This window comes from Agrobacterium bohemicum (assembly GCF_001562555.1).
Lineage (GTDB): Bacteria > Pseudomonadota > Alphaproteobacteria > Rhizobiales > Rhizobiaceae > Agrobacterium > Agrobacterium bohemicum.
Genome location: NZ_KQ961034.1, coordinates 1 through 57,012 on the forward strand (window position 1 = coordinate 1; position 57,012 = coordinate 57,012).

The 57,012-nt window shown below is 57.6% G+C and carries 55 protein-coding genes (1 of these 55 only partly in view); 22 read left to right on the top strand and 33 right to left on the bottom strand.

Features of this window, described 5'->3' with window-relative positions; genetic code table 11:
- Positions 1-238: 238 nt before the first annotated feature.
- Positions 239-1,141, bottom strand: a complete 903-nt coding sequence (locus tag ATO67_RS23150) for a hypothetical protein (RefSeq protein ID WP_158667369.1) — start codon at positions 1,139-1,141, stop codon at positions 239-241.
- 343 nt (positions 1,142-1,484) lie between these two features.
- Here ATO67_RS23150 and ATO67_RS17945 point away from each other — a divergent pair, with 343 nt between their 5' ends.
- Entirely contained in the window at positions 1,485-1,910 is a 426-nt protein-coding gene (locus tag ATO67_RS17945; protein WP_067652796.1) for a winged helix-turn-helix transcriptional regulator, read from the top strand.
- Positions 1,911-2,044: 134 nt separating this feature from the next.
- Here the strand turns inward: ATO67_RS17945 and ATO67_RS17950 are convergent, their stop codons facing one another.
- A complete protein-coding gene (locus ATO67_RS17950) occupies positions 2,045-2,989 on the bottom strand; it encodes an aromatic alcohol reductase (RefSeq protein WP_067652798.1) in 945 nt (314 codons plus the stop codon).
- Positions 2,990-3,287: 298 nt separating this feature from the next.
- Positions 3,288-4,727, bottom strand: coding sequence for an IS1182 family transposase (locus tag ATO67_RS17955; protein ID WP_067652475.1), 1,440 nt, complete (start codon positions 4,725-4,727; stop codon positions 3,288-3,290).
- A 639-nt stretch (positions 4,728-5,366) separates the two neighbouring features.
- Between ATO67_RS17955 and ATO67_RS17960 the strand changes: the two genes are divergently transcribed.
- From ATO67_RS17960 to ATO67_RS17970, 3 genes are read left to right on the top strand one after another with little or no spacing between them, the layout of a single operon-like run.
- Positions 5,367-6,131, top strand: coding sequence for an ImuA family protein (locus ATO67_RS17960; RefSeq protein ID WP_067652477.1), 765 nt, complete (start codon positions 5,367-5,369; stop codon positions 6,129-6,131).
- Positions 6,046-7,563: a Y-family DNA polymerase gene (locus tag ATO67_RS17965; protein ID WP_082760322.1), complete on the top strand. Its 1,518-nt coding sequence runs from the start codon at positions 6,046-6,048 to the stop codon at positions 7,561-7,563. Before ATO67_RS17960 ends, ATO67_RS17965 begins: the two co-directional genes overlap by 86 nt.
- Entirely contained in the window at positions 7,563-10,823 is a 3,261-nt protein-coding gene (locus ATO67_RS17970; RefSeq protein ID WP_067652481.1) for an error-prone DNA polymerase, read from the top strand. Before ATO67_RS17965 ends, ATO67_RS17970 begins: the two co-directional genes overlap by 1 nt.
- 108 nt (positions 10,824-10,931) lie before the next feature.
- Here ATO67_RS17970 and wrbA read toward each other — a convergent pair whose 3' ends face one another.
- On the bottom strand, positions 10,932-11,528 hold the full coding sequence (gene wrbA, locus ATO67_RS17975) for an NAD(P)H:quinone oxidoreductase type IV (protein WP_067652483.1): 597 nt from the start codon (positions 11,526-11,528) through the stop codon (positions 10,932-10,934).
- A 310-nt stretch (positions 11,529-11,838) separates the two neighbouring features.
- On the opposite strand from wrbA, the gene ATO67_RS17980 reads away from it, so the two are divergent.
- Positions 11,839-12,483, top strand: a complete 645-nt coding sequence (locus tag ATO67_RS17980; RefSeq protein ID WP_067652486.1) for an SOS response-associated peptidase — start codon at positions 11,839-11,841, stop codon at positions 12,481-12,483.
- A gap of 58 nt (positions 12,484-12,541) precedes the next feature.
- Positions 12,542-13,006, top strand: coding sequence for a response regulator (locus ATO67_RS17985; RefSeq protein ID WP_245304023.1), 465 nt, complete (start codon positions 12,542-12,544; stop codon positions 13,004-13,006).
- 36 nt (positions 13,007-13,042) lie between these two features.
- Here the strand turns inward: ATO67_RS17985 and ATO67_RS17990 are convergent, their stop codons facing one another.
- Positions 13,043-13,546 (bottom strand): PAS domain-containing protein, encoded by a 504-nt coding sequence (locus ATO67_RS17990; protein ID WP_067652488.1) that lies wholly within the window; start codon positions 13,544-13,546, stop codon positions 13,043-13,045.
- Between the two features lie 257 nt (positions 13,547-13,803).
- Between ATO67_RS17990 and ATO67_RS17995 the strand changes: the two genes are divergently transcribed.
- The 3 genes from ATO67_RS17995 (at position 13,804) to ATO67_RS18005 (ending at position 16,583) form a co-directional block, all read left to right on the top strand.
- A complete protein-coding gene (locus ATO67_RS17995) occupies positions 13,804-14,013 on the top strand; it encodes a cold-shock protein (protein WP_067652490.1) in 210 nt (69 codons plus the stop codon).
- Positions 14,014-14,128: 115 nt separating this feature from the next.
- Positions 14,129-14,347, top strand: coding sequence for a hypothetical protein (locus ATO67_RS18000; protein WP_067652492.1), 219 nt, complete (start codon positions 14,129-14,131; stop codon positions 14,345-14,347).
- A gap of 304 nt (positions 14,348-14,651) precedes the next feature.
- Positions 14,652-16,583, top strand: a complete 1,932-nt coding sequence (locus tag ATO67_RS18005; protein ID WP_245304024.1) for a hybrid sensor histidine kinase/response regulator — start codon at positions 14,652-14,654, stop codon at positions 16,581-16,583.
- Between the two features lie 679 nt (positions 16,584-17,262).
- On the opposite strand, the gene ATO67_RS18015 is transcribed toward ATO67_RS18005, so the two are convergent.
- Positions 17,263-17,766 (bottom strand): PAS domain-containing protein, encoded by a 504-nt coding sequence (locus ATO67_RS18015; RefSeq protein WP_067652496.1) that lies wholly within the window; start codon positions 17,764-17,766, stop codon positions 17,263-17,265.
- A gap of 540 nt (positions 17,767-18,306) precedes the next feature.
- Between ATO67_RS18015 and ATO67_RS23155 the strand changes: the two genes are divergently transcribed.
- The gene (locus tag ATO67_RS23155; protein ID WP_157940890.1) at positions 18,307-18,468 is read left to right on the top strand and encodes a hypothetical protein; all 162 of its coding nucleotides are present in this window, start codon (positions 18,307-18,309) and stop codon (positions 18,466-18,468) included.
- Between the two features lie 17 nt (positions 18,469-18,485).
- Here ATO67_RS23155 and ATO67_RS18025 read toward each other — a convergent pair whose 3' ends face one another.
- The 15 genes from ATO67_RS18025 to ATO67_RS18095 form a co-directional block, all read right to left on the bottom strand.
- On the bottom strand, positions 18,486-19,253 hold the full coding sequence (locus ATO67_RS18025) for a DUF2092 domain-containing protein (protein WP_245304025.1): 768 nt from the start codon (positions 19,251-19,253) through the stop codon (positions 18,486-18,488).
- A gap of 108 nt (positions 19,254-19,361) precedes the next feature.
- The gene (locus tag ATO67_RS18030) at positions 19,362-21,272 is read right to left on the bottom strand and encodes a mechanosensitive ion channel family protein (RefSeq protein WP_067652500.1); all 1,911 of its coding nucleotides are present in this window, start codon (positions 21,270-21,272) and stop codon (positions 19,362-19,364) included.
- A 16-nt stretch (positions 21,273-21,288) separates the two neighbouring features.
- Complete coding sequence (locus ATO67_RS18035; protein ID WP_067652502.1) at positions 21,289-22,305, bottom strand: HAD family hydrolase; 1,017 nt, start codon at positions 22,303-22,305, stop codon at positions 21,289-21,291.
- Positions 22,302-23,279: a formylglycine-generating enzyme family protein gene (locus tag ATO67_RS18040; protein ID WP_067652503.1), complete on the bottom strand. Its 978-nt coding sequence runs from the start codon at positions 23,277-23,279 to the stop codon at positions 22,302-22,304. Before ATO67_RS18040 ends, ATO67_RS18035 begins: the two co-directional genes overlap by 4 nt.
- A gap of 64 nt (positions 23,280-23,343) precedes the next feature.
- The gene (locus ATO67_RS18045) at positions 23,344-24,663 is read right to left on the bottom strand and encodes a BatD family protein (RefSeq protein WP_067652504.1); all 1,320 of its coding nucleotides are present in this window, start codon (positions 24,661-24,663) and stop codon (positions 23,344-23,346) included.
- A complete protein-coding gene (locus ATO67_RS18050; RefSeq protein WP_067652506.1) occupies positions 24,660-26,213 on the bottom strand; it encodes a VWA domain-containing protein in 1,554 nt (517 codons plus the stop codon). Before ATO67_RS18050 ends, ATO67_RS18045 begins: the two co-directional genes overlap by 4 nt.
- Positions 26,210-27,199, bottom strand: coding sequence for a vWA domain-containing protein (locus tag ATO67_RS18055; protein ID WP_067652508.1), 990 nt, complete (start codon positions 27,197-27,199; stop codon positions 26,210-26,212). Before ATO67_RS18055 ends, ATO67_RS18050 begins: the two co-directional genes overlap by 4 nt.
- Positions 27,186-27,701, bottom strand: a complete 516-nt coding sequence (locus ATO67_RS18060) for a DUF4381 domain-containing protein (RefSeq protein WP_067652509.1) — start codon at positions 27,699-27,701, stop codon at positions 27,186-27,188. The genes ATO67_RS18055 and ATO67_RS18060 overlap by 14 nt, the downstream gene beginning before the upstream one ends.
- Before the next feature lies 1 nt (position 27,702).
- Positions 27,703-28,638 carry a DUF58 domain-containing protein gene (locus ATO67_RS18065; protein WP_067652511.1) on the bottom strand — a complete coding sequence of 312 codons (936 nt, stop codon included), beginning with the start codon at positions 28,636-28,638 and terminating at the stop codon, positions 27,703-27,705.
- Positions 28,635-29,612, bottom strand: coding sequence for an AAA family ATPase (locus tag ATO67_RS18070; RefSeq protein WP_067652804.1), 978 nt, complete (start codon positions 29,610-29,612; stop codon positions 28,635-28,637). The genes ATO67_RS18065 and ATO67_RS18070 overlap by 4 nt, the downstream gene beginning before the upstream one ends.
- Positions 29,613-29,671: 59 nt before the next feature.
- On the bottom strand, positions 29,672-31,318 hold the full coding sequence (locus ATO67_RS18075; RefSeq protein ID WP_067652513.1) for an arylsulfatase: 1,647 nt from the start codon (positions 31,316-31,318) through the stop codon (positions 29,672-29,674).
- A 145-nt stretch (positions 31,319-31,463) separates the two neighbouring features.
- Entirely contained in the window at positions 31,464-32,693 is a 1,230-nt protein-coding gene (locus ATO67_RS18080) for an alpha/beta hydrolase (RefSeq protein WP_067652515.1), read from the bottom strand.
- A gap of 9 nt (positions 32,694-32,702) precedes the next feature.
- Positions 32,703-33,647, bottom strand: coding sequence for a SphA family protein (locus ATO67_RS18085; RefSeq protein WP_425352235.1), 945 nt, complete (start codon positions 33,645-33,647; stop codon positions 32,703-32,705).
- A gap of 144 nt (positions 33,648-33,791) precedes the next feature.
- Positions 33,792-35,513, bottom strand: a complete 1,722-nt coding sequence (locus ATO67_RS18090; RefSeq protein ID WP_067652517.1) for a tetratricopeptide repeat protein — start codon at positions 35,511-35,513, stop codon at positions 33,792-33,794.
- A 98-nt stretch (positions 35,514-35,611) separates the two neighbouring features.
- Positions 35,612-35,911 carry a hypothetical protein gene (locus ATO67_RS18095; RefSeq protein WP_067652519.1) on the bottom strand — a complete coding sequence of 100 codons (300 nt, stop codon included), beginning with the start codon at positions 35,909-35,911 and terminating at the stop codon, positions 35,612-35,614.
- A 177-nt stretch (positions 35,912-36,088) separates the two neighbouring features.
- On the opposite strand from ATO67_RS18095, the gene ATO67_RS18100 reads away from it, so the two are divergent.
- The 3 genes from ATO67_RS18100 (at position 36,089) to ATO67_RS18110 (ending at position 39,801) form a co-directional block, all read left to right on the top strand.
- A complete protein-coding gene (locus tag ATO67_RS18100) occupies positions 36,089-36,883 on the top strand; it encodes a hypothetical protein (RefSeq protein WP_067652521.1) in 795 nt (264 codons plus the stop codon).
- A 23-nt stretch (positions 36,884-36,906) separates the two neighbouring features.
- On the top strand, positions 36,907-38,307 hold the full coding sequence (locus ATO67_RS18105) for a DUF1254 domain-containing protein (RefSeq protein WP_067652523.1): 1,401 nt from the start codon (positions 36,907-36,909) through the stop codon (positions 38,305-38,307).
- A gap of 72 nt (positions 38,308-38,379) precedes the next feature.
- Complete coding sequence (locus ATO67_RS18110; RefSeq protein WP_067652525.1) at positions 38,380-39,801, top strand: DUF1254 domain-containing protein; 1,422 nt, start codon at positions 38,380-38,382, stop codon at positions 39,799-39,801.
- Between the two features lie 341 nt (positions 39,802-40,142).
- Here the strand turns inward: ATO67_RS18110 and ATO67_RS18115 are convergent, their stop codons facing one another.
- Positions 40,143-40,523, bottom strand: a complete 381-nt coding sequence (locus ATO67_RS18115; protein ID WP_067652527.1) for a hypothetical protein — start codon at positions 40,521-40,523, stop codon at positions 40,143-40,145.
- Between the two features lie 82 nt (positions 40,524-40,605).
- On the bottom strand, positions 40,606-41,259 hold the full coding sequence (locus ATO67_RS18120) for a hypothetical protein (RefSeq protein WP_067652529.1): 654 nt from the start codon (positions 41,257-41,259) through the stop codon (positions 40,606-40,608).
- A gap of 560 nt (positions 41,260-41,819) precedes the next feature.
- Between ATO67_RS18120 and ATO67_RS18125 the strand changes: the two genes are divergently transcribed.
- From ATO67_RS18125 to ATO67_RS18145, 6 genes are all read left to right on the top strand, one after another.
- Positions 41,820-42,002 (top strand): hypothetical protein, encoded by a 183-nt coding sequence (locus tag ATO67_RS18125; RefSeq protein WP_158667370.1) that lies wholly within the window; start codon positions 41,820-41,822, stop codon positions 42,000-42,002.
- Positions 42,003-42,087: 85 nt separating this feature from the next.
- Positions 42,088-42,678 carry a hypothetical protein gene (locus tag ATO67_RS18130; protein ID WP_245304026.1) on the top strand — a complete coding sequence of 197 codons (591 nt, stop codon included), beginning with the start codon at positions 42,088-42,090 and terminating at the stop codon, positions 42,676-42,678.
- Positions 42,679-42,726: 48 nt separating this feature from the next.
- Positions 42,727-43,221 (top strand): hypothetical protein, encoded by a 495-nt coding sequence (locus tag ATO67_RS23535; protein WP_245304027.1) that lies wholly within the window; start codon positions 42,727-42,729, stop codon positions 43,219-43,221.
- A complete protein-coding gene (locus ATO67_RS18135; RefSeq protein WP_245304028.1) occupies positions 43,164-44,960 on the top strand; it encodes a transposase in 1,797 nt (598 codons plus the stop codon). Before ATO67_RS23535 ends, ATO67_RS18135 begins: the two co-directional genes overlap by 58 nt.
- A gap of 2 nt (positions 44,961-44,962) precedes the next feature.
- Positions 44,963-45,949, top strand: coding sequence for a TniB family NTP-binding protein (locus tag ATO67_RS18140; RefSeq protein WP_067652535.1), 987 nt, complete (start codon positions 44,963-44,965; stop codon positions 45,947-45,949).
- Positions 45,949-47,760, top strand: coding sequence for a TniQ family protein (locus ATO67_RS18145; RefSeq protein ID WP_067652539.1), 1,812 nt, complete (start codon positions 45,949-45,951; stop codon positions 47,758-47,760). The genes ATO67_RS18140 and ATO67_RS18145 overlap by 1 nt, the downstream gene beginning before the upstream one ends.
- 219 nt (positions 47,761-47,979) lie before the next feature.
- Here ATO67_RS18145 and ATO67_RS18150 read toward each other — a convergent pair whose 3' ends face one another.
- Positions 47,980-48,249, bottom strand: coding sequence for a DUF982 domain-containing protein (locus ATO67_RS18150; RefSeq protein WP_067652541.1), 270 nt, complete (start codon positions 48,247-48,249; stop codon positions 47,980-47,982).
- Positions 48,250-48,438: 189 nt separating this feature from the next.
- Between ATO67_RS18150 and ATO67_RS18155 the strand changes: the two genes are divergently transcribed.
- Positions 48,439-48,687 (top strand): BON domain-containing protein, encoded by a 249-nt coding sequence (locus ATO67_RS18155; RefSeq protein WP_067652545.1) that lies wholly within the window; start codon positions 48,439-48,441, stop codon positions 48,685-48,687.
- A gap of 41 nt (positions 48,688-48,728) precedes the next feature.
- On the opposite strand, the gene ATO67_RS18160 is transcribed toward ATO67_RS18155, so the two are convergent.
- Together ATO67_RS18160 and ATO67_RS18165 are read right to left on the bottom strand one after the other, a co-directional pair.
- Entirely contained in the window at positions 48,729-49,217 is a 489-nt protein-coding gene (locus ATO67_RS18160; protein WP_067652547.1) for a DUF192 domain-containing protein, read from the bottom strand.
- On the bottom strand, positions 49,217-49,795 hold the full coding sequence (locus ATO67_RS18165) for a cold-shock protein (RefSeq protein ID WP_067652549.1): 579 nt from the start codon (positions 49,793-49,795) through the stop codon (positions 49,217-49,219). The genes ATO67_RS18160 and ATO67_RS18165 overlap by 1 nt, the downstream gene beginning before the upstream one ends.
- 187 nt (positions 49,796-49,982) lie before the next feature.
- Between ATO67_RS18165 and gloA the strand changes: the two genes are divergently transcribed.
- Positions 49,983-50,423 (top strand): lactoylglutathione lyase, encoded by a 441-nt coding sequence (gloA, locus tag ATO67_RS18170; protein ID WP_067652552.1) that lies wholly within the window; start codon positions 49,983-49,985, stop codon positions 50,421-50,423.
- A gap of 151 nt (positions 50,424-50,574) precedes the next feature.
- A complete protein-coding gene (locus tag ATO67_RS18175) occupies positions 50,575-51,789 on the top strand; it encodes a YcbK family protein (protein ID WP_067652554.1) in 1,215 nt (404 codons plus the stop codon).
- A gap of 99 nt (positions 51,790-51,888) precedes the next feature.
- On the opposite strand, the gene ATO67_RS22525 is transcribed toward ATO67_RS18175, so the two are convergent.
- The 7 genes from ATO67_RS22525 to drt3b form a co-directional block, all read right to left on the bottom strand.
- Entirely contained in the window at positions 51,889-52,119 is a 231-nt protein-coding gene (locus ATO67_RS22525) for a hypothetical protein (RefSeq protein ID WP_082760326.1), read from the bottom strand.
- 418 nt (positions 52,120-52,537) lie between these two features.
- The gene (locus ATO67_RS18180; protein ID WP_067652558.1) at positions 52,538-53,053 is read right to left on the bottom strand and encodes a GNAT family N-acetyltransferase; all 516 of its coding nucleotides are present in this window, start codon (positions 53,051-53,053) and stop codon (positions 52,538-52,540) included.
- Positions 53,025-53,780, bottom strand: a complete 756-nt coding sequence (locus tag ATO67_RS18185; RefSeq protein WP_158667371.1) for a hypothetical protein — start codon at positions 53,778-53,780, stop codon at positions 53,025-53,027. Before ATO67_RS18185 ends, ATO67_RS18180 begins: the two co-directional genes overlap by 29 nt.
- A 4-nt stretch (positions 53,781-53,784) precedes the next feature.
- Complete coding sequence (locus tag ATO67_RS18190) at positions 53,785-54,093, bottom strand: type II toxin-antitoxin system RelE/ParE family toxin (RefSeq protein WP_067652562.1); 309 nt, start codon at positions 54,091-54,093, stop codon at positions 53,785-53,787.
- Positions 54,094-54,372: a ribbon-helix-helix domain-containing protein gene (locus tag ATO67_RS18195; protein WP_067652565.1), complete on the bottom strand. Its 279-nt coding sequence runs from the start codon at positions 54,370-54,372 to the stop codon at positions 54,094-54,096.
- A 200-nt stretch (positions 54,373-54,572) separates the two neighbouring features.
- Positions 54,573-54,905, bottom strand: a complete 333-nt coding sequence (locus tag ATO67_RS18200) for a DUF3768 domain-containing protein (protein ID WP_067652567.1) — start codon at positions 54,903-54,905, stop codon at positions 54,573-54,575.
- Positions 54,906-55,368: 463 nt separating this feature from the next.
- Positions 55,369-57,012 carry the 3' portion of an antiviral reverse transcriptase Drt3b gene (gene drt3b / locus ATO67_RS18205; RefSeq protein ID WP_067652569.1) on the bottom strand. It continues 429 nt past the right edge of the window, so the window shows 1,644 of its 2,073 coding nt (coding positions 430-2,073); its start codon lies beyond the right edge, outside the window; it ends in the stop codon at positions 55,369-55,371.

A 57,012-nucleotide genomic window follows, 5' to 3' on the forward strand; every position in this document is an offset into this window, starting at 1 on the left:
ACTACGCCATGCTGGACGAACCAGCCATGGCCGCATAACTTAAACGAAATGGCCTCCGGCAAACCCGGCGCGGTTCACTCGGCAACTTTGCGCCACACCGGACATTCCTCGAAGGGTCTCTGGTCGCCTCACAATCCCAACGGTGGCGGTACAAGAGGCAGTCGATTTTGCGACAGCCGTCACGCGCATTCGAAGATATCGCACACCTATTTCTAGACAGTAGTACGCCAGCGGCGGCTCAAACGACAGCAGCTTGGACGATCACACGATCCTTCTGGCGTTCCGTCACCAACAAGCGCAGGGCGCGTTGCGTTCGCAACGGTTCCGTGTTCTCGATAGTGCGGGCCAACATCAAATCTTCTCGGTTAGCCCACGCCCACAGACATATTAGCCGCTTGTCGGTGGCGATCCGCTGAAGAGCGTCCAAAGCGAGGCGATCTAAGGCTCGAATTCCCTCGTGCAGCAATGGTTCGTCGGTGGTATCGTCCAGAACATAGTAGTCACCCTCGTCGACGAGATGCCCATGGGTCGTGAGTCCGACCAGAACGCCCCGCGCTCGGGTTGAATTCGCTCGTCCGAGCCAAGCAAACAGCTCGAAGGGGTTGATCCTGAGCATTAGGAGCGCTTTGACGATGCGTACGGACACAAGGTTATCCATGTCTGTGTTCGACTTGCGCATTACACGCTCGAATGGCACGGGATCGCCGCCGTTGAACCAATTCATCGCGACGCTGCAGAACAAGGCGCGCAGAGCATCCTGCTCTTCTCGCGGCCAGCGCCAGAGCCCAAGTCGCATAGCGCCTTCCATTGGAAAGTAGTCATCGTCAAAGTTCAGGAATGTTAGTTCCAGCCCACGGGGCAGCCAATGCAGGAATGTGTCGCGGCCGCCGGAGCAGTTAGGATGCTCGAAGTAGATTTGCCCGAAGCTTTCGAGGGTGGCGCGACGCGGATCGCCCGCACTTCGTGTTCGTGCCTCGTCATCTACCGCGAAGCACTGGCGGCACCAATCCCATCGCGGACGATAGCCGGAGAAAGCCGCGTGGAGCTGAGAGAGACAGCTATCGACATCGGGAGGATTGAGGTCGAAGCGATACAGGGTTTGCTCGGCCTGATGGTCTGATTGGCGACGAGTTTTCTTCAACGAGAGGCTCCCTAAGGCAAAACGGTTTAAGCCATGAAGCGATGAAACATAGATTTGTCCTCTGGCAGCCCGCATTGTCCATATTCTGCAGATGATTGCTCAAAAGCGAGGTGATCGCAAGCGGCGCCGTCGCAGGCGAGCTGAACGCTTCCCACCATGTCCACTCTGGGCCAAGTGCTGTCTTCGCAGCTTTGCGCCAACAGCGGACGTCTTCAGCCATCGGTGACACCAACAACGCTGTCATTCTGTCAAATTCTATGAACCTTTCAAAACGCAGGAGAGGCAGGTGGAATGTCTTCTGAAGACTGGTATGACGAGGGCTGGGAGACCGGAGGCAAGAGTAATGACCAGAGAAGAGATGCTTACCTATTCTCAAGCGGTGTGCGATGGCCTTCGTGAGGACGAAGACGGTGTGCGCCGGGAGGTTCTTACACACGCGGGAAGCCGATGGTCGCTCGGCGTCATACATACCCTCGGTGTCTATGGCAGGCTTCGGCACGCAGATATCGGAAAACGAATGCACGGCGTCACGCAGCGAATGCTCACCCGAACGCTCCGCCAACTTGAAAGAGATGGTCTCGTCACTCGCCACGATCTCGTTGAGATGCCGCCTCGGGTTGAATACGAACTAACAGAACTAGGGATGGGTCTTCTCATCCGAATGGTTCCGCTGTGGACATGGGTCGTGGAGAATTCCGGCGAGTTTCTCAAGGCACGAGAGGATTACGATTCCTGCCCGCCAGAAAAACCTTCCTGGCAGACATTTTGACGAACAAGCGTTGCGTCGAAATGGAGGAAAGCACGCCCGCATTCTAGCGTATGCGGATCGCAGCGTGACTTGGGGGCATTCTCGGACCACGCTCCCAAGTCACTGTTTCCTGTCCATGATGGCTGCGGGCGATCTCACTTGCCGCAAAGATTCGTCTCGATCCAATCGGACACAGCCGTCACTTTGACGCCTTGGCTTACGTTGAACGTGTTAGCTTTGTCCCACGCCATGCCGCGCCCAATACCAAAGGCTGCTCGGTACTTCCGCATCATGTTCTGGGGGTCGTTTGCTAATTCCTCCATCAGAACCGGGACAGTCCATTCGGACCGGCTGAAGGGGCGGTTCAAACCTACTTCCAGTTTGTCTGCGAGTTCACCGTAGGTGATAGTATCCCCGGCAAGGAAGACGATCTCGTTGCTAATGGTCGGCTCGTAGAAGACGATTTCAGCGGTGAGAGCACCAATGTCGTCGGGTGTGGTCAGCGTGACAGCAGTGTCGTAGCTGCCGAGGGCGTTGACTGTGTGCGTCTGCAGATCAACGACGCCGAAATCCGGTTCGAAGAGATAGCTCATGAACATGCCGGTGGAGATGATGACCCACTCAGTCTTGCTCTGGGAGCGAAGGAGTTCCCGGACATCAAGCTGAGCGTCGAAAATGTCCTGCGGGCCGCCGCGTCCGATCGCTTCGAAATCGACGCCGAATTGCCAAGGGAAATAGCGTGGAATCCCGGATTGCAACGCCGCCTTGGCAAGCTTCATCGGTGTATTAATCCCAGCCGCATAGCCAGCGCAGCCGATGACGGTGTCGTACCTCGAGAAAAGAGACGCCAGTTCGTCGATTGAGCTCTTCACCAAATCACCTTCGACGATCTCGATACCAAGGTCTCCGATTTCAGCGATGTCGCGCTGCTTCGCCGGCACATCAGATACAACGGCACTTGCGCGCAGAAAAACGCTGATCTTCGCGCCCTCGACGTCCTTGGCGCGAAGAGCCAGGTTGCGCAGAACGGGCATGCCGAGTTCCCCGGCCCCCAGGACAAGAATGTTCCGAGACTTCACGGTGGAGGCTGTTGTGTTCATCGATTTGAATCCTTCAAAATCCTGTGTTGCCGCTATTTGGCAAGTCAGGCCAACGAAGAAAAGAAGGTACACGGATGATACTGCAGCGAATCAGAAGAACGGCAATGCCATAATCGGCTGTCCGCTTTGGGCCGAGGCTGTGTGAAAACACCAGCGCAACCCATGGGATTTCCTAATCGAGCTTGGTCTGGTGGAATTGGCTGGATTTTGTGTTTGTTGGGTGCTGTAAGGCGTCGGAGACAGGCCTGAAGGTTGGTGTGGCGGTTTTTGCGGCCCAAAATGGCGTTCAGTTGCCGCCTCAAGCGGCCATGGCTGTAATGAGCGCTCCTGCACCAATCATATTGATCATACGTTTGATGTTATAGGCCAATACGTGTAGCGCCATCTCCGTTCGGACGTTGTTCAGCCTGCGCATCTGGAAATGGGTTGATCCCATCCATGCTTTAATGGTTCCGAACGGATGCTCGACCGTGCATCGTCGGGCGCGCATGAGGTTCGGGTTCTTTTCCATCCGGGAATACATAGCGTCGATCAGATGCTCGTGTTCCCAGCGCGTGATCCGCCGTTCCTTGCCTGTTGTGCATTGTGCCTTGAGAGGGCATGACGGACAATCGGTGCGCCAGTAACGCCGAAGCATCAGACCCTTTTCCTCCGTTGTATACCTGTATGCCAAGGCCTTTCCGGCAGGGCAAACATATGTATCGGCGCTACCGTCGTAGACGAAGTCAGCCTTTACGAACATGCCTTTTTTGCGGTTGTTCGACGTCTCTGGCCTCGGCACTGTTGCAGTGATCCCGGCCTCATGGCAGCTAAGCAGTTCTGCTCCATTGAAGTAACCACGGTCGGCGATGGCATCGAGCTCATCGAGCTTCAATGTTTCCATTGCCGCTTTGGCCATGGGCCCCAGTTGCGATCTATCATTGCCGATATTAGTGACCTCGTGCGTGACGATGAGATGCGTCTCTACATCGACTGCCGTCTGCACGTTGTAGCCCACCACACCCGTGCCTTTGCCATGTGTCGCCATGGATCGAGCGTCTGGATCGGTCAGCGAAATCTGGCCGTCTGGTACATCCTTCAGCGTTTCTGCTATTCCTTCCAACCGACGGACTTCCTGTTGAACACGAGCGAGCTTCTCCTTCAGCCGTGTGACCTTGCGCAGCGTCGCCTCGGATTGCTCTAGCGTGTCGGCCCTTCCCATCTCCTCTAAATATCGCGAAGCGCTTGCTTCTAGGTGGCTGATCCGTAGTTCGATTTTGCCGGAAGTGAAATTGCGATCCCTATTGTTAACGGCTTTGAACTTGCTGCCATCAATCGCAACATTGCCACCACTCAACACACCGATCTGACGGCATAGTTCAACAAACCTGGCGCAGGCCTTACGGATTGGCGGACCATTGTCTCTGCGGAAATCGGCTATGGTTTTGTGATCCGGAACCAATCGCCCGGTCAGCCACATGGCCTCAACATTGCGCCCGGCTTCACGTTCAAGCCGTCGGCTTGAGGGGATGCGGTTCAGGTAGCCGTAGATGAAAAGCTTCAGCAACATCGAAGGGTGGTAACAGGGCCGTCCGGTTTGCGCAGGTGACATCCGGCAGAAACCCGCGCCGACCAGGTCCATGGCATCGACGAATGCATCGATCACTCGAACGGGGTGATCTTCGTCGATCCAATCCTCAAGGCGATCTGGAAAAAGCGTAGCCTGATCACGACTGATGCCTTCGATATAGCCTGACATTGCCACCTCCGATCGACGAAAATGATTCTACCTCAAAACCGGGTTTTTACACAGCCTCGGCCAACAGCAGACTTCATCCGCGTCTTTGCGCTCATTAACTTCATGGCATCAGAATCATCAATCTGGCTTTGAATGGGACCGCTGGCTATGGCGATCCGATGTCGCCTGTGACCTGTCAATCAATCGTTAGTCCGTGAGGTTTGGGGCGATATAAACCGAGCTCCGCAGTTGTCCACCCCGCCGACGCACATCCGATCGCAGGCACCCACGACAACGCGGCGCACGCGAGATACTGGTGCCGATGCCTTGAACCGCCGAACCGTCTTCTCTCGGTCTAGTTCGGTGTAAACCCCGCAGGCCCTGCATTCGACGGCGATGATCGGCCCCTTGATCGATCGTAATGTTGGTTCCTGATCCATGCTTCCCTTGGTTGTCTGAAAAAAGTCCAATCGGACCGGTCACTTAGCAACGCCTGTTAGAGTCCTGATTCATCTCGGTTTTCTCGTGATGACAAATGCACGTCATCTAAAATACCCGATTCTACCGACTTGACTCTGTCTATTGAACGGAACAGAAAGAGAACGTCAATCATTTTTGGGAATGAATTCCTGCCAAACTCGAGCCGAAGGAGGTCCGTGAATGAGAACGTATGCCCGGTCTCCAGGTCTCATCGACGACCTGCGCGAACAGATCGCCAAGCTCGAAGGCGGGTCCGCGAAAAAGGCGGAATGCCTACCGTTCGGAGTTCCCGAGATCGACGGCAAGCTTCCCGGCGGGGGACTGGCTTTCGGCGCGCTCCACGAGTTCGCTGGCGGCGGTGCGGGAACGGTGGACGGCGCGGCTGCCGCGCTGATGGTGGCCGGGATCGCCGCGAGGACAAAGGGGAAAATCCTCTGGTGCCTGAGCAGGCCCGACCTGTTCGCCCCGTCTATATCGCAGGCGGGCCTTCATCCCGACCGCGTCATCTACGTCGAGGCGGACAAGGAAGAGGATGTCCTGGCCTCCTTCGAAGAGGGTTTGAGCTTCGGCGGCCTCGGGGCGGTCGTGGGTGAAATCGTCCGGTTGCCGATGACCGCTTCGAGACGGCTTCAATTGGCCGCCGAGAAGTCGGGAACCATGGGTCTCGCTCTCAGACGGTGGAGACGGCAGACCGAAGCCAACGACTACGGCCAGCCGACCGCATCGGTGACGAGGTGGCGGATAAGCCAGTTGCCTTCGGAAGGCATCCCGGTTGCGGGCGTTGGGAGGCCGAGATGGCTGGCGGAGTTGATGAGATCGCGTGCGGGCGAGTGTGCAGAGTTTTGCGTTGGAGCATGTGATGGCAAGGGTCGTCTCTCTATATTTCCCCCGATGGCCTACGGATCGGATACGGAGGGCAGGGGCCGACGGCACACCGCCTCCTGACAAGCCGATGGTGGTGATATCCCGGTCAGGGTCCAGGCGGACCGTCTGCGCAGCCGATGATGCCGCGCGAAAGCTCGGTCTGCGCATCGGCATGCCCGCGAGCAAGGCCCAGGCGCTGGTCGCCGATCTCGCCATGTACGATGCAGACCCGGTCGGCGATCTGGCCGCGCTCGACAAGATGGCGCTCTGGATGCTCCGGCAATACAGCCCGGTCGTCGCCGTGGACGGCACGGACGGCATCGTCATCGACACGGAGGGTGCCGATCATCTTCAGGGTGGCGAAGAACTCATGGTGTCGGGGATGGTCAATCGCCTCCGTGGTGTCGGCGTGGTGACGCGAGCGGCCGTGGCGGACACGTGGGGCGCGGCGCACGCGATCGCCAGATGCACCTCAGCCGAATGGACGGTCGTTCCCGTGTCCGAGACGACGAAGGCCGTCCTGGGCCTTCCTATCGTCTGTTTGCGACTCGCACCCGAAACGGTGAACAGCCTGCGGGTTCTCGGGATCGAGACCGTCGGCCAATTGTCGGCCATGCCACGAGCGCCGTTGACCCTGCGCTTCGGCCCGGAGGTCGGGAGGCGGCTGGACCAATTGTTTGGTCGTGCGGCCGAGCCGATAGAACCCATACGGTCCCCCGAGATCGTGGAAGTACACCGCCCGTTCGCCGAGCCGATCGGGGCCGCTGAGACGATAGCGAAATACGTCGGCCGCCTTGTCGGGCAGCTTTGCTCCGAGCTGGAGACCCGCGGCCTCGGTGTCCGCCGTTGCGACCTGATCGTCCACCGCGTCGACAATACGATACAGGCGATCAGAGCTGGCCTCGCGAAACCCGTCCGTGACGACAAGAGACTGACGCGTCTGCTGACCGACAGGATCGAGAAGATCGATCCGGGCTTCGGTATCGAGAAGCTGTCGCTCGTCGCGACATGGGCGGAGCCTCTGGTCGAAAGGCAGCAGTCGTCGTCCCTGATCGAGGAGACGGTCGTCGACGTGACACCGCTGGTCGATATCCTCGGAAACCGCGGACACCGCATCTACAGGATGACCCCGGTCGCCGGCGATGTCCCCGAACGGAGCTTCCAGCGTATCGGTCCCATGTCGGAAGAGAAGGGCGTCGATTGGCCGTCGAACTGGCCGCGACCAAGCAGGCTCCTCGCGCGTCCCGAAGAGATCGAGGTCCTGGCGGTCCTCCCGGATAGCCCTCCAAGAACGATGACATGGCGTGGTAAGCGTCGTCGGATCGTGCGTGGTGACGGACCGGAGCGCGTCTTCGGGGAATGGTGGTTGCGGGATGCCGAGTTCCACGCCGTCCGGGATTACTACGTCGTCGAGGACGACAGCGGCGAGCGCTTCTGGGTCTACCGCGCAGGCGACGGCGTGGACACGACGACCGGGTCGCATCGCTGGTTCATACACGGGATATTCGGTTGATGAGATACATCGAACTCCAGACAACGACGCACTTCTCGTTTCTGCGCGGAGCGTCCAGCGCCGACGAGCTTTTCGCCGCCGCGGCGGAACTCGGTATCGAAGCGCTCGGTATCGTGGACAGGAATTCACTGTCGGGGATCGTGCGGGCATGGGAGGCATCGAAAGCGACGGGCGTGCGCCTGATCGTCGGATGCCGCCTGGATTTAACCGACGGCATGGCGATCCTGGTTTATCCGACAGACAGGGCTGCTTACGCCCGTCTTTGCCGTCTCCTGTCGCTGGGCAAGTCCCGTGGCGGCAAGGCGAAGTGTATTCTGGATTTCAGCGATGTCAGCCTTTACGCGGAGGGCATGATCGGCATCCTGATCCCAGACGAAGCCGACGAGACGTGTGCAATCCAGCTTCGCAGGATGTCGGAGCTTTTCGGAGCCCGGGCCTATGTCAGCCTGTGCCTCAGACGACGCCCGAACGACAAGCTCCGCATCTATAACCTCTCGAACATGGCCGTCAGACACCGCGTCCGCACGGTCGTCACGAATGACGCGCTTTTCCACGAGCCGGGCCGTCGGCAGCTACAGGACATCGTCACCTGCATCCGCCATAACAAAACGATCGACGACATCGGGTTCAACCGTGAACGCCACGCGGATCGTTATCTCAAGCACGCCAGGGAAATGCACCGACTGTTCGATGCTTATCCGGAGGCGCTCGCCCGCACGGTCGAAATCGCGAAGCGCTGCACGTTCTCCCTCAGCGAACTCGAGTACCAGTATCCGTCAGAGGCTATCATTCCCGGTCTGGGGGTTCAGGCCACCCTGGAGAAGTTTACCTGGGAGGGAGCGGCGGATCGTTATCCCGAGGGCGTGCCGGAAACCGTTGTGAAAACAATCCGGCACGAGCTCCAGCTCATCGAGACGATGAAGTACGCCCCGTATTTCCTGACCGTCTTCAATATCGTGCGTTTCGCGCGGTCCAAAGGCATCTTGTGCCAAGGCCGCGGTTCAGCGGCAAACTCCGCCGTCTGCTACGTCCTCGGGGTCACGAGCATTGACCCAGAGACCAACGACCTCCTGTTCGAACGGTTTGTTAGCCAGGAACGTGCCGAGCCGCCGGACATCGACGTCGATTTCGAGCACGAGCGGCGGGAAGAGGTCATCCAGTGGATTTACGACACCTACGGCCGCACCAAGGCTGCCCTGTGTTCGGCGGTCACGCGCTACCGCGCCAAGGGCGCACTCCGTGACGTAGGCAAGGCTCTGGGGTTGCCCGAGGACATGATCCGTCAGCTGTCGTCAGGGGTCTGGGGCTGGAGCAAGGAGGGGGTCTCCGAGAAGGAGGTCAAGGACAACAACCTGAACCTGAGTGATCGAAGACTCCGACTGGCGCTCGAACTCGCGCAGCAGCTCATGGGCGCGCCTCGACATCTGAGCCAGCACCCCGGTGGTTTCGTCCTGACGAACGACCGCCTGGACGAGCTGGTGCCGATCGAGCCGTCCGCCATGGACAATCGCCAGATCATCGAATGGGACAAAGACGACGTCGAAGCACTCAAGATGATGAAGGTCGACATTCTCGCGCTCGGCATGCTGACCTGCATGTCGAAGGCGTTTGCGCTCATTAGGGAACACAAGAACGACGTGATCGATCTCGCGAATATCAAGCAGGAAGACAATGCGACCTACGCGATGATCCGGAAAGCCGACACGCTCGGGACGTTCCAGGTCGAGTCCCGTGCACAGATGGCGATGTTGCCGAGACTCAAGCCGCGCACGTTTTACGACCTCGTCATCCAGGTCGCGATCGTGCGCCCGGGGCCGATCCAGGGAGACATGGTCCATCCGTATCTGCGTCGCCGCGAGGGCAGGGAGGCCGTCGATTACCCGACCCCGGAGCTGGAGGCGGTCCTCGGCAAAACCCTTGGCGTTCCGCTTTTCCAGGAAAGCGCGATGAGGGTGGCTATGGTCTGCGCGGGGTTTACTGCGGGCGAGGCCGACCAGCTCAGAAAGTCCATGGCGACCTTCAAGTTCACTGGCGGGGTCTCCCGGTTTAAGACCAAGCTCGTCGACGGAATGGTCCGCAACGGCTACACGCCCGAGTTCGCGGAAAAGACGTTTTCACAGTTGGAAGGGTTCGGTTCCTATGGCTTTCCCGAAAGCCATGCCGCGTCGTTCGCGCTCATCTCCTATGCCTCCTGCTATCTCAAATGCCATTTCCCCGACGTGTTCTGTGCCGCCCTTTTGAACTCTCAACCGATGGGTTTCTACGCACCCGCCCAGATCGTCGCGGATGCCCGCGCGCACGGTGTCGAAATCCGGCCTGTCTGTGTGAATGCCAGCCGATGGGACTGCACGATTGAGGCCATTCCCGGTACCGAGCGCCATGCGGTTCGACTTGGGATGCGGATGGTGAAGGGGCTGGCCATGCGCGATGCTGCCCGCATTGTCGTCGCTCGGGCGGACCAACCGTTCATCTCCGCCGACGATGTCTGGCGGCGGTCGGGAGTGCCGACGGAAGCCCTGCTACAGCTTGCCGAGGCGGATGCCTTCAGGCCGTCGCTGAAGCTTGAGCGACGGGATGCGCTCTGGGCGCTCAAGGCACTGCGCAACGACCCGCTGCCACTGTTTGCGGCGGCCGCCGAGCGTGAAGCCGAGACGGTCCCGGAAATGGTCGAACCGGAGGTTTCACTTGTCCCAATGGTCGAAGGCCGACAGGTGGTCGAGGATTACGGACACACGGGTCTGACGCTACGGGATCACCCGATGAGCTTCCTGCGAGAAGACCTGAGGCGGAAGAACATCGTCACCTGCGCGGAGGCGACGAGCCAGCACGACAGCAAGTGGCTCTGGACCGCGGGCATCGTGCTGGTACGCCAGAAGCCGGGCAGCGCGAAGGGGGTGATGTTCGCGACGATCGAGGACGAGACTGGAGTTGTGAACGTCGTGATCTGGCCGAGCCTGTTCGAACGCCAGCGGCGGGTCGTCCTGTCGGCTTCGATGTTGGGGGTGAACGGGAAGATTCAGCGGGAAGGCGATGTCGTCCATCTGGTCGCTCAACGTCTGTTTGACTTCTCCCGCGACCTCAGCAGCCTCGGTGAACGCGACACGGCGTTCCCGTTGCAACACGGGCGCGGCGACGAGTTTTCGAGGGGCGGCGGTCCTGATCCCAGAGGCAACCAGAAGCCTGCCGTTCCAGCGAGGGACATCTTCATACCGGACCTCCATATCGATACGTTGAAGGTGAAGGCGCGGAATTTCCTGTGAGCAAGGTCGGGACGGCTTCTAGATGGCGCTGAGAAGATAGCCAAGGTTTCGCCATGGCTATCCCCGTTCGTTTTCAGTCGGGCGGATTTTGTTGCCGCCCTATCGAGTTCAGGAAAGCTTCGCTGCGATTTTCGCGACGTGAGCGCCCTGGAATTTGGCAGCGTCTAGTTCGACCTGCGACGGCATGCGAGAACCGTCGCCGTCCGTAATCGTGGACGCTCCATATGGCGAGCCGCCCTTAACTTCCTCGACGCCCATTTGCCCCTGGAATGCGTAGGGAAGTCCCACGACCACCATGCCGTGGTGTAGGAGTGTTGGAATGAAGCCGAGGATAGTGGATTCCTGCCCGCCGTGCTGTGTGGCCGACGACGTAAACACCGATCCGACTTTGCCGACCAGCTTCCCCTGCGCCCACAGGCCACCTGTCTGGTCCCAGAAGTTGCGCATCTGGGAGGCAACGGTTCCAAAACGAGTCCCGCAACCGATTATGATTGCGTCGTACTCAGTCAGCTCATCGGCAGTAGCGATCGGGGCTTGCTGATCGAGCTTGAAGTGCGAAGACTTCGCGACGTCTTCAGGTACGAGTTCAGGAACCCGTTTAACGACAGCCTCGGAGCCTGCGGAACGCACACCCTCGGCGACGGCGTTTGCCATCGTTTCGATGTGACCATACGCGGAATAGTAGAGAACTAGGACCTTGGACATTTGATTTCCCTTCAAAAAGAATGGCTGTGCACTAATATGGATACAGATGTTTGTGGCTACTTCTAGCCACCTCAACGGAGACACATCGTTCAATTTACAAGCGCGCGAGGACGGTTTCTCTACAGGCGGCGGTCTCGCCCCCTAAGACAACCTGAAGAATTCGGCCCCAGCGAGAAACATGTCCATACCGCACCTGCACATCGACATGCTGAAGCTGAAGGCGCGGAACTTCCAGTGATGGAGAGCCTTAAGCTTCACGTTGCCGAGATGACATGCTTATGTAGCCCACGCTTAAATTCGGGAGATCACGATGTGCAACTTGTATACTGTCCGCACGTCAGCTGGCGAGGTTGCCGCCCATTTCCGCGCACCGAACACTTTGCAAACCAACGCGCCTGAGGATGTCTATCCTGGGACACCTGGGATGGTGGTGACGGGAAAAGATGGCCTGAGAGAGCTTCGCTCGATGACATGGGGATTTCCCTTGCGTCTTAAAACGATGAAGCCGGATGCAAAACCGAGGCCCGTGAACAATGTAGCGGACATGACAAAAGGGATGTGGATCGGCCTTGCCCGAAAGCCCGAATGGCGGTGCCTGATCCCCGTTACGCATTTCGCGGAGGCCGAAGGCGAAAAGGGCCGGATGACACGGACATGGTTTTCGCATCGGGACGACCCGATATTCGCGTGGGCAGGCATATGGCGCGTGAGTGACGAGTGGGGTCCCGTTTACAGCGGCGTGATGACCGACGCGAACGCTGCGATCCAGCCCGTCCATCATCGGATGCCAGTACTGCTTCAGAGCGACGAATATGAGCAGTGGCTCCACGGAAGCTTTGATGAAGCGCTTGCGATCCAGAAACGGACGTTTCCGCCTGAGCTGATCGTGGTGAACCGTACCGACGAACTGTGGGCGAGGAAAAAGGCGAGTTCGGAGAGTCCGACGCTTCTGTAGGCAGTATGTTCTGGGAGCTGGGAAACCTTCGGAAAAGTGATTTCATACAGGATTAGGGTTGTCATCCTCAGGCATATCAGGAACAAACCGCCGTCCCGTTGCTTTAGGGTTCATCGAAACCGCAGAATTCGAACAGCTCGTTAAACCCATCGCCCTTGTCGTAGATGACGAGCCGCTCATTCTGCTTGACACGGCGGATATGATTTCGGACGAGGGATACTCAGTAGTGGAAGCGTCCACGGCCGATCAGGCGTTTGCGTTCCTCGACAGACATTCATCGCTCCAGCTTCTTTTCACCGACGTTCAGATGCCCGGCGACCTGGACGGCTTCGGTCTGGCGCGCATTGTCGCGGAGCGCTGGCCGCACATCCGCGTCGTGATCGCGTCCGGGGCGATCGTTCCCGGTCCGGGCGACCTTTCGGGCAACGCGAAGTTCATAGGCAAACCGTTTACGGCAGAACTCGTCCATAAAACACTGTTAGAGCATGGTTTTAGCAAACAAGACCCTGATGCCTCCATTTAGCACATAGGCGGAAGCTTTAGAATTCCACTCTCTGGGTCACGTCTTTACGACAGTTTGGAGCGCAGATTTCAGGTAACGCTCCGTAAGTGCATTACCACTCTGCCGGGCGAGCGCGATGGCCGCGGAAATATGGCCTTCGATCCCTGCCTCTGTCTCGTGGATTTCCATGTCTTCGGTAGGAATCACAATCCCGGAGTACGTGACTGGCAAACCGTTTTCATCGCGCGAACAGGAACCGATGCTGACGAGGGACTTGTACTGTCCGCTAGGGCAACGAATACGATAAGACGTAACGGCGGGCGGTCCGCCCAGCAAGACACTATGGATGCGCTCGGCCAGGCGCGCGCGATCATCTTCGACGATCAGAGAAAGAATGAATTCCACCGCGACCCCTTGGACGAGGTCATCGTCACCTATCTCGTAAAACTCCCCGAACGTCTCGTCGGCGGTAATTATATTCTCAGGGATCGACCACGAGTAAAACGCCACTTTTCGCATCAAGCGGTTTAACAGCTTCGTTTCTTTAACATCTGTCTGCATACGGCCCCACGTCCCGGCACGTTTCCTTCACCCTGACAAAAGCTAGAATCTGCAAATCCGAAAAACAAGACACAAAGCTAAAAGTTGACGCCTTTATTCGTTTCCTCTAATGATTGCCTATCGATCTTTTGCTTGTTGAACTTCGGTTACCGCGCTTCCCCTGCGTCTCGACGAACTTTTCTTTCAAACTATCGTTATGCTTCTCGCGAGGCCTTCAGGCCTTGCGCACTGACAACGACGTATTGAAAGGGTTCATCATGGCCACAGGCACAGTAAAATGGTTTAACGCCACCAAGGGCTTCGGCTTCATCCAGCCTGACAACGGCGGCGAAGACGCCTTCGTCCATATCTCGGCGGTCGAACGCGCAGGAATGCGCGAAATCGTCGAAGGACAGAAGCTGAGCTACGAGCTCGAGCGTGACAAGAAGTCGGGCAAGATGTCGGCGACGAACCTTCAGTCCGCATGATTTTTGACTGCTTCCGCTTTGACCACGGACGTACTGGCATCGCAGGAGCAGCATTTTTGAAAGGCCGGACAATCGTCCGGCCTTTTTCAGTTTAAAATAACCTTTGGAGGGCCTCATGTCCCAGAGCAAATCTCGTGAACACGCCGAACTCGCCTTCAGCGATGTGCAATCCCAGTTTTTCGGCCGCGGAAATGCAGTCGAAGAGATCGACCACGTGACCAGATCGCGTGAGGAAAAAACCTCTCGCCTACGTGAAGCGCGGCTTGCAAAAGAGGAAGAGGATCGTTTGATAGCGGCCACCAAGCCCGCAGTCAAAACTCGCAAAAAGGCTTGAGCCACGTAGGTTGTCATCAGCGGCGCGATTCGCTGGCGGAACGAGTATTTCTGTTGTTGAGGTGGTGTCTAAATGCCGACACGATGGTCATGATTTCCTGTGTCACCGACTTGTTCCGCTGTCCAAAACGCCTAGATTGTAGAAAAATATCTACGGCGGAACTGATTTGACTCATTCAGAGACTTTGCCATGGCTCGTCGGCGGCGGCGACACCGGAAACGCGATCCGAAAATACGATTGGACAAATAATCCGGTTGGATTTCCCGCGAACTGGCCTGAAAGCCTCAGGACGTTGGTCGGCGTAATGCTCAGCAGCAAGCAGCCCATGTTCCTTGCATGGGGTGAAGAGCGGCGCATGTTCTACAATGACGGATACGCCGAGATGCTCCAGAGCCGCCACCCTGCGGCGATGGGCGAGAGGCTCGACGTAGTCTGGAGCGACATCATGGACGATGTCGGTCCGCTCATCGAAGACTGCTACCGTGGCAAGCCGACATACATGGACGACATCGTCCTTTATATGACAAGACAGGGGGAACCGACCGAAACCCACTTTGCGTTCGCATACACTCCAGTGTTGGCAGTCGATGGCTCTGTAATTGGCGTCTTTTGCACGACGACCGAGACGACGGAGCGGGTAAAGGCGGAGCGCGCTCGTGCGCACGCTGAACAGGAACGCGTCCTCCTGGACCGGAAACTGCTCGCCGCCGCCGAAGGCGAACGAGACCGCTTGTTCGAAATGTCCCGCGACCTCTTCGGCGTCGCTACGTTTGACGGAATGCTAAAGACGATCAATCCGGCCTGGTCCCGCCAGCTCGAGCGGTCGCATGAAGCTCTGCTCGCGACGCCGTTCGCCGAAATTATCCATCCCGATGACCTTCCCACAACTGGCGATACGGTTGCCGCCCTCCAATCGGGCAAGCCAGTCCACCAGTTCCTCGTCCGCCTTCTAAAGGCAGATGGCACGGCGGTTCCGTTTGCGTGGTCCGCTGTTCCTGACCCGACCCCCGGAAGCAACAGTTTCTATACCGTTGGTCGAGACATCTCCGAACAGGTGGCTGCGGAAGCCGACCTCAAAATCGCTCAGGACGCGCTTCGGCAAGCCCAGAAGATGGAGTCGATCGGCCAACTGACGGGCGGCATTGCACACGATTTCAACAACCTTTTAGGCGGCATCAGCGGTAGTCTCGAGATGCTTCAGAAGCGATTGTCTCAGGGACGGTACACAGAGGTCGACAAGTACATCGACGGAGCACAGGGAGCGGCCAAGAGGGCAGCCGCACTGACGCATCGGCTTCTGGCGTTCTCCCGCCGTCAAACGCTCGATCCAAAGCCTACCGACGTAAAGATTCTCGTAGATGGCTTGTCTGATCTGGTGGCGCGCACAGTCGGTCCTCAAATCGAGATGAAGGTCATCGCGCCCGACGATCTCTGGCTCACTTTGGTCGACCCCAATCAGCTAGAGAACGCGCTCCTGAACCTGTGCATCAACGCCAGGGACGCAATGCCGGACGGCGGGAAGCTGTCCATCGAATTATCGAACCACACATTCAGGGGAAGGGCGGCGACTGAGCGAAGCCTGTCACCCGGAAACTATCTGTCGGTCTGCGTGATCGACACGGGTTCCGGCATGACCGACGAAGTGCGAGCGCGCGCAGTGGACCCGTTTTTTACGACCAAGCCACTTGGCCAGGGAACGGGTCTCGGTTTGAGCATGATCTATGGCTTCGTAAGCCAGTCCGGCGGGCAAATCCGTATCGATTCAGAAGTCGGCAAAGGAACCACGATCTGCCTTTACCTTCCCCGGTTTGAGGGCGAGTGCGAAATAGACGATGCCGTGGAAACCGGGCCGTCAGTCGCGATCAAAGGCAAGGAGACCGTCCTGGTGATCGACGACGAGCCGTCGATCCGTATGCTGGCCGTCGATGTACTCGAAGAACTCGGGTACCGAACGCTCGAGGCGGGCGATGGTCCTTCCGGATTGACGATTCTCCAGCAGTTTCCCGAGGTAGAACTCCTCGTCACGGACGTGGGCCTTCCCGGCGGCATGAACGGCCGCCAAGTGGCCGACGCCGCCCGCGCCGTGAAGCCGTCGCTCAAGGTCCTGTTCATAACCGGATACGCCGAAACGTCCGTCTGGAAAGAAGGCAGTCCGGAGAAGGGCATGCAGGTTCTCACCAAGCCGTTCTCCGTAGACAGTCTGACGCAGAAGGTCGGCGAACTGCTCGACCGCTAGTAACGGATCGACGACAGTAATCGGACCGATGATCGTCGGGCTGCTCTTCCACGAATCCTTTGGACAGGACGATCCCACGCCCCTGACCTAGAGGCGCTTGCAATTCAGCATTCCGAGGTCGTTCTACTCGCCTACCAGAGCTCGTCTACCAACGTTGCGCCGGTCTGTCAGGGCTGTCACGCTTGAACAACGTAACTAGGTGGCATGGACGATGACTATGGTGGACGACATCGTGAACAACCCGACGGAGATAATGATTTCGGTCATGCATCTGCAGGAGGAAGCTGGACTCATGCGAGGACTCGCCAGCTTTATCCGGAGAAATGACGAAACAATCCGGAAACAGGCTTCCCAAGGGCAGTTAGCAAGGTCCGTAGCGACACTTCAACGTGCCGAAGTGGCGTTTGAACTCGAACGAGCCCATGGTTCGGGGTCTCTCTTAAAGCTAGGACACCCTTTCGTCCGTTTGCTGATTTCGACGCGGGTTGTTGACGTCAGAAATATCGTCGAAGCAGTGCCTCCGTCGGCGGTTCCTAACTCCGTCCTGGCGGCTTGAGAGAAGCGGTCATCCTCGGCAGGTCCAGCAGAAGCGTAACATCTCCCCGTAGCCGCGAGAGGGGCAGGGACACCCCTTGTCGACACTGGGTCGCACCGTCAGACCCATCCACCCCATATTCTGTCACTTGTCAGCGGGCAATAAGGAGTTGAGTGCCGAAATCAAGTAACGTTCGGTCAGATCGCGCTTGCTGTTCCGGGCCAAATCGATCGCCGCTGAAATCTGTGACTCGAGTTGCACATCTTCCACCGCATTGCCGAAATTTTCCTCGACGAGCACGACCCCGGTGTAAATAGACGGGTCGCCGTTTGCGTCTTTCGAACACGAGCCCATGCTCAGAAGAGCTTTCGTGCAGCCGCTTGGACAAAAGATTCCGTATGACGAAACGAACGACTGCCCGCCAAGGATGACGTCATGAATTCGAGCAGCCAACCGGGGACGGTCCTGGTCGACGATCCTGGCGAGAATTTTTTCGACAGGTAATCCATGCGCCAGTTCTCTCTCGTCGATCTCGTAAATGTCCGAATATGCCTTGTCGGCCGTCAGAATATTCGTTTGAAGCGACCACGAATAAAAGCCGGCACCGCGCATCGAGTGTTCGATCAGTTTTTTTCTTGGATTTCCCATGCCTGTCTTGTCCTGTGTCCTCTCGCTAATCGTGCCAAGACGCGATAGCCGACCATGAGGGTGATTGCGTGGCGCAATCGCCCGTCACGGACGGCTATCGTATGGCTCGTACCACAATGGACATTTACTCGACGTTACCGAACGTCACCGTGGATCGGCGACAGCCACGTATACCACCGTATGGCCGTCATACCGAGGCTCGAACCATCGGCCCTCGCAGTCTCGGTAGCTGATGCCGCTCACCACCACCGTCACGCATTCCGGCGGTAGGGTGGCGAGCACCGTTCCCACGACGATAGCTGACGCGGTCGCCGCGGTCCAGGCAACGCCCGGCCTCCAATAGCCGGGCCAGTACGGGGCCGGAGGTGGTAGTGGCGGAAGGGGACGCGGGATCGGAGGATGTGGCAACGGTCCGGGTGGGTGCGGGCCGGGGCCTGGATGCGGACCGGGCAATGGCGGGTGAGGATGGAGTCCGGACGGATGCGGCACGGGGTGCGGCCCCGGCCGCGGGTGTATCACGTGCGGTGGATGCTGCGCGGGATGAAAGCGCGGCTGCATATGGGTCGGCGCGTTGAAGTGGTGCATGCCGCCCGCGTGCATTCCACCTCCGCCGAAGTTCATACGGGGGCCTCTTCCGCCGAAGCCGCCTCGAGCCTCTGCCGTCTGCGGGATGATGATCGCGGCGGCAAGAAGGGCGGTTAAAACGATACCGGGCTTTTTCATCGGCTTGCCTCCTTCAGAAAGCGTATCTTTTCGGAGCCGTCTTCCGGCTTGTACTGGAAGACGTCGTCGGCGATTTCCGCGTTTTCGGTCCACTCGAGCACGGTCGTGATGCGAGGTCTGGTCATGTCGTCGCGGTCGACGAGCGAAACCTTCAGCGGCAACGCTCCGCCCTCGGTGGCGATCCAAATCTCGGCGTCCTGATCCTGACCTCTGAAGGCCCAGTGATCCGTTTCCTTGCCGTCGATGGTGGCATGACCGACGAGGAAACCCTCCCTGATCAGATCGGTCGGCGCATCCGGAGTACCCCACGCGAAGAGATCGGCGAGCGGGAACGCGAGATCGTATTTCTGGGCGGCCTGTTCCAATGTCTCTTTGATGGTCGCGGGCGCGGGCACCTGCGCATAGATTTTCTGGTCAGGCGAGGCATAGACCATGGTCTTGCCGTCATAGACGAGTTCGCCGTGGACCACGTCCGAAGCCAGGTCGATGCGAAGGCGGTCCGGGCGCTTCACCTCGTAGGTCGCCACGCTTCCGATTTCGAGCTTCTGGTCTGTATCCAGCACGATCTCGGACGTGGTTCGGGCGGTGATCTTGAACGACTGCAGCGACTGGAGGTGTTCTCCCATCGCCTTGAGGGCCTCGACGGACCCCGGTTCGATGCGCGGCTCTTCTGGCCCCCGGTCCTGGGCGACTGACGATGTCGTCATGAACACCGCAGCAAGAGCCGCGGTGGCAGAGAGACGTATAGTTCCTGTTCTGGACATCGCTTGCGTTCTCCTCCTCGGTTGAAAGATGCTCCGACGCTAGGATGTAAAGGGACGACCTCAAAGGACGTTACAGTTACGGTAACGTAACGGGGGTCGGTCCCGGTCTCACGTCGGTGCCGCCGACGCGGCTTTCGCCTCCAGGAGACGCGCCGCCGACAACGCGGCAGCCTGTTTTTCGTCTCCGCCGACCTGGACCGTCGGCTGAGCGAATTCGATGCCGTTTTCCTGAAACGCCGCCCGGATCATCAGGTTGGCACGGCGACGGATCATGGACTGGAGTCCGCTTGGGCGCAGCGTCATCCCGAAACTGAGAACCATCCCGTAGTCGCCGAACTCCTCCACGCCCTTCATCTTCAGAGGTTCGATAAACAGAGCCGAGAATTCGGGGTCCTCGGCGAGCGTGGCACCGATCTTCTTGGTGAGCTTGCGTGCCTTCTCGACATCGGCATCGTAGCTAACGGAGACCCGAAACTTCACGACACCCCAGTCACGGCTCATGTTCTCCACCGCGCCGAGTTCTCCGAATGGAACGGTATAGACGGGACCGCGGTGGTGGCGCAGACGGACCGATCTCAGGCTGAAACCTTCGACCGTGCCTTTGTAGCTCTTTGCCTGAATGTATTCTCCGACCCGGAAAGCGTCGTCCAGCATGTAGAAAACGCCGCTGATGACATCCTTCACCAGCGTCTGGGAACCGAAACCGAGCGCGACACCGAACACGCCCGCACCCGCGATGAGAGGGCCTATCTCGACCCCGAGTTCTGCGAGCACGATCAGACCCGTGACGACGGCGACCATCACCGCCAGCACGTTGCGGAAGATCGGTAAGAGTGTCCGCAGTCGCCCCTGGCGGGCAAGGTCGTTCGCGTCACCGACCGGGCTCGATACCAGAAGCCTGCGGTCGATCCACGATTTGGCCATGTGCCAGACAAGGTCGGCCAGCAGCAGGACGACGACGCTTTTAAGTAATCCGTACGAGAAGGCTGCAACGCGAGGATCGCTGCGGACGAGAGAGTTGGGGTCGAACCGCCAGACCATCGCCAGCCACGCCACCGCGCAGATGATCACCGCGCCGCGGCTTCCACGGATGAAAAGAACGCGCCTGGTCTCATCGGTATTTTCAGGGATAAGGCCCGCGACCGTCTGCCCGACCAACCGGAGCGAGGACGGGAGTGCCATCGCGTAGACCGCCAGCCAGAACAGACCGTGCAGGCCGACGCACCAGAGCGCCCATACCGCGATGTATGCCAGGCAAAGTGCGACGCGCCGACGGACCGTCACGCCTCGCGACAGCATCGTAAACGTCAGTATCATGAGAAGGAGGATCGCCGACGTACAAAACCAGACAGCAGCCGATGTCGCCGGATCAACGGATAAAGGCCGTCCGAGCGATGCGAAGGTGATCCCGGCGATCGCCACGCCCAGGAACATTTTCGACCGTCGCTTCGATGACGGCATCATGGTCGTTGACGCGTCTAGAAGAACGCAGATCAGGCGGTACGCTATAACCCCGATCAGGGAGACCAAGAGGATGATGCGTGGGAGAGGGGGCCAGTCGAAGGCAAAGAAGACGAGCGCCATTGCGGCGGTGAATATACCGATCGCCAGCAGGCGGTCGCTAATCCGGCTATCGGGTCTTGCCTTTGAAAAGAGTTTCTCGGCGACGAGGCCTACTGCAACAAGGCCCAGGAAGATCACAAAGACTGGAAGGCCACCGTACGCCAGCGCTTGCGCCCTGGCCTCTTGCGCCACTGCGCGGATTTCTGCGGGTATTCTCGGGATGGCGTGGAGCATGCGGTCGAGCCGATCGCGCGTTGCCGTTTCCCACTCGGCCAGACCACCGCCTGCCGTGGCCGTTTGCGAACTGGCTTGAGGAGCCTGTTGCAGCCATGATCTGACCTCCGGGTCCTGCAAAAGCCTGACCAGGTCGTCGACCTTTTGCGGGCGAGGGCCATCCTGCGCCTGCACGGGACCGGACATCATGACGAGTAACAATAGCCCGGCCAACCACTTCATACGAGCGTCCCCTCGGTTAGTTTTCGAATGCGAAGACCTTCTTCCAGTCCGCCTTCATGTCGACCACCAACCAGTTACGGCGCTTGGCCTCATCGAGCGCCTTGTCCAGCTTGCCAATGGCACTGTCGCGGTCGTAGGCGACTTCACGGGCACCGTCGGTGTGGTGGACGATCATCGCGAAACCGGGACCCTTGGCTGCTGTCACCCAGCGGAGCATCTCGTAGTCGCCGTCGGAATTGCCAGCGACGAAAATAGGTTTTCTGCCAATGAACGTGTTGATGCCCGATGGCTTGCCCTTGCCGTCGTCCACGAAATCGATCTTGGGCAAGCGTCTCAACACGGGTACGTCGCCGACGATCGCGTACTCGGTCGTGATCGTGCTGCCGACAACCTGTTCGGGCGGGATACCGTACATCTTCTCGGTCATCGGCCGCATGAACTCCACGCCGCCGCCCGAGACGATGTAAGTCTTGAAGCCGTTGTCGCGCAGATAGTCTAGAAGTTCGCGCATCGGCAAAAAGGTCATTTCATCATATGGCTTGCCCGTCTTGGGATGCTTCGCCGTCGCGAACCAGTCGGTCACGATCTTCGAGAACTGGTCGGTGGTCATGCCCGCATGGGTTTTCATGGCAAGATCGACCATTCCCTTCTCGCCGCTTTTCAGCGCGCCCATCGGATCACCTGCGAGGATCGACTTGTACGGCTCCTCGGTCTTCCATTCGGGGTGCTGCGGGGCGAGCGTCTTGACGCGGTCGAGCATGAAGCCGAACTGGAAGTAGATCGGCTGCTCGGACCAGAGGGTCCCGTCGTTGTCGAACACGGCGATCCTGTCGTACGGCGCGACGTACCCGTCTCCGCCCTCCGTTACAGTCGCCTTGACGAATTCAACGATGCGGGTCTTCGCGGCGGTGTCGTTCCACGAGGGTAGGACCTCTTGCGCACTCGCAGGTCGGATCAGGCCACTTAGCAACAGGACGACCGCGACCGCGACTGCGGCGAAGATGGGTTCTTGTGCGAACGTTGGTTTTCTCATCTCGGTGCTCCTTCTTGGATCGGCCGCTTCACGCAACGGAATCCGACATGGCTGGTGGACGTGTCTTCCTGTTCCGCGTGGCGGGCGGCAGGGCGATAGCGGCGGCAGTAGTTCGGCGCGCAGAGATGGGAACCGCCCTTGAGCACTCTTCTCGCGATCCTGATTGCAGGCTGCCGGGGATCGTAACTCGCCTCTGTCAGGTCGCCGCGCGGATTGTTGGGGACGCAGCACGAGCGCTTCGCGGGTTCTGGGTGGTGGGTAGACCAGAAATCGCTGGTCCACTCCCAGACGTTGCCGATCATGTCGTAAAGGCCCAGCGCATTCGGCGGGAGGGAACGGACGGGTGAGGTGCGCTCATGGCCCTTTGGCTTGGTGGAATGGGTCGGAAACGTGCCGAGCCAGGTGTTCGCCATGGCGACCCCGCCGGGCATGAACTCATCCCCCCATGCGAATTCGGACTCATCGACACCGCCCTTGGCGGCCATTTCCCACTCCGCCTCCGTCGGAAGCGACATTCCTGCCCAGATGGCATAGGCGAGAGCGTCTGCATAGGCGACGTGGACGACAGGATGGTCCAGCTTGCCGCGTAAATCGCTGAGCCCGCCGAGCGGCCGTCGCCATGTCGCACCGAACTTGAACACCCACCATTGCGCGATATCCGAACCGCTTATCGACTTGGGTTGCGTGAACACGAGAGAGCCGGGTTTCAGCATTTCCGGTTTCGCACCGGGATAGTCTTTCGGGTCGGGGGCCTTCTCCGCTACGGTGACGTGACCCGTTGCCTCGACGAACGCTTTGAACTGCCTGTTGGTGACGGGGGTCTCCGATATCCAGAAACCATCGACCTTCACGAGATGGGCAGGCGCCTCCTCCGGGTAGTGACTGTCCGATCCCATCGTGAAGGTGCGACCGGGAACCCAAACCAGGCTGCTGTCGCCGCGCAGTTCCGTCGTGTCCTCGAATGCCAAAGCCATCTTTGCCTCCAGAGCTGGAGACCAGACCTTATCCAACGCGCTATTTGAGGAAAGAATGTTACCGTTACAATGGGGGTAACAATGAGGTCTTTGCTGTCGGGTTCAGCTCCGGCAGCGCGCCCTTAGCGACGACGCGCGTCTGTTTGGGAAGTTTGACCGCGAGGGCCAAAGCTCTCCGATCCAAAGTGACGTCTTGCGACCGGAACAGTCTTCGGTCGAGAATGGTGGTCTGTGCAGTCAGAACGGGATTGGCCTGCGCTTCCACCCAGTCGGAAAGCGTCGGGTAGCCCAAGCTGCCGCTCCAGTCCTGAAGCGCACGGTAGATCGCGAACTCGCCACCATATGTGATGATAGCGCGTAGGCGTTTCAGCCGTCGCCTCGGGGTATTCCAACGCTTTTCACGCAGCCGTTTCGCCCAGGCACCGATGGCGGATGATCTACGTTGGATGAACACCAAGATGACCAGACCGAGCGCGCTTGCCAGAAGTGCCACAAGCCACCATCGCCGCTCGCTCTTGCCGGAAGCCGTTACGTTCTCCTCGAGTTTGGGTGCGATGCGTTCGGCCTCCACCTCTTGCCTGGCAATGACGACATCGGTGGCGGGAAGCGTTGTTGTCGACACGGCTCCGCCGTCGACATCGAACCAGGGGTAGGAAACTTCCGGAAGCGAAAATCGGCCTTCGCTTGTTGTCATGTAAACCACGGTCTGTGTGCGGGTGCTTCCGGTTTCCTCACTGCGACCCATGCCACGTCGCACGACCCCGTCGCCGAGAACCGGAGGCTTGAGATACTGTGTGACACCGTCTGGCTTGCCGAAATCCACGGGCGGAATGAGCATCGCCTGCGTGTCTTCCGCGAAAACGACGACCGTTCGCGATAAGGCATCGCCTGCCTTTAGCGTCGACGCATCACGGTCGAACGACTGCGAGATGGATAGGTCCTTCGCTGCAAAGGGGACTGCGCTGGCGGACGGACCATTGGCGACTTCGAAAGTCGGAAGTTTGACTTGTACCACGACCTTCACGGGTGTTCCGTTTGCAGAGTAACCGAGATCGATCCCGATGTCCGGCAGGGAGAAGGAGCCCGCCTTTTCCGGAACGACCGCGTAGCTCCTCCGAATGCCTGAATACTGCACCCCGTCAATCGTCTGGACCATGTTCTGCGCGCTGCCGTCGGGGAGCGTCACGAGCGCGTCCAGGGCGTCGAACAGCGGAAACTGCGGTGGCGATGTAAAGAAGTCAGGGGCGAAGACCTCAACGACGACATGCACCTGCTGGCCGGGCACAATCGGCTTTGCTTCCAGTATCGAAGCCCGACCAAAGGGTTCGCTTGCCTGCGCCTGCATGCTTGTGAACATTATGAACAGGACGACGACCAGCTTCACTTCCCCAACCTCCCGGCCTCGATGGAGAATTTCCGTGCCATCAGGTCCGTCGGACTGACGACGATGTTCTTCATCCACATCTCCGAGGTCTGCTCGGCTACGTTCATCGTGCCTTCCTTGCCCTGTTTTCCCTTTTCGTCGAACTGAACGCTGTCGGGGGCTTCGCTCGGCTGTTCCGGCTGCTCCTCCTGCTTCGCCTTCTGGGCTTTGAGAAGCTGCTGCGCGATATCGAGATTGGCTATAGCATCCTCCCAGTCTTTCCGCTCCTTGAGGGCATTTTCATAACAACCCACCGCCTCCTCGAACTTGCCGAGCTCGAGAAACGCGTTGCCTTGATTGTACCAGCTTTCGGGACTTTCCACGGCGGCAAGGGCATCGACGGCCTCCTGGAACTTGCCAGCCCGGTAGAATGCCACACCTTTCCACAAGGGATTGGCGAAAAGACCAGACGCGCGCTCGAACTCTCCGCGCTCAAAGGCCAGCCGTCCTTGCTGGTCACCCGTGAACCACATGTCGGTCAGCCCATCCGCGTGGCTGGATCGCGGTGACGACATGTTCAACGCGAGAACGGCGACACCGATTTTAACGACCCAGCCTCGGCGGAAAGAGAAAGCCATTGCAACGGCGAGCGGCCCGACGAGCCACCAGCCGAGATCAACCCAGTGGCCATCCGATGTCGCCTGCTTCTGCGCGAAGTTGGAGCGGATGCGTTGCACGACCCAGCGGATATCCGCATCGTCGTCCGTCACTGTTGCAACATCTGCGCTCGCTTCCTTCCCGACGGTCTGAAGAGCTTGGATGTCCAGCTTCGAAAACAGGCGTGATCCAGACGAATTCTGGACGAAGCTGCCGTCATCCATCTTGACCGGGCCGCCCTCTGCGGTCCCGACCCCGAGAATGACGATGCCGTTGGTACTTGATTTCATCGCGTCCAAAGCTGACGCTTCCACACCGTCAGTCAGCATGAGGATGGTGCCGACCGTGCCCTCCGTCTTGAGGAGATTGTCCGAGAGCCGCAGTGCCGCTGGCGTGTCCTTGCCTGGTTTCGGCATGATGCGGGTTGCCAGTGCCTCTGAGTATGTCGCGAGCAGCTCCGCATCTTCCGTTGGCGGAACGACCAGGTGCGCGGTCCCGGCATAGGCGACGATGGCCGTGCGGGCACCCTGACGGGCATTGACTACGTCTCTGATCTTGAGCTTCGCACGCTCAAGCCGCGACGGCGTGACATCGATCGCATCCATTGTATCCGAGAGATCGACGGCGATCACCAGCGTTGCGGCATCTGTGACAAAGGGTGGTGGCTCCCGCTTCCAAGTGGGACCTGAAGCGCTCATGACGGCGGCGATCAGCATCGTCGCCGTCATGAGCGGCGGAAGAACCCTTGCGCTTGCCGTGCCCTCCACGATGAGATTGTCGAGCAGGTGCGGTGCTATCATCACCTTCCATCGGTCACGCATATTCTGTGATCGCCTCGCGAGCAGCAGTAACGCAGCAGGCAGCAACAGGAGGAGGAGCAACCATGGCCGGAGGAAATGAAAGTCTGAGATCATGACGGCGACCTCCGCCTCAGCATACCTGCGGCACCTGCGATCGCGTAGTAGCCGGACAGAACCGCGATGGCACCCAGCAGAGGGAACTGGTACAGGTCCACCCTTGGTCGCCACGAGAGAACCTTCTGGTTCTCCGGCGTAATCCGGTCGAGTTCCTCGTAGATCGCAGCCAGTTGAGCCTGATCCCCACCGAAGAAATACCTGCCTCCCGTCGTGCTCGCGATCTTCTCCAGAGTGGATGTATCGAGTTTGTCCTCGCCCGTGGCCGCAGGGTCTCCGATCCCTACGGTGTGCACGATCACGCCTTTAGACTTGGCGATTCCCGCTGCCTTCAATGGCGGCATGCGGCTGGCGGTGTCGTTGCCGTCGGTCAGCACGATCAGGACCTTTTCAGAAACGCTCGTCTGGTCGAACATCTTGATGGCCAGTCCGAGCGCATCGCCGAGCGACGTTCTAGGTCCCGCCATTCCCGGCAGGGCATCCATGATCATCGTCTCGACCAGCGCATGATCCATGGTGAAGGGTGACAACGGGTAGGGGGCATCCCCGAAGGCAACGAGACCGATGCGGTCTCCCGATCGCTCCTTGACGAAAGTCGTGACGACCTGTCTCACCGCCTCGACGCGAGCCAAGGTCATACCGTCGGCAGACGGAAAGTCCTTCACATCCATGGACTGCGAAAGGTCGAGTGCCAGCAGGAGGTCACGTTGCGGTTCCAGCTTCTCGATAGGGGGCTCCACATATTGGGGACGGGCGAGCGCGAGAACCACGAGGCACCACGCCACTGTTTCACACAGGAGCTGGAGTCGGCTACGACGTGCAACCACGGACCCGTCGGTGGGACGAACCCCGGCCGCCGCTGCGACCTGCGAGAAAAACGGAAGGCGTATGGACGCAGAGCTTTCCCTGTGAGGAGGGAGCAACCACCAGACCAGCAACGGTGCGGGTAGGGCAAGAAGCAGCCATGGGTGATCAAGCTGATACATCGTGGCTCTCGATCCATGACCGTGTTGCGACAATCACGTCGGTACCGACCCGCGAAGGCAGACCCGCGACAACATGCCGGCCGTGATATTCGAAATCGTCCAGAAGCCATTCGAGAGCATGGGTGTCGGTGGAGCCATTATCCTTGAGGAACGCGACCCAGTCTTCGTTCGACAGGGACGCAACCTCGCTACGCGGCCATGCCGCCAGGGCTGTCCGCTTCACCAGCTCCCCGAGTTGACGGAAACCGTCGCTTCGGGTCGCTGGCTGTTCGAGGAGTCGCCGGATGGGTTCCAGCATTGCTAGAGCCTCGCGGCGATAGGCGTTGGCGCGGTATCGGCTGGTCCATCGCAAGGCTGCGATGACGATCCCGACCGTAAGGACCGCAGCCACCAAGACCCAGCCCCACGTCTGCGGCAGCCATGAAACTGGTTCGGGCAAAACGATGTCGCGCAACGACAGAAGCGCCGTCTGCAACGCGGGGTCTGGTTTTGAAGGCTCCAAATCAGCGCCTCCTTTGCCGCCAGGCGGACTGCTCGAGAAGGTGCCGAAGCTGTGGAGCGGTTTCCTCTGCCGCCGAGACGGGCAGCATCGGGAGGCCGAGTTCGTTTTGCCAGGCGAGCAATTCCCGTCCGCGATTGCGTGCGAAGACGCCGATCGACGAGCGGATACTTGCGGTTCTCAACGTCAGTTCAGCCTGGGCGCCACCACCGCTGACGACAACATCGCCTGTGTCAGGAAGGTCGAGGAGAAAGGGGTCGTAGACGAGGAGACAGATCACGTCGTTCCGGGAGGACAGTCTCAGGAGGAGGTCGCGGGTGCGCGGGGTATGGCCTTCGAAGTCGGAAATTACGACAACGAGGTGGTCGTGATGCGCGATGTTGGCGACGGTCTCGAGCACCGCATCCAACCGACCTTTTTCTGGTGACGCGTCCGCGTCAGCCTTGAGAGCCGCGTTCTTGGCAGCGATCCGGTCGGCAAAGGCGATGACCGCGTTGCGGCTTCGGTGTGGCTTTATTTGCTCTATGTCCGTGTCACCCAGCACGAAACCACCGACCCTGTCACCCGAGCCCAGTATCCGCCAGGCGCATAGCATGGCCGCTTCCGCGGCCGACACAGACTTCATGGAGCGGCGGCTGCCGAAGAACATGTTGATGCGCTGGTCAACGACGATGAGGGCAGGGCGCTCTTTCTCCTCGGAATAGACCCGCACGACGGGCCGCGTCGTCCTTGCCGTGACGCGCCAGTCGATCGACCGGATGTCGTCTCCCGGCAGGTAGTTGCGCAGTTCCTCGAAGGTCAGACCGCGTCCGCGCATCGCCGAATTCAAGCGTCCGGCCAGTTGCTGATGGCTGCTCGCTTTCTGGATAAAGTTCAGGTCGCGGGCCCGGGTTTCGAGTCTCACCAAGTCATCGGTCGTGACGTGGACACCGTTGGTCATGACACTGCCACCAATTGTACGATACGGTCGATAACCTGGTCGGGCGTGGTGTTCGACGCATGCGCCTCGTACGACAGAATCAGCCTGTGGCGGAAAACCCCGTGGACGATCGCCTTCACGTCGTCGGGTGTGACGTAGTCGCGGCCTTTTAGCCATGCATACGCTCTTGAGACTTTGTCGAGGCCGATGACCCCGCGCGGGCTGACACCGACTTGCAGAAGCTTTGCCAGTTCCTTGTCGTAACGGTCCGGGTAGCGCGTGGCGAAGACAAGGTCGACCATGTATTTCTCGACCGGGTCCGAGACCGCGACCGAGCCGATCTCTTTACGCGCGTCGAAGACTGCCTGCGGGTCGAGCTTGTCAGGCTGGGATGGCCTGGAACCGCCGTGGGCCTCGTTTTCCTCATCGCGGTTGAGGCGCATGATCGCAGCTTCAGACTGTTCGTCTGGATAGCCGACTTCGACATGCATCAGGAAACGATCGAGCTGCGCTTCGGGCAGGGGATAGGTGCCTTCCTGCTCGATCGGGTTCTGTGTGGCCATCACCATGAATAGATCGGGGAGCGGATAGCTCTTGCCTCCCACCGTGACCTGATGTTCTTCCATGGCCTCCAGCAGTGCCGACTGCACCTTTGCAGGCGCGCGGTTGATTTCGTCTGCGAGGATGAGGTTTGCGAAGATCGGACCCTGCTGAAACTTGAACTCGCCTTTGCCAGCCTCGGAGAAGTAGATTTCGGACCCCGTGATGTCCGCGGGGAGAAGGTCGGGTGTGAACTGGACACGGGACAGTTCCGCATCGAGGTTCTTTGCAAGGCTTTTGATCGCCCTGGTCTTGGCGAGGCCCGGCAGCCCTTCGACGAGCAGATGGCCGTTGGCAAGCAATCCAAGCAGAAGCCGCTCCACCATCTGGTCCTGGCCAATGATGGATTGACCGATGCGCTTGCCGAGGTCGAGGATGTCGTCGCGGGCAGCCATGAGTGTCTCTTCGATCAGGAGGGAGGAGGAGCGCTCCATCGGAGCGCTCCCTGCGGATTCTACTTCTCGATGCCTCTGTCTTTGAAGGACTGGTCGATCGCCTTGTCGACCTGGGCGCGAACGCCTTCGATGTTGAAGCTGGCAACACGCTGGCTTGGCGGGTATTTCACGAAGGTTTCGAGGAAGGCTGCTCCTTGCAACTGGCCTTTCACGAGGAGGTAGTCGTTTCGAACCAGCCAGTCGTTGTACTGGTCGGAAACGATGTCGGCCCGCTCGTAAGGGTCCATGCGCAAATTGAAGAGTTTTGGAATTCTCCAGGTGACAAGAGGATTCTGCCATACCGCAAAACCGCCTGGTGCCAATTGCTCCTTGAAGACCACCTTCCAGTCATCGTATCTGGTCGCGACCAGATCGCCGTCGTCGTCGAAGTAGTAGAAGTCCTTGCGAGCGCTTTTGTCGGACTTGCCCGTGATGTAGTCTAGCTGATTGTAGCCATCCAGATGGTTCTTGAATGTCGTACTGGTCCCTGCGGGCTGCCATCCGGTGAGAAGACGTGACTTTACATCTGTGTCGCCAGCGGCCGCCAGAAGTGTGGGAAACCAGTCGAGGCCGGAGATCATCTGGTTCGATACCTGTCCGGCGGCGATGTGACCAGGCCAACGGATCATAGCGGGTACGCGGAAAGCGCCTTCCCAGTTCGTATCTTTCTCGCTTCGGAAGGGCGTCGTCGCGGCATCCGGCCAGGAGAACTGGTTAGGGCCATTATCGGTCGTGTAAACAACGATCGTGTTGTCAGCGATGCCGAGGTCGTCGAGAGCTTTCAGCAGCTTTCCGACGTCGCCGTCGTGCTCGATCATCCCGTCGCCATATTCATTGCCCGGCATTCCGCTCTGACCACGCATGGACTCGCGGACATGGGTGAAGAGATGCATGCGGGTTGTGTTCATCCAGGTGAAGAACGGTTTGTTCTGCTTGGCCTGCCTGCCCATGAAGTCGATTGCCGCCGCGGTCGTCTCGTCGTCGATCGTCTCCATGCGTTTGATGGTTAGAGGGCCAGTGTCCTCGACCTTGCCATCGGCGGATGCCTTGATGACACCTCGAGGGTTGTAAGCCTTGAGAAACTCCTGATCATCCTTGGGCCAGTAAGGTGCCTCAGGCTCTTCCTCCGCATTGAGGTGATAGAGGTTTCCAAGAAATTCATCGAAACCATGGTTCGTCGGGAGGTATTCATCCCTGTCGCCAAGGTGGTTCTTTCCGAACTGCCCCGTCGCGTAACCCAACGGTTTCAAAGCCTGTGCGATCGTGATGTCGCTGGGCTGGAGACCGACCGGAGCGCCCGGAGCCCCTACCTTGCACAGACCCGTACGCAGGCAGGCTTGACCAGTGATGAACGTCGATCTTCCCGCCGTGCACGAATTCTCCGCGTAATAGTCGGTGAACATCATGCCCGCCTTGGCGATGCTGTCGATGTTCGGGGTCTTGTAGCCGACCACGCCAAATGAATAGGCGCTGATGTTTGTCTGGCCGATATCGTCACCGAAGATAACGAGGATATTCGGCTTGGTGGATGTTTCCGCGGCCGGAGGTACGGTGGTTGTCGGCGCTGGTTGCTGTGCATAGGCAAAAGGTGCGATGGCGACGGAGGATACGGTCATCGCGACCGCAGCAGTTGCCGCCAGAAGTCTTAGGTAGACGGGCATACTCATGTCAGGATTCCTTTCTTCTTGCGAAGGGATGGCATCGGAACTGGGTTTGTCGTTCCCGGGGAATACTGCGCGAGGGGTGGTGGCGAGGTAAGCGTGTTACAGTAACAACGCAGGCCGCCGAGGGTAACAATCGCGCCTCCAGGCCTTATTGAGTCAAGGGTGAGGTCGATCCGTCGCCTGTCAGGTCGGATTCCACCTCGCTCCCGGTTGGTTGCCTGTTTCTGATAGGCTGTTCGGCGATCCTGAGCGGGGCCGACACGGTGGCACCCGCCACGCGCCCAACAGTCCGTGCTGTTCCGCCCACAACCGCTGCGACACCCTGGCCGAGCGAAACATTGCTATCCGTGAGGGTCTGGCCCGTCATCAGTCGTTGGCCGATGAGCTGGACGATCTCGGGACTTTCCGCAAATTTTCCATGATGAAGACTGTCGTTCGTTTTCACCTTTGTCAGGTCGATAGCGGTGATGTCCGCTTTCTCGAGCCGTGAGCGATATGGCTCAGCGGAAGGGTCGATGGCCCCCAGGCGGGACACGTTCCCGGTGATGAAGCTGGAGGCGGCCAATGCCCGGTCGTCCTGCGAAACGAAGATGGTGAACTTGGGTTTGGGGTCGCCCATCTCGACGAACTGCTTGGCAAAGACCTGGATATCGATATCGGGCGATGCAAGGATGACGTTCTTGATCTTTGAGTTCACATGCCCGTCACGGATACCCATCTGTCGCAATGACTCAACTGCGAGCCACGTTCCCATCGAGTGTGCCAGGATCGTAATGTCCTTCACCGCCGGATCGGACGCTAGTACGCGAAGCGATTGCTCGAACGCGGTTCTTGAGTAATTGGTGCTTTCCTTGTCGTATTCGTAACCCGTGAGTTCCGCTCTCGAGGGCCATGTAAAAAGTATGGGAGTTGCCTGCATTCCGCTGTCGTGGACGATCTGTGCGAGACGGAACACGCTGTCTTCGTAGCGGTTGTTGAAGCCGTGGACGAAGACGAGGGCATGTCCGCCCTCGATATGCTGGCGAAACCACGTTCGACCGTCGGCAACCGAATTGATTGGGTTGACCCTCGTGACGGCAAATTCCGTCGCTGGGTCCGGTGGAAGGCGCTTTGGCCACTGAACCTCGCCAACGGTCCTCCTTTCCGGAATGGATACGGCCACATCGGTGAGGTAGGGTTTCGAGCTCCGCTCCCCGTTGAACAGGGTCGAAGGATCACCTGAGGGTTGCCGCGTGGTTGCGACGAGCATGTCCACGCGCACGGTTTTTGTCGCTCGTTGTGAAATCGCGATCGGCTGCATCACTCCGGTCGGATGCCCGCAACCGGAAAGGAAAACCAAAAGCAACGGGGCTGTCAGATGTCGAACCGTGCGGTGCATGCGGGGCACCTACTGGGCCGCGATGTTCGTTGGTTTGGTAATCGCAAGCGGCATGGAGATGCTCAGGTAGACTGCGTCGCCCTCCGCGCGGTTTTCTGCCGCGAATTCGTGGAAGTATTTGATGCGGGCGGAGATGGGCAGTTCACCCGCCTTGAAGTTCCATCCGATCGTCGCGCCGATCGCTGCGACCTCTCCCTTGAAGTCGCTGGTTGCTCCTGCTCCACTGTCCCCTGTGACCTGATTGTAATAATAGCCGATGAGTCCGGCATCGAACTGCTCATTGAAATGCTGGACGGCGGCCCACTCGAAATGGAATTCGTTGCCCGTCCGATAGTCGGTCGCCGAATTCTCGGCATTAAAGGTCATGCCGACGACGGCAGACAGGTCGAGGCCGACGGCCGGGTCCAGCCATGTCACGCCCGCCGACACGTCCGCGCCCCAGTGATGAAACGCGATGTTGGAAATCTCGCCTTCCTGGTAGTCCCCGATCGGGACGTTGACGAGGACACCCGTCTGCCAGTGGAAGTTGCCTTCCTCCCATCCGAGCAGACCGCCGACAACGGGGTCACCAACCGTAAAAACAGGGTCGGAGACCGAGCCTGACGCGGTGCCGCCGAGAGGCCCCGAAAGGGTCAAATCCGCTTTCGTTTTCTTCCAGCCAATCGGGAGCGTTGCCGTCAATCCGAGATGCCCGCCCAGAACCTCTTCCGGAAGCACCCACAGCACGGTCGGGACATCGATGACCGCTGACCCGTCCACGCCCACTGCAAGGCGGCCACCTGACGGCAGCGCCCGGCCTCCGCCAAGCTCGCCGGAATAGATGTAGATATCGTTGGAAAAGAACACCCCAGGTGGTGGCGTTATCGCCGCGGCGGGGCCTTTCGAGCCGAGAAGGTAGAAGCCCGCACCCCCTTCCGCGGCGTGGCCCACACTGGGAACGATGGACATCGCCATCAAACTCGCGAAAATAGCAGAGATCGCGATTGTGAGGTAGGTCGGCTGAGTTTGCATGAGGAGGCCCTTGAACTTTAACCAATCCGTCATCGCGGAAGATGAGTAAGGAAGTCTATTCGGACCGCCGAAACAACAATGTTACTGTTACATTGGGTCGTGGGCGGCAAATTCGGATGAGGTCAGCCCCGTCTCGCGTATGCCCACCCGCAGGGCCTGTTCCAGATCGCGATCATAGCGCGCTCCCGTCAACATCGACGAGATCACCCGTTCCAGGTCTGGATGCTGCATTCGCGCCACGGCGATCTCCTTTCTCATGTTGGCCTTGTCGCCCATCCGGGCAACGGCCGCCAGCTTCAGGATGGCGATCGGAGTGTCGGCGGTCGGAACCTGTCTCGCGAGAAATACCGCCTCGGCGTACTGCCCCTGCCGATACGCGTCGAGGATCATGACGAAGCTCGCGTCTCGCAGGGTCTCGCCCGAGAGTTCGACCGCTTCCCGCGCGAGCTTGACCCCTTCTTCCCAGTGCCCGCTCAGGAAGACGGCGATTGCGAGCTTGGCGCGAAGGTCTGCATTCTCGGGGTTGAGCACGATTCCGCGACGTCCCGCGGCAATCGACATGTCGTTCTGCCCGACTTGATACAGCGTTGCCATCTGCGCGAGCGCGGCCCGCGCGGAGTTAGGGGACACGACGGCCGAGCGATTGGCGAGTTCAAGGCTGCGGGCGGATAAACTCGTGTCGCCGGTGGCACGGCCTGTCCAGAGGTAAACGCGTGCGAGCGTCGCCATCGCATCCGCATCGCCTGGGTCGACCGCGATAGTCGCTTCGAGGCAGAGACGTGCGGTTTTCAATCCGTCGTAACTTCGCTGATCGACCGCCGCTTCCCCTCTGAGAACGCAGAGGTTTCCTGTGGTCGAGAGAGGAAGTTGTTGACGGAGTTCAGTTGCGTTCACCACGCCGACCGGGCCTGCGATCTTGCGCGAAACCGCATGGATGAGTTCTGTTAAATCCTTGGATTTCACCCCGCCGCCGAGGGGCCTGCGGTCTTCGTTCGTCCAAATCGTTTCTCCTGTCGCGTGATCGGAAACACGAGACCGGAGATAGATGCCTTCATTGTCCTCCGAGTATCGAACGGAGACATCATATGCGGACTGCTCGACCGCCGGAAAATTCGCTACCTGGCTTACAGGCGAGGTTTTGAGCCTGACCGTACCGAAGCGCATCATTGAAGAAGCCAGTGTTTCGGACAACATATGAGCTTCCGGACTTCCCGAGGAATCCGCAAAGGTCATTTCAACGACAGGCCTGTCCGTGTCTCTGTGTGGCGGAGCGACGAATTGGTAGGCGATGTAGCATACGGCGACGATCGCCATTGAAGCGAGGAAGGCACTGAAAGTACGGTTCAGGGGCATCGCCCGACGGTCCGGGGACGGTCCACTCATTACGGCGGGAGGGACAACGTCGTCATCAGCCACGCAGTATTCTTCTTCCTCAACGCACGGCGCGTGTCCGCGGGAGGTAAAGACGGGAATGTAACGTCCTCGGGCGATATCAAGCCTGACACCGTCTTCGTCGCAAATCTGTTCGTAATATTTCGCAAGGGCTTCCCGCAGCCGTGTCGCCTCGATCCTGACGATCGGATCGGAGGAGGGGTCGAATGTCGTCGGTCTGTTGAATACGTCGATTGCGATCGAATAAGCCTTTACAGCCTGGCTTCGTCCTTCGAAAAGAGCATCGCATATGTACTTGAGAAAGGCCCTGTGCCTCTCGGAAGCATGGAAGCGAGGGTCCGATAGAAGTCGCTCAGCCTCAGCCCTGGCATCTTTGTCGGTAATCGCACCTGCAATGAATTCGCCATTGGCTGTCATCGGTGACTGCGCCCCATCCGCAGTTTATAAGATTTTTCGAATATGCTCAATTTTTCATCTGCTGGGCAACTGCGAAATATGACCTAGCGTTTCGATATCTATGTGTCTGAGCCGGGAGTTTCAGAGCGTGGTTGCAACCTTGCTGCGCGGCAGCGCTGTTCCACGTCCGTCTCGAGGTCCCTGCAGACTGCCTGATATTCCGCCACCAAGCCGAATTCACCGGGCAACGGTCGTACGACGAGACGTTCCAGTGTGTCCGTCGCGTCGTCGTAGGCTTCGCACAGAGCGACGAATGGGTCGTCTTGCGGCCATAGTATACGGAGTTCGTCACGTCGTGACGGCAGCCGCATCATCAGCTTGAAAAGGCCGCGTCGGGCCCGGTTTATGGAGGACCCCATATCGTCGGTGCTCCCGTTCGAAAGTGACGGTATCGATCACTCCTCTATATCGTCCACGCTCCGAGCCGAAACGCGACAGTGTTACTGTAACAGCGAAAAGGCCTGTCTTGATGTAACCGTTACAACCTATTCTTCGATGGAAGTTCATGGTGCATTGCCCTGAAAACGGAGGCATCAATGCGACGAGAACTTGTAGGAGCCACGGCGCTTGCGCTGGCGTTCGCGTCAGCCGCGCGTGGACAGGAAGCACACGAATCCGTCAACGATGCGAACAATCCCCTGACCCCGAAAATCACCATCAATCTGCAGGACTACTTCATCCCGTCCTTCGTCGACACGCCGGGCGACCCGCACGCCAACCAGTTCCTGTTAAGGGGACTGGTTCCCTCCGACATGTTCGGCACGCCCCAGCTTCTGCGGTTCACGCTTCCCATCGCGACATCGCCCGATGTCCCGTCCGGCTATGTCGCGGGTCTCGGCGATCTGACGCTGATGGACATCTTTATCCTCCCGAAAAAGGGTGACGTGACCTTCGGCGCGGGACCTCTGGTCGTTCTGCCGACCGCGACGGACGATTCTCTCGGAAGCGGGAAATGGCAGGTCGGCGGTGCGGGCATCGTCGTCGCTCCGCAGAAGTGGGGACTGCTCGGTGGCCTCGTCACCTATCAGACATCCTTCGCCGGGTCCGACGAGCGCGAGGACGTGAACCTGTTCACCTTCCAGCCGATCCTCAACGTGAACCTTTCGGACGGATGGTATCTGCGATCGTCCGCGACCTGGAACTTCAATCTCGAGAGCGGCGCGTCTTACGTTCCGATCGGCGCCGGCATCGGCAAGGTCTTTCAGCTCGACAAGGGGGTGACGCTGAACGCTTTCATTGAGCCCCAATACACCGTCTGGAGCGAAGGCGGTGGTGCGCCGCGCTGGCAGATTTTCGCAGGCATCAATTTTCAGTTCCCTGTCGGTCGCTGACAGATAAGACATCGGAGATTTCAATGCACAAGTTCGCACTGGCCGCTTTCCTGCTTTGCTCTACCGCAGGAGTCGCGGCATCGTACACTCCTGAAGAACTCGCTTCCCGAACGATCGAGCGGAGGGCGGTCGAAGCAGTCATCTGGGGGATTCCCGCAGTCAACTACGACCTTATGCTCCAGGAAATGTTGACCAAAACGGAAGGAAAACCCAACCAGGTTCTTTACTGGTCCAAACCTCTCGACTGGCACAACCAGACGCTGACACCCAATCCCGACGCGATCTATCTAATGGCTTTCACCGACACGAAGGAAGGTCCCGTCGTCATCGAGGTTCCTCCTGCAGAAGGCGGTTCCCTTAACGGCAATATCGTCAACGTCTGGCAGATGGCCCTGGAGGACGCAGGCTTGTCTGGGGCCGACCAGGGCAAAGGCGGAAAATATCTCGTCCTGCCGCCCGGCTACAAGGACCAGGTGCCCGAGGGCTATATCCCGCTGCAGTCCGACACCTTCGGCGGTTACGCGCTGCTGCGGTCTAACCTTGCCAGTCACTCGGATGCCGACGTCACAAAGTCGGTCGCCTATGCCAAGCAGATCAAAGTCTATCCGTTGTCACAGGCGGCCAGCCCTCCGGAGACTGTCTTCACCGATGCCGGGGGTGTCGTGTTCGATTCCACCATCAAATACGACGCGAGTTTCTTCCGGTCCTTGGATCGCGTCGTCCAGAGCGAACCCTGGCTCGCGCGGGACAAGGCCATGATCGACCAGCTAAAGTCCCTCGGCATCGAAAAAGGCGAGGCGTTCTTGCCCTCGGCGTCCGTCACGACGCACTTGGAAGCAGGCGTGAAAGAGGGGCAGGAGTGGCTCGAGGGCAGATACGAAAGCGGACAAATCCCGTTCTACGACGGCAGCCGTTGGAACTTCGCCGGGAGTCCCGAACTCGTGAAGAGCGCCCAGGCGGGCTACGATGAAGCCGAGTCGTACCCTGTCGATCTAAGGGGCGTTGCATACAGTTACGCGTTCGTCGGATTGAAGCGGATGGGGACAGGGCAGTTCTATCTGATATCCATCAAGGATAAGGACGGAAACAGCTTCGACGGCGGAAAGACCTACGAGCTAAACGTTCCCGCGGATGTCCCGGTGCAGCAATACTGGTCGCTGACGGCGTATGACCGCCAGACCCACGCGCTGATCCGGAACGTGGACCGCGCCAGCAGGTCCTCGCAGATCGCCGACCTCGAGAAGAACGCCGACGGCACGGTTTCCATCTTCGTCGGACCGAAAGCTCCGGAAGGCAAGGAAGCCAACTGGATACCGACTGATCCGAAACGGGAGTTCGAGCTGATGTTCCGCCTGTACGCCCCCACGAAAGCCTTGTTCGACAAGACGTGGGTTCTTCCGGATGTGGGACCGGTCGCCAAGTAACGTCCGATATAAAACGATAGAGGGAACAACATGTCGACCACAAGGCTACTAGCGTCGTGCTTAACTTTTCTTATGGCGGGACCCGCGTCCGCACAGGACAGCGGGTCTCTTAACGGGCCAATCGAAACCCGCATAGGTCGGATAGAACTGCGGGGCGGTTACCCGGATGCGGAATCCGTCCGGAAGATATACGACGAGATCGACTTCCAACGTGCGTCCCAGGCATATATCTGGGCCACCCCGATTGTCTCGATGGAAGCGCTTCGGGTGGCCAACAAGCGCGACTGGGGCGTTGATTACAATGATGTCGGACTGGTCGATGGATATACCACCCCCGCCGTCGGCGCGCTGACCGGAAACAACACGACTATCTACGCGGGCATCTTCACCGACCTCGGGCGTGACGGACCTGTGGTGATCGAATCACCCGTCGGTGTCTACGGTGTCATTGACGACTTCTGGCAACGTCCCGTCGTAGAGGTCGGACCGTTCGGCCCCGACAAGGGAAAGGGCGGAAAGTTCCTGCTTCTGCCTCCCGGCTATACGGGGGCAATTCCGGACGGATATCTTCCCGCGCGGTCGAAAACCAACCAGAACTTTTTCATCGGTCGGTCCTTCGTCAAGAACGGCGACATCCAGACTGCTATTGACACGTTGGCGGGCCTGAAGGTCTATCCGCTGTCCAATGCGGACAAGCCACCGGAGACGAGGGTGATCAAAGCCGGAAGCAAGCCAATGGCTTCCATTCCCCCAGGCGGTTTCGACTACTGGAACCTGCTCTCGGCTGTCTTGAACAAGGAGACGGTCGAAGACCGCGACCGCTTCTTCCACGCGATGCTCAAACCACTTGGCTTTGAAAAGGGAAAGCCGTTCGCACCGGACACCCGACAGAAGGCTATCCTGACGGATGCTGCGCAGGTCGGCTTCCTCATGGCGCAGACAACGAGCATGGCTCCTCGCTTGGCAAACGCCTCTTCCTATCCTGGAACCCATTGGGAGTGGGTGCTGACCCTCAGGCCTGACCAGGAAGCGGCGGGATACGCCGAACTCGACGAGCGCACGGACTATACTTTCGAAGCGATCACGGTGGCCGACGGGATGATAAAGCAGATACCGAACGCCGGCTCGCAGTATATGAGCGCGGCAAAGGACAAGAGCGGCGAATGGCTGAATGGCAGCAGGTCATACACGCTCCACGTTCCCGCGGATGTCCCGGCCAAGGAGTTCTGGGCAGTCACCGTCTACGACGCGATGACAAGGTCGATGATCAAGACCGAGACGATGAAGGCGGGTGTCTCCAGTCTCGACAAACTCGTGCCTAACGCCGATGGATCGATTGACGTACATTTCGGACCGAAGCCGCCGGAAAACGACGTCAACTGGGTCAGGACATTGCCGGATCGTGGCTGGTTTGCATATTTTCGGTGGTACGGGCCAACCGAGAAGTTCTTCGACAAGAGCTGGGCTTTACCCGATATCGCGCTTCAGCCTTAGCGCCTGGCAAGAACATTCGACAGCATCGGAAGGTTCATCGACCGTGAACGCCGCATGATGCGGATCAAGCGGGTGCCCGAAGTAACTCTCGAAAATTCAGTCAGTGTACCTGAATCTCGTCGATAAGCGCGTCTATAAGACGGTAATCCTCGAGTGCCTCGGAGGCCAAATCGGCATTGTCGATACCGAGAGCTTCCATGATCTTGACCAGCGGGCTAGGCCGAATAGAATCTCCGGGATTGTCCCACTCAGGGGTATTTTGGGGGCCGAGGATTTTCTTTGTTTTTGTAGCAACTGCCACTGCCCGCGGGCGCTTAAAATCAGCATTAGATGAACCGATTTCACATCGCCAATCGATACGCCGTATTTGGAGAGTCTTCTTCGAGTTCGGTCGGAACGACTTCATCCGCGAGCGGGGTCATGCCCGTGCGAATTTCTTCCGCGTACCACCACATCGCGTCACGCGGCATGCGTGCTCGCCGAAGCGGCTCCATTTCCGTAAAGATGAACCTGCGCCGATAAGCGCTTGGGCTTTCGACAAGAAAGAACGGCTTCATGCGCTCCGAGCCCAAGAACCATGGCATTCTGAGGAAGCGTGCGGGTTGGTCTGTCCAGCTAGGTGCTGGACCTAGCCTCCACCTGCGGGAGAGATGTTCGCCAATTGCGCCGACGAGTGCGTCGAAACGTTCGTCACCCGTCAAGTCGGGTGCATCAAAGAGCATATCCCGCCTCCGCCGACTGGAAGGATCGAGATAAAACCCATCAAGGAAACTAGCAAGGTGGTAACGAAACTCGCTACCCGTCTCAAGGTGCGAGTGGACGGCCGCGGCCAGCGATCCAGGTCGGACTTGCTGAATTGGCACCATTATACTCATCTACAAGACCCTTTATCTTCGCGCTCATTCGTCCGGACACGGTTGGAAGCACGATTCCCGGAATATTAGGATAGCACTGCTCCATGAGATCAACAATCTTCTCGTAGGTATTGATCCCCGTGAGCTTCATGAGCGCCACTGCATCCGTAGAGTCGGTTAGGTTTTTGTCGTCGTCAGGTGCGCGGTTGGCAAGCACCTTCATCGCCAGTAGGTACTCAGGCGCTGGTGTAAAAATCCGTAGCCCTAGAGCCGATCCATCTCTTGGATAATCCTGAAATTGAAGAAGGTGCGGTTGAGGGTTCCCGCGGGGTGGGGCGAATTGCTTAGCTGCCTGGTTCATCCATCCATCAGGCAGACGCTTGCGCCGAGTGACGGAATCTACGATCTTCCTCGCCTGTTCTTGATGATTGAGATAGACGGCATCGACGTCCTCGGATGCCGCACGAATGTCTGAAGCCAGAACGAGGCACGATCCACCGTAAACGGCCATGTCCAACACGATTCCGCGTTGCGATGCCATTTCCGCGATCGCATCGAAAGCATCTTCGATCGTTTGTTTGTCAAGTTTCCTGTCGGCTGGCATTCGTTGTCTCCTAATTTAAATCTATTTAAGTTCATCGGCGACAGCCAGTCAAATACCTGATTTTCCTTAGCTCGTGTGAATAGTCGAAGCGATCGAACCACGCCACTCATCTTAGTGTGGCGACGGTATGGTCAGGATCACAGGCATCGGACAACGCTGACCAGTGCCGCGCTACTCTGGCGAGGTTCCTTAGTGTCGCGTGTTCTCCACGGAACTGAACACGATGTATTCGCGTGGACATCGGGTGGACGGGACATTGTGGCCGGGTGGGACCACGCGGCTTTCTCCGCCCGCCGTGCAACGAGGATACCGACAACGCTGATGTTTCGTCAGACTATTGTTAACCATGCTTCACGAATGTGCACCAATCCGGGGCACGAAATGTCTCGGTTGAGCCCTGACGGACTATGCACGGCTGAATTTTTCCGTATTGAGAAAGGACTGACCGAAGGAGCCAGGCATGAACTTGATAGGCATACGAGCAAAGTGATCGATCCGACGGGAAACCGTCTGGATAACCACCGTATGTCGTCGATATGTTCACGCCCAAGGAGCGCTCCATGCATTTTGCACGTCAGGTTTCCAAACACATCGCGCTTCAAAAAGCGGGCCTCGGCTTTCTGAGCATGCCCGCGATCAAGAACCCGCGTACATTTGGGCATGCCAACCGCCTCTCGGAAAACGGCACAGCCGATGCCGGGGAAAGCGGAATAACGCGGAATCGTCGTAGGAACGACGCCTGAAACTATCTTCTGGAACGAGCCGGTAGCCGAACGCGCTGTTCGAAAGCCGCCAGCCACCCACGCTAAAACCCTTCGTGGCTTCTCGGTGTTCAACGACGTCGTCGTCTATCACGAGAGCGATCTCGAACGCCGGGTGTCGAAGGTCCTCCAGCTCCGCAAAGACATCAAGGCCATCTACTCCCAGTACCCGGTGCTTCTGTACCGTGATGCCGACGGAGTCATGCGCGAACACGTCTGCGACTTCTGCGTTGTATTCGACAACGACGAGACCGTCGCCATTGCGGTGAAGCACGCCCGCAAGTCGGATGTGATGGCGGACCTTTTGAAGCGTATCAAGGCGGAAGGCTTTCTTCGCAAGAACCGGAACGGCTCGACGACGCCAGGCGCGGTGCACGACATCCACCTTATGACCGAGCGCGAGGCGACATACGGTGCCTACGAGAACGCTGAACGCATCATGCGCGCTCGTCGCATGCGTATCGATGCCGAGTACGACCGAGCCTACGAGGACGTACAGAAGTTCCACGGGCGGTTTCGCTTCGGGGAACTTCTCCGAGGGTGCGAGGACCGAGCCAAGCGACGGACCGCAATTTTGCTCTTGATCGACGATCGCGTCGTCCTGACGGAGACACCCGCTAGAATCGACGACCTCACCATGCTGACGGTCCGCCGATAACCCCACACACATCACCCGACTGCTGATCGCCCAACAAAGGAGCCTGCGATGCCGACCGACCTTATCATGCCTAAAGTCTTCAACCACGCCATCGTCAAGATGCGCCATGCCGATCGCTTCAGCGAAGGCGAGGTCAACTGGAAGCCCAAGAAACGGGACGTGGACGGCTGGACGTTCAGCAACGAGACGAACGTGAACGACGAACAGTTCATCTCGCACGGAGATGTCTACACGAGGCTCGTGAGCGGTGCCGCGAAGATTCGCCACGGCTACAACGCACCGGAAAACCAGCGACTGCGGGCGATCTTTGGTGAAGACACGACGATCGACAGTATCACCGGAAAGCGTCGGCCGCTGGCGCTGTTCCGTGAGAAGCTCATCGAGCGCTTCGATGCCGAGCGCCGTGTGCTCGGCAAGAAGCCCCGCTGGTCGAAAAGGAATTCGACGATAAGCTCAGCGCCTGGCGGAAGGAAATCCTCTGCGAAATGCTGGGCCTCGACGACGCGGTCACCAATGAAGATGGTCCGCGCGCCGATGAGATGATCGTGGTTGAGGCCTTCCCCAAGCCATCCATCAAGACGTTCCGTCGAGACTACAAGCGTTACCACGCCTGTGGTGGAGATGTCCTCGGTATCGTCCATCGTCACCATGGACCGGGCTTGCACATGCGAAAGGTGGACGCGGACTCGGTGGCGTTCGCCCATAAAGAGGCGCTGAACTACATGACGGACCGGAAGCCCTCGATGGCTCAGTCCTACCGCGATTACGTCGCCGCGCTTGCAAAGGTGAACGCCGAGCGAACCGTGCCGCTCCTGAAGGTCACCAGACACAAGTTCGAATCGATTATTTCCAGGTTCGACGCGTTTGATAAATGGGACGGCCGTCACGGACGCGCCTCGGCGCTCAAGCGGTTCGGGATGGTCAAGCGCGGCATCAATGCTTTGGTGGGTGAGCGTATCGAGATCGACTTCTGGAACGTCGATCTCATGACCTTGTTCGTCGAAACCGGGATGTGGGACATCCTGCCGTCTTCTTACAAGGAGGCTGTCGTCGGCAAGCGTATCTGGTTCGTGGCGGCGATCGACGTGGCCACGCGCTACATCCTGGCGTTTCGTGCGAGCTTGAATCCCAACGCGGTTTCGGCGGCTGCGGCCATCCGCATGATCATGTCCGACAAGCGCCACATCTCCGATTTCGTCGGGGCCGAAACACCCTGGATCGGATTGGTCCAGCCTCGTGACATTTTCAGTGACAACGGCAAGGAGTTCGCCAACGAGGTGGTGGAGGGCATCATGCGTGCCGCCAAGATTACCTTTAATCGTCCCCAGGCCGGAAATCCCAAGGCGCGTCCCTTCATCGAAAGCCTGTTCCATTCGATCGGCCCACTGATCGCGGCGTACTTCACGGGCAGGACCTTCGGTTCGGTTGCCGAAAAGGGCGACTACAATCCCGAGCACCAGATCAGCCTGCAGGTCGACGAGATGATCCGTCTCTTCACCTTCGCCATCTGCGACATCTACCACAACAAGCCCCACAGCGGCCTTGGTGGCGGTACGCCGCACAATGCCTGGACGCGAGCTGTTCAGGAGGACGGGATCGAGTTTCCGAGCCAGGACCCGGAGCAGATGCTCCACATCTTCGGCGTAAAGTTCAAACGGCACATCGGCCAGTACGGTATCCCGTTCATGGGAATTCCGTACGGCAACGAGGAGCTTCACCGCCAGCGGACGAAGGTTGACCAGATGGAGTACGAGATCAAGGCCGATCCCGAAAACCTGGAGCACATCGCGGTTCGCGGCGACAAGGGCTGGTTTGTCGTGAAAAACCTCGTCGGTATCGGACGCGATCTTTCCCTCGCGGAATGGATTGTGGCGCGACGCGAAATTCGTGCCCAGCACGCATCCGAAGCGGAGGCGGGACTGGCGGCGATGTACCGCGCCATCAATCGCCTCCGCGAGACCGGGGTAGCGGCGGCGCTTCGCGCCAATCTGACACCGCGTAACTTCACCGCGGAACATTACAAGGTTGCCGAGTCCGAGCTGTTCGGTGCCTGGAAGGCAGTGCAGTCGGCTGACACCCCCTCCGTAACGTCGTCGTTCGCGCTTCCAGACGACCCGCTCCGCGACGGTTCTATCGCCCCGACCACCGCAGTGCCATCGTTCCACGCCGAGCGCGAGAGGGACGCGAGGAAGAAGAAGCGCGAGGTCGCCATCGTCGCGAAAACGCCAGCCGAAGAGACTGCATCTGTCGATACGACCGACAACTATTACGAGGAGTACTGAATATGGTTGCCATGAACATCGGAGTTGAAGACAACGGCGGCAAGAAGCCGGACGTTTACGACTACATCGAAAATCCGGGCGACAAGATGTTGATGCCTCTGCTGCGGGAGATGGTCGACAACGTCGAACTTTGCCGTCGCGGTGTCGGCTCGCGACGGCGCGCCCTGTTCCTGTTGGGTGGATCGGGCACCGGAAAGTCGACGGCGTTGGAGCACCATTTCCTCCATATGCCCGAATTCCAGCCGCAGGTGAACGAATATGGCGAGGAGGTGCGTCCGCTTCTGAGCCTGGAGGCACCCAAGCCCTGTGGGCCGAAGGATTTCGCAGTGGCGATCCTCGATGCCATCGGAGTTCCGTCGAAGGCGAGGCAGACGGAAGCCGAACTCTATGCGACTGTGAAGACCCAGTTCCGTGAGCGCGGGATCATCTACCTGCACGTTGACGAAGCCCAGCATCTACGCCGTCACACGAGCAGCAAGGCGATCCTCGATGTTCAGGACCGCATCAAGTCTCTGATGCAGATCGCCGACTGGCCATTGCATCTTATCTTTTCGGGAGTGCCGGACCTAGCAGATTTGCTGAAGGGCGGCGACGGCCAGGTTAAGAACCGCTCGATGATCATGCGCTTCGTACCTTTGAGCCTGCCCAAGAACCGGGCGGACATCCAGCGAATTCTTACCGACATCGTCGAAGCCAAATTCGGCCTGGTGCTTCCCGACGAACTCCGCACCGATGATTTCCTCGGGCGGCTGTGCTGGGCTAACAGCGGCTGCTTCGGCGAGATCGTTACGGCAATCCAAGGGGCGTGCTCCCTGGCTAGGAGCAAGGGCAAGGACACCGTCGATCTGCGCGCTTTCGTCTTCAACTACTCACGTACCAGCGGGTGCCTGCCGAGCGACAACATCTACGCCGCGGCCCGATGGAGTGAAATCGATCCCGCGAACTCTGTCGCCGATCTGTGGACCCCTGAAAAGAAGGGACGTGAGTGATGGTTCTGCCTGTAATCCTCGACCATTACGCCGACGAGACTGCAATCGATTTCGTCGCCCGTCTTGCCGCAGCGAACGGATTTGCGTCATTGCGGTCGTTCCTCGGTCATACGGATGTGACCGCAAAGGCCATCGTTCAAGGTGAGGCCGACGCACTGTCGATGGTCAGCGATTGGTCGGGCGTCGCCGTGTCATGCCTTAAGACACTGGCGGTCGTGGGTTCCGGGGCGGGTGGCAATTGGCAGATGGGTCGAGCGACCCTGAGCAAGGACATGCGACCTGGTCGGACGCACCGATTCTGCGCATGTTGCATCCTCGAGGATAGAAGAATGATGTCGGGACGTCTGGTGTCCCGCGCGTATCGCCGAGCGTGGTGGAGCGTACGAGGGATCGAAGGGTGCCACGTGCACGATTGCGCGTTACTCGAGGTGTCGGTGGATTCCGAGGATGATATCCACGACTTTCCTCGATTTGTACGAGACAACATTGCACATATCGAGGGGGTGGCTGCGGCGCCCCTCCCAAGGCGACAGCCGGCGCTCGACCGATACCTTCGCGAGCGGGTGTTCAAGGACGGCGGAGCCAGCTTCCTGGACGCGCTCGACGTCCACGTGGCTGCCGAGTTCTCACGCTACCTGGGTGATTTCTTGGTTCTCCACGATATCCGGGATCAAATGCCTGAAGGCAGAAGCGTAAATGAATGGGGTTTCCTGCTCGCGTCCAAAGGAGAGCCCGCGATCCGTGCGTTGATTTCTGATGTGATCAAGCAAAACCCACCTAACAAACGGCGGGTCGAGACTGTGCTTGGACCCATGACACGATGGCTCCGCCGCAACCTCTCGAAGGCGGTTTACGTACCGATTGCCGACTTGATCCAAGATATTCTCGAGCGAAATATGCCGTTTGGCCCAGGTGAGACAATCTTTAAACCTGTAGAGGTTCGCCATCTATATTGTGTGAATACCGCGCATGCGGACTTCGGGATGCACAAGGATCGGATCAAGGCGTTGATCCAAGAGAATATTCCAGGGTTCCAGCATGACCTTCCGACGTCTCAAGCGTATTTCGATGCAACTTTGGGTGCGCAGATTCTAAGAGCGGCATCGGAAACCCTTACAAGCAAGGAGGCGGCAGTCGTCCTTGGCCTGACCGAGGCCAGGATGGATGATGTCTTGAAACTGAATATCATCGAATGTGTTGAAAAACGCTCAGACGATACTCGCCCTTACACGCGAATCCGCGAGGCTGACCTGAGAGGTTTTGAGCGCAAGTTCGGCGCAAACATGACCGCGGTGCAGACCCACGACGGAACGATTTCCATCGTTGAAGCCTGTCAGGCTTGGCACCTCTCTTTCCAACACGTAGCGTCCATGATCTTCAGCGGAACCGTCAGGTCTTACCTGCAGCAGGGAGATGAGCCGTTCTTCTCCCGGATTCGCGTTGACCATGATGGTTTCAAACCTGATGTAAGCCCCATGGCCGGTGGTGATGAACACTGGATGCGAACGAAAGAAGTCGAGCGTGTTCTCGGGACAACCACCGCTACGGTTAGCTTGCTGATTGAACTTGGCTACCTGCACGTCAGAAGCGCCCGTCGTGAAACAGGTAAAACAGTCAAACTGGTTGAACGCCAGTCTGTTCTAGACTTCGAAAGATATTATGTCTCTCTGTCCCAAATTGCCAGGTCGAGGCAAGGCTATAGAGCAACGATCAAAAATGAACTCGACTTAGCTGGGATCGCGCCGATTTTTGAGCCGACAGGTTTCATTGCGCGCTTTTACCGCAAGTCGGACCTCTCCCAAATCGGGTAACGTCGACCCCAAAGCCGAGTATGATTTCCCAGCTCGAAACCCGCTCCGGCGGGTTTTTTTTATGTCCGAATCCTAAATGTGCCCAGTTCAAACGCAGCAGAATGACCCGATGTTTTCAGGAGCACTTAAAATTCGTCAATCTTTTCAGTGCAAATTACGCGAAGATGGACAAACCAAAACCGCGTAATCAGTCGTGATAAAAGCCCGAAATCTGGAACGTCAATGAACGTTCAGCACATGGGCGTGATTGCTTGCGATCATGAATGATTCGCGCGCTGTTTCCAGATCACATTTGCCCACTAATGCATCAAGGCAGTTTTGTCTCGCCTGTGTGTATTCCGGGCCGTGGTCGTTGGGCCAGCGGTACATGAGCATATCCAGAGCGATCAACGGGCTGTAGATTTCCAGCGCCGCACAAAGTGGCAAATGGATCGCGACAGGCTTGATCCACTCGGCGTGGTGGCAGGGTTCTGTTCTATGAATTAGCATGGGGTTCCTCCTTCCCATAGTTCTCCTCACGAACCCGAAATTCACGCATTAGTTCCCGTTCACGAAAAAAGTGAACGGGTTAGGGGTTCCTTTTTTCCAAGATGAATGGAAGATGAACGAATAAATGAACCGGAGATGAACGAAAATACGACTTAGACGTTGTATACTAACAACCGAGGAGATCCGATAATGTTCAATATGTCTGGAATACAGGAAAGCTTTTTTGGCGATCGTATGGCCGGTGTTTGCCAGGCGATAACGTCAGCTCTGGCATTCGAGTCGGGCCTCGAGAAGTCGAGTATTTCGGCATCGGTCGAGAACGATGTGATCTATCTTGAAGGCACAGCTGATTCTGTAGAAGCCATTGATATTGCTATCAATCTCGCTTCTTCTATTTCGAATTGCCGAATTCTGAGCCACGTCGAGCCTTGCTACTGAGGTGACGTTTTGATGCCGGGCGGCGGACGCCCGGCCAAGCACTATTGGTTGATATTCCCAATCTGTGCGCTGCGAACCGTGTCGCCGGTTTTAATCCCAAAACTCTTCGCTGATCCCCCGTTCAGTTCCAGAACGTAACGCACCGCACCACGCGAACTGATGATTGATTCGGAGTGCGGAACCGCACCTGCGTGGATATGTTCGATCTTTCCAGCTTTGGAAATGAACAGCATGTCGAGCGGAATGAGCGTGTTTCTCATCCACATCGTTACTTCGCGATCCATCTTGAAATCGAACAGCATGCCGTTGGTTTGGCCCATCGACTTCCTGTGCATCAGTCCTTGCTGACGCTGAGCATCCGTCGTCGCGAGTTCGACGGTGAATTCGTGTTTCTTGCCATCTAAGGTCTGAATCGTTAGTGGTTCCGAGGAGAAAGTTTCCTCTGCCGAAAGCGGCGTGATAGCCGCAACAAAAAACGTGAGCGCAGCAACTGCACTCACGATGTTTCTGGACAGCAGATTTCCGATCATCAGTGCGCCATTCCGATAGGGGTAGGATTATCCGGATGGATTTCTGCGGCCATCAATCCTTTATCGCCATCGCCGAAACGCACGAGAACGACCTGGCCCGGGCGCAACTCCGCCAACCCGAAGCGGCGGAGCGTTTCCATATGGATAAAAATGTCCTCCGTGCCTTCCCCGCGTGTGAGAAAGCCGAAGCCCTTGGTGCGATTGAACCATTTTACGATGGCACGTTCCAGTCCACTGGACGGCGTTACCTGCACGTGGGTTCGGACGGGTGGCAGCTGCGATGGGTGAACCGCTGTCGACTGGTCCATGGAAAGAACACGGAAGGTCTGGTAACCGCGATCCCGACGCTGGATGAGCGCCACGATGCGTGTGCCCTCGAGAATTGTCTGGTAGCCATCGCGGCGCAGGCAGGAGACGTGTAGAAGAACATCCTGCAGGCCGTTATCAGGTACGATGAAGCCGAAACCCTTGGCTACGTCAAACCATTTCACAACACCGGTGATTTCGATCAGGTCGACTGCATCGCCCGAAAAATCTTCGAAATCGACAACGCTTTTCGACGACGTTCTGTCCGACATTTCCACCCAGCCCCTCTACGCACGCACCATTACGGTCAACTGATTCCCTGAAGATAGATTAACATCTTGGTAACGGTTTCGCGCAAGCCCTAGTTTTTGATTTATCCACCTGCTTTTATGTCTTTGGGCTTGCTCAGGGCTGACTTACCTGCCGTAACGGCAAGATTAAAACGAGAAGGAGAAGTACATGCGATATCTGCACACTATGGTTCGGGTAAAGGACCTCGAAAAATCCCTGCATTTTTATGGGACAGTCTTTGGCCTGGAAGAAGTCCGCCGCATCGAAAATGAAAAAGGCCGCTTCACCCTCGTTTTTCTGGCTGCAACCGATGATGTTGCGTCAGCCCGCGACAACAAGGCGCCGTGCCTTGAGCTGACATATAATTGGGACGCGGAAGACTATGCGGGTGGCCGCAACTTTGGCCATCTTGCCTATGAGGTCGATGATATCTATGAGACCTGTGCCAAACTTCACGAAAGCGGCGTCGTCATCAACCGTCCTCCGCGTGACGGACATATGGCATTTGTGCGCTCGCCAGATGGCATCTCCATCGAGATATTGCAGAAAGGCGCAAGCCTTGCACCAGCCGAACCGTGGATATCCATGGAGAATACCGGCTCCTGGTAAGGTGATTCTCCCTCTTTAAGGGGGGCAAACACAACGGCGCTGGCGTTGCTGGCCTGGCAGGTTTCGTCAATGGACGAATATGCCTATCCAGTTTCGGCAGCGCTGTGCTAGAGGGTTGGTCGAGTTTAAACGCATTTGCGGAGGCTTTGCCTTGAAAAACCTCAATGGCAATTCGGCATATTTGGCTAAGGGCTATCTCGCTGCAGCCGTTATTCTGGCGCTATCCGGCTGCGTTTCGGCAGTCTCTGAAGACAAGAATGCGTCTGTGGCGCCGATGCCGGCGGCTACCGCGCCATCTGCGGTTGCTTCCGCGGCACAGGCTGGCGCCCCAGTGCAGGGCCAGCGTAATGGCTACGTCGATCCCGCAATGGTTTCGGGATCTAATTCGACTGCGGCACAACACACTGCCGCCGCTGCAGCCCCAGGTCAGGCAACACAGCAGGTCAATGGACAGACACCGCAGATTTCCGGGCTATCGACACAGCCGACGGGTATATCGGCCAGTTCTCTAAGTATTTACGCAAATTCTGCCTCGGGGGTGGCTCCTGCTGCTAGTGCTGCAACGGCAAGCGTCCCGGCCTACGCGCCATCGCCCAAAATTGTTCCTGCGCTGAACAGCGTTTACTCAGCACCGGTAACCCCACCTCAGCCATCCACCAATCCCGTTACTGCGCAAGCCGGTGAGCAGCATTCTGCGAGCGGTGTTTCTCCTGCAGTTTCAGGGACAGCGCAGGCGATGGCGAACACTGCTGCGCCGACAAAGCCGAGCCTTCCCGCGGATACGACCGCCGTTCCAATCGCTGCGTTTTTTGCCACCGCTGCGAAGAAACGAGGCTCTGGCAGTGCCGCGGGGTTGACCCAGATTGCAGCCTTGCCGGTTTCTGCGCAGCAGGCCACAGGCATCGCTCTCAACGGTCGCCAGACGATGTCCGACGAGTTTGATGATACCCATGTCGAAGAAGACGACAAGCCTGCGGGGCTGATGAAGCTTGCTTCGCTGTCTGGCCTTAGCCGCATCGCGCCCAATGGGCTGTTGGTGCAGACAGAACAGGTTAATGTCGGTTGTTTCAAGCCGGAGCTGATCAAGCGAATCAAGGAAGTCGAAACGCATTATGGGCGGCCCGCAACAGTGACGTCCGGATATCGCCCGCCCAGGGCGACAACGCAAGGTTCCAAGCACTATACCTGCGATGCGGCCGACATTCAGGTCAGCGGCGTTTCCAAGTGGGACTTGGCAAATTATTTGCGTTCCATACCGGATAGGGGTGGCGTGGGCACCTACTGCCATACAGAATCGGTTCATATGGATTTGGGTGAGCCACGCGACTGGAACTGGCGTTGCCGCAGAACCTCTAAGAGCCTCTAAAATTAACTTATCAAACGCAAAAACGCCCCGCATGGAAATAGCGGGGCGTTTGTATCTCTTGCCTATTCAATGTTCGATATTAGCCAACGGCTATATAGATTACGGCGTTGCCGGAGCCGGAGTTGATGGCGCAGGTGTTGCCGGTGCTGGGGTAGCAGGAGCCGGTGTGGCCGGTGCTGGTGCAGGTGTTGACGGTTGAGTCGTAGTTGCTGGCGGTGGGCTGGCTGGCGTCCCGGTCGTGCTCGTGGTGCTGGTACCCGTCATAAAGTAGGCAATCGCCATAACCACGACGATGCCCGCAATCACGATAGTAATCGTACGGTTGTTCATAAGTGCCTCCTCCAATTTGTTCAAAGCCGTTAATCGGCTGAACTCATCATACATAACAATGTGGTATCAGCATGTTTGGTTTCAACTAGAGGGATTATTTGCTTTAACAAATGCCTAGGCGCGCAACTCAAAGCAGGATGAACGGGCGTAACAATGACGCTCTCGCTACGTTTGTCGAAGTCAGTAGTCTTATAAGGGGAAGTTGGAAGTGGTGAGAGGCGTGGGACTCGAACCCACGACCCGCGCATTAAAAGTCAGCGCGACCTATCTGTAAGATATTGATTCTATTTTTTTATTTCGAGTTTGATTTTCAGTGTGCGTAAAAATGTGCGTGTGAGTGTGCGGCTTCTACGTATAGCTGCTAGCTTCTGTAACTAAATGTGATCTGTGATTTTTAAAGAAATATATGAACCAGTCGTCAATCCACTCTTCGTAGATATAGTAAAGCGGGAAGGCCTGAGACATCATCCGTTATAGTGGTCGCATGCTCAGAGATGGTCGTATTCGCCACGCGTTGTGAGGTAGGATTGTCTAATCCAACAATTGCCTCGACGTAAAATGGGCGACCTATTCCGTTTTTCATCTCTATGATCGCGTTTTCAACAGCCATTTTCGCAATCCCTTGCCCCTGATGTGACGGCGGCACCGCATAGCCGATGTTGAAACAGAGAGTGCCATCTCTTAGACCGACCACAACAAACATAACGAGTATTGTTAGCGTCTGTCCCTCGACCTTTACAAAGCTAATACGACGTTTCCCGTTGGGCTCGTCCACGCACATCGACATAGAAGGATCGAACTTGCAAATCATCAAAGGGATATTGCCCTTGCTGAAGGCTTCTTGAAAAAGCTCAAGAGCGTCTGATGGATTCGTGATCTGAGGCAATTGTTTTACCCTTAATCGGTCAAGTGTTGACTGCTTCGGATGAGCCATTATTGCCGCCGATTGCAGCCAAGGGGAAAGATGCGTTTATATCTGTAACTAAATCCTCAATTGCCTTTGATATTCTGGTATCGCGTGCTGTCAGACTGCGAAGGCGAACGAGCTCCATCTCATTCCAGAAAGAGCAAATGGCCGATGCAAAGTCTTTAAGATGGATTTGCATAATCTCAAGCGGCGCTTCATTCGAAAATTTGTTGGCAAGTGGAAACAGCTCAGGATTGTTTTTTCGCAAGTGTTGGAGTGCATATCCATCCCCATGGCGTGCCGCATTTCCCAAACGGTTTAACGTGTTCAAGGCATAATAGGACTTGAATCGTTTTAACTCGACTCCCCTCAGTTCCTCAAAAAGTTTTTCCAGATCGTCCCACTTCGGGCCCTTTGATCTTTCGGCAAATTTCTTGTCGTTGGGCTTCAGTTCACTTGCAGATTGACGGAGATAGTTTCTGAATTGGCGTTCCCAGAGCGATTGCATTCCCAAGCTGAAGGCAAGTAAGGTCTCTCGCTTTACATTTTGCAGATCTGAAACACCAAAAATGGCGTACGCATCGCCTAGGGCCTCGTACTCTTCAATCTTGTTTTCAATTGAGAGAATGGCGGGACCAATCACGTGTTTCAGATAATCAGTGATAGTTCTAGTGTTCGCGTATTTGCTAATATCTGCTCCGCAATTCGTCCAAGTAAATTCTTCACCGATATTCATCATGCTTTGCGCTGCCATTTTCCTAGAGGCTGATGGTTCGGTCGAACTCTTGACCTTTAGCCAGAATGCGCAAAACCACGACTTCATTGTCTTCTACGACAAAAGCCACGCTGGCGCTGCGCTCAAACCCAATAATACGCAGCCCCGCGCGCGTCTCGTCACGAACCGTGCCGCGTTCTGGAAAGACGTTCAACGAACTTACAAACCCACTGATACGGTCAATATATGTGTCGGCAGTGACGTTAGAATTGGACCTGTCCACGATGTTAGCGTGCATCAACACGAGGTCGGTCTGCGCCTCGGGCGACAAGCGCACGGCATAATACTTCATTTAGCGGCGGCCTTCGCCTTTGGCGATCCGCGCCCGGACTTGCGCCATGCCTTCATCGAGGGAAACCGCCCGTGTAGGATCTGCTTTATGAGCATCGTAGGCAGGGGCAACTTCGTCCCGCAGCCAGCGCTCCACGGCGGCGTCACGCGCGGCGAGTGTGCGCAGTCCGTCGCGGATAACTTCACTTTCGGTAGCGTACTCGCCAGAGGCGACCTTGGACTTGACCATTTCGGCCATGTCGATGGGGAGGGTGATACTTAATGATTGCGTGGTGCGCATGGTCGTCACTTTCGTTTCTACCTATTTATAACACGCGACACGATTTAATCCTACACTTTCCTGACGGTGCGATGAATGGAAATCTGGGGCTCGATTTATGGAAGCAACATACAACAATCGCCAAAACGGTGGCAAGGTCGTACAGGATGAAGGAAGGCGCGAAGTGTTCACGTCTTCCTCTAAGGCTTCCGGTTCGTTGCCTAATATTCCTCAGCCAGCATGACCGTGAGAACCCGCTTTGTGACAGCAGGGTTAGCGGGATCGTCCGAACCGAATTGCACGCTCAGGTCATAGTAGTCGATTTTCCAAAAGACCTTATGCCCATCGACAGTCACCGCGCCGAAATCATGCTCACCATGGGGGTCATTGTCGGGTGTGAAGGCGTTAAAGTCTTGGACGCCTTCAACGATGTGGGATTGCGTCGCATCCGCAAGGCTTTGAATGCCGGAGGTCAGCAACACGGTGCCGGTGAGCCACGTAGTCCGGAACACGTCATTCAGTTCACGGATGCGGGTGGTTTGGATTGTTGTCATAGGATTGTCCCTTCACTTGATTTGAAATGGACAGAGAAACAAGACCCCGTCCTGCTTCCCGGAGCCGCGTGAGCGGTGGGGCTGGAAGGGGACAACAGGGATTCGCGGGGAACCGGCTGCACGCAATGCAGCGCAGCGTAATGGAGGAAGCTGGGCGGAAAACCTGTTTGGGGAAGAGAAGGGGCGAAGCCACTCGGCCCCCACACAGCGAAATATCGCGCGGGCACCGCGACCCTTTTCAGTTGCGCAATTAAGTCGTTAAAACCAGCCTCACACATATTGACCGTTACTGGAAGCCGGAAAGGAGGCAGCCAACTACCGAATTCGCTTGTTCGCAACTACAATGAAAAGGGACGGCCCGCTCCTACCGTCCAGTTACCCAACCCCCAATTGATATAGGGGAAGTGAGGGCGCTTGTGTGTGGGCTGCCAACAGCCATTAAGGGTAAAGCGGAGCGCCGACGTCAGTATACCTCACGGCTGCGCTTCGCGTCCAGTTCCTTCCCCAGATCAAACTTATCGCCCCAGGCAGTAAACCAGTGATCGTTAGCCGACTGAACGGATGCAAGGCCTACGGCATCCAGTCCGAAGATCAACCCGATGGTATCTTTGGTAACTGCGTTAATGTAGGGACAGACGACAAGATCAAGCAGCATGATCAGCGTCTCAGCATCGTTTGGGCAATGTGCCTTCATGTATTCGAGCTTCGCGATGATATGCGCCTCAACAAAGGCTTTCAACTTTCCGTATCTGACCTTGTCCTTGATATATGCCAGCAGGATCGTGATCGAAAAGTGGTTCATGAATCCAGTGGGTCTAATATAATTCCCCGTATCCTTTTCCTCCTTGATGAGGAAGTGCTGGAGAAGCACCGACACGGGCAGCCAGTATTCGCGACCAATCTGTGACAGGGAAATGAGCAGGTATAGGCTCTCGACTTCACGATGAACACTCATCGTATTTTTTTCGAGTTGCTGCATTACGTTGTCGTGGACGTACTTGAACAGGAGGTGCTTCTGCTCGTAGGGAAGCCCCTGAACATGTAGAAACTCCACCGAAGCCGTGATCATACGGCAAAGTCGGATGGTGTGGTTGACCTTCGGGCTTGCCGAGTATGCAAAGAATGCGAACTCCATAATTGCCAGTAAGGCATTAGAAAGATGCTTGCGGTCACGGTCCGTTTTGTTGCTTGTAATGTACGCCTCGAACAGCTTCTCGAGCTTGTTCTCGATAATGGCGAACGTATAATTTAGCAGATCGCCGTAGGTGACGCCCGCCTCTTTGATAGCCGCTTTGTACCTGATGATCAGACGGTTCGCGTTTATGGCGCATACCAGCTTCTGCTTCGGCGGCTTGGAAGCGTCGGCCAGAGGCTCCTCCTCGCAAATCGGATTCACCTCGCCGTTCAAAAGGATCGAAATCCGCTCTTTGGCAATTGTGATCTCGGTGATGATAGGCTTCTTGTAATGCTTGATCTTTGCCGTATTGATACTGAGCTTCTTGGCCTTTAGAATTTGCTGAAGGGTCTCGAAAATTTTGAGCTGCGTGGAATCTTCGTTGTAGAAAACAAAGAAATCATCGACATATCGGAAAATTTCGTAATCGACTTTGTGAGTAAGATTCGCTCCTTCAGCCAACTGTGTGATCAATTCAGCATCGACAGATTGCAAAATGATCTCGGCAAAAATCCTTGAAAACTCAGGACCAATGACGATGCCGTTGGTCTCTTTATGGTTGAGATCCTGCATCAGGGCATCAAAGCGCCCGCCGAACGTTGCCTTCGAATCATCAAGATGGAACTTTGTCTGGTCCTTGCCCAGAAGAGCCCATGGCAGAGAGTGAGTGTATATGCTGTCAAAGCATTTGTTCACGTCGATTTGCACCATCGCATCATACTTTTTTTCACTGCGGTGATATTTGTAAGACTCGAAGAAGCGATGGATGTTGCGGTACTTCCGGTAAACGAAATAAGAGCCGAGTTGCTCGTATTCCCGATCCTCCTCCTCCAGCCCGGCGACGCCATCTAGGCGTTCTTCATGAAGCTTGTCCTTGAAGTATGCGTAGCGTGACACCGATACCGGACGACGGATCGAAAACTCGCTGACAGA

Bases quoted from the DNA above. Each gene is read 5' to 3' on its own strand.
- ATO67_RS18030 (WP_067652500.1), bottom strand. From the start codon at position 21,272: ATGAAGTGGTTGGCCGGGCTATTGTTACTCGTCATGATGTCCGGTCCC.
- ATO67_RS18185 (WP_158667371.1), bottom strand. From the start codon at position 53,780: ATGGCAGCGCAAAGCATGATGAATATCGGTGAAGAATTTACTTGGACG.
- ATO67_RS17955 (WP_067652475.1), bottom strand. From the start codon at position 4,727: ATGTCAGGCTATATCGAAGGCATCAGTCGTGATCAGGCTACGCTTTTT.
- ATO67_RS18110 (WP_067652525.1), top strand. From the start codon at position 38,380: ATGGCGGGACCCGCGTCCGCACAGGACAGCGGGTCTCTTAACGGGCCA.
- ATO67_RS18160 (WP_067652547.1), bottom strand. From the start codon at position 49,217: ATGATCGGAAATCTGCTGTCCAGAAACATCGTGAGTGCAGTTGCTGCG.
- ATO67_RS18120 (WP_067652529.1), bottom strand. From the start codon at position 41,259: ATGCCAGCCGACAGGAAACTTGACAAACAAACGATCGAAGATGCTTTC.
- ATO67_RS18105 (WP_067652523.1), top strand. From the start codon at position 36,907: ATGCACAAGTTCGCACTGGCCGCTTTCCTGCTTTGCTCTACCGCAGGA.
- ATO67_RS22525 (WP_082760326.1), bottom strand. From the start codon at position 52,119: ATGAACAACCGTACGATTACTATCGTGATTGCGGGCATCGTCGTGGTT.
- ATO67_RS18035 (WP_067652502.1), bottom strand. From the start codon at position 22,305: ATGAGAAAACCAACGTTCGCACAAGAACCCATCTTCGCCGCAGTCGCG.
- ATO67_RS18115 (WP_067652527.1), bottom strand. From the start codon at position 40,523: ATGCTCTTTGATGCACCCGACTTGACGGGTGACGAACGTTTCGACGCA.
- ATO67_RS17995 (WP_067652490.1), top strand. From the start codon at position 13,804: ATGGCCACAGGCACAGTAAAATGGTTTAACGCCACCAAGGGCTTCGGC.
- ATO67_RS18050 (WP_067652506.1), bottom strand. From the start codon at position 26,213: ATGATCTCAGACTTTCATTTCCTCCGGCCATGGTTGCTCCTCCTCCTG.
- ATO67_RS17990 (WP_067652488.1), bottom strand. From the start codon at position 13,546: ATGCAGACAGATGTTAAAGAAACGAAGCTGTTAAACCGCTTGATGCGA.
- ATO67_RS18135 (WP_245304028.1), top strand. From the start codon at position 43,164: ATGCTGGGCCTCGACGACGCGGTCACCAATGAAGATGGTCCGCGCGCC.
- ATO67_RS18080 (WP_067652515.1), bottom strand. From the start codon at position 32,693: ATGCACCGCACGGTTCGACATCTGACAGCCCCGTTGCTTTTGGTTTTC.
- ATO67_RS18075 (WP_067652513.1), bottom strand. From the start codon at position 31,318: ATGAGTATGCCCGTCTACCTAAGACTTCTGGCGGCAACTGCTGCGGTC.
- ATO67_RS18180 (WP_067652558.1), bottom strand. From the start codon at position 53,053: ATGGCTCATCCGAAGCAGTCAACACTTGACCGATTAAGGGTAAAACAA.
- ATO67_RS18095 (WP_067652519.1), bottom strand. From the start codon at position 35,911: ATGGGGTCCTCCATAAACCGGGCCCGACGCGGCCTTTTCAAGCTGATG.
- ATO67_RS18125 (WP_158667370.1), top strand. From the start codon at position 41,820: ATGCATTTTGCACGTCAGGTTTCCAAACACATCGCGCTTCAAAAAGCG.
- ATO67_RS18000 (WP_067652492.1), top strand. From the start codon at position 14,129: ATGTCCCAGAGCAAATCTCGTGAACACGCCGAACTCGCCTTCAGCGAT.
- wrbA (WP_067652483.1), bottom strand. From the start codon at position 11,528: ATGTCCAAGGTCCTAGTTCTCTACTATTCCGCGTATGGTCACATCGAA.
- ATO67_RS18090 (WP_067652517.1), bottom strand. From the start codon at position 35,513: ATGACAGCCAATGGCGAATTCATTGCAGGTGCGATTACCGACAAAGAT.
- ATO67_RS18040 (WP_067652503.1), bottom strand. From the start codon at position 23,279: ATGGCTTTGGCATTCGAGGACACGACGGAACTGCGCGGCGACAGCAGC.
- ATO67_RS17980 (WP_067652486.1), top strand. From the start codon at position 11,839: ATGTGCAACTTGTATACTGTCCGCACGTCAGCTGGCGAGGTTGCCGCC.
- ATO67_RS17965 (WP_082760322.1), top strand. From the start codon at position 6,046: ATGGCAAGGGTCGTCTCTCTATATTTCCCCCGATGGCCTACGGATCGG.
- ATO67_RS18165 (WP_067652549.1), bottom strand. From the start codon at position 49,795: ATGTCGGACAGAACGTCGTCGAAAAGCGTTGTCGATTTCGAAGATTTT.
- ATO67_RS18015 (WP_067652496.1), bottom strand. From the start codon at position 17,766: ATGGGAAATCCAAGAAAAAAACTGATCGAACACTCGATGCGCGGTGCC.
- ATO67_RS18100 (WP_067652521.1), top strand. From the start codon at position 36,089: ATGCGACGAGAACTTGTAGGAGCCACGGCGCTTGCGCTGGCGTTCGCG.
- ATO67_RS18145 (WP_067652539.1), top strand. From the start codon at position 45,949: ATGGTTCTGCCTGTAATCCTCGACCATTACGCCGACGAGACTGCAATC.
- ATO67_RS23155 (WP_157940890.1), top strand. From the start codon at position 18,307: ATGAAAGCGCGGCTGCATATGGGTCGGCGCGTTGAAGTGGTGCATGCC.
- ATO67_RS18070 (WP_067652804.1), bottom strand. From the start codon at position 29,612: ATGGCTGCCCGCGACGACATCCTCGACCTCGGCAAGCGCATCGGTCAA.
- ATO67_RS17960 (WP_067652477.1), top strand. From the start codon at position 5,367: ATGAGAACGTATGCCCGGTCTCCAGGTCTCATCGACGACCTGCGCGAA.
- ATO67_RS18155 (WP_067652545.1), top strand. From the start codon at position 48,439: ATGTTCAATATGTCTGGAATACAGGAAAGCTTTTTTGGCGATCGTATG.
- ATO67_RS18140 (WP_067652535.1), top strand. From the start codon at position 44,963: ATGGTTGCCATGAACATCGGAGTTGAAGACAACGGCGGCAAGAAGCCG.
- ATO67_RS18055 (WP_067652508.1), bottom strand. From the start codon at position 27,199: ATGTATCAGCTTGATCACCCATGGCTGCTTCTTGCCCTACCCGCACCG.
- ATO67_RS18190 (WP_067652562.1), bottom strand. From the start codon at position 54,093: ATGAAGTATTATGCCGTGCGCTTGTCGCCCGAGGCGCAGACCGACCTC.
- ATO67_RS17945 (WP_067652796.1), top strand. From the start codon at position 1,485: ATGACCAGAGAAGAGATGCTTACCTATTCTCAAGCGGTGTGCGATGGC.
- ATO67_RS23535 (WP_245304027.1), top strand. From the start codon at position 42,727: ATGCCGACCGACCTTATCATGCCTAAAGTCTTCAACCACGCCATCGTC.
- ATO67_RS18195 (WP_067652565.1), bottom strand. From the start codon at position 54,372: ATGCGCACCACGCAATCATTAAGTATCACCCTCCCCATCGACATGGCC.
- ATO67_RS18005 (WP_245304024.1), top strand. From the start codon at position 14,652: ATGCTCAGCAGCAAGCAGCCCATGTTCCTTGCATGGGGTGAAGAGCGG.
- ATO67_RS17950 (WP_067652798.1), bottom strand. From the start codon at position 2,989: ATGAACACAACAGCCTCCACCGTGAAGTCTCGGAACATTCTTGTCCTG.
- ATO67_RS18065 (WP_067652511.1), bottom strand. From the start codon at position 28,638: ATGACCAACGGTGTCCACGTCACGACCGATGACTTGGTGAGACTCGAA.
- ATO67_RS18025 (WP_245304025.1), bottom strand. From the start codon at position 19,253: ATGTCCAGAACAGGAACTATACGTCTCTCTGCCACCGCGGCTCTTGCT.
- ATO67_RS18200 (WP_067652567.1), bottom strand. From the start codon at position 54,905: ATGACAACAATCCAAACCACCCGCATCCGTGAACTGAATGACGTGTTC.
- gloA (WP_067652552.1), top strand. From the start codon at position 49,983: ATGCGATATCTGCACACTATGGTTCGGGTAAAGGACCTCGAAAAATCC.
- ATO67_RS18150 (WP_067652541.1), bottom strand. From the start codon at position 48,249: ATGCTAATTCATAGAACAGAACCCTGCCACCACGCCGAGTGGATCAAG.
- ATO67_RS18085 (WP_425352235.1), bottom strand. From the start codon at position 33,647: ATGGCGATGTCCATCGTTCCCAGTGTGGGCCACGCCGCGGAAGGGGGT.
- ATO67_RS17970 (WP_067652481.1), top strand. From the start codon at position 7,563: ATGAGATACATCGAACTCCAGACAACGACGCACTTCTCGTTTCTGCGC.